We start from the raw sequence: 56,074 nt of genomic DNA on the forward strand, positions 1-56,074 counted from the left end.
TGTACCTGCTCAGCCTGCTGGCCCAGGACGACCCCAAGGCCTGGGCGCGGGCACGCAAATACGCCATCGCCGAGTCCGGCAGCCGCAACCCCACGGCCTACGAGGCCTGGGGGCTGTGGGCGCATGGCATTGGCGCGCGGCTCGGCGATGACGCGTTTCTCGACGCGGCATTCGCGCCCCGTGCGCCGGGCGACGCCGCGCCTGTGGACCGGCTGCTGCTGTGCGCCTGGCTGGGCAGGCCCGCGCCGGGCTGGACACCGGCGCTCGCACAGCAGTTGCTCGCCAGGCTCGGCCCCGATGAGGCCCTGCTGGCCGAATACCTGGGCGCCGCCTTGCTGCGCCTGGAGCTGGGCGGCGCCGAGCCCAGGCGCGTCGCCAACTTCCTCGGCCGCCCGCGTGAGGCCTGGCAGGACGCGCTCGCCGCCATCGCCGCGCTCAGCGATGACGGCAAGCCCGCTGCCAGCGGTGCCGCCGAACTGGCCTGGCAGCTCAGCCTGGATACCGCCGGCCGCGTGCACGCGCTGGAGCCGCTGGAGATGAACACCGGTGCCCGCGGCGGCCTCAAGTTCAAGCCCGTGACGCTGGCCAAGCTGAAGAAGCAGGGCGCGCAGCGCAGCCGCGACAACCTCGTGCTGCGCCACATTGAGCGCGACGCCTGGGCCGGCGTGCACGACCTGCGCCTGGACGTGAGCCAGGCCCTGGTGGCGCTGGTCGGTCACCCGCACCTGATGTTTGCCGACGCGCCGGGCCAATGGGTGGAACTCAGCGAGGGCATGCCCGAGCTGGAGGTGAGGCGCGTCGGCAGCGGCGTGGACGACGCCTTCGAGTTCCACCTGCACCCGCCACTGATCGCCACCGAGCCCGCTCATGCCGGCGCCCTCTTCGGCGCCCAGGCCGAGGCCGAGCGCGAGCGGCGCAATGGCCAGCGCGTGCTGCGCGAGGGCCCGGGGCGGGCGCGGCTGATCCGCATCACACCCACGCAACGGCGCGTGGCCGAACTGGTGGCCCAGGGCTGGCGCGTGCCGGCCACGGCCACCCAGGAACTGGCCGGCGCACTGCAGGTGTTGACCGGGCACTTCCAGCTCCACAGCGACGCCGAAGCCGGTGAACGTGTACCAGGCGATAGCAGGCTGCACGCCCGCCTGACGCCCGACCGCGAGGGCCTGCTGCTGCAACTCGTCGCCCAACCCTTCGGCCATTTCGGCCCGGCCGTGACGCCCGGTGCGGGCCGCGCGCGGCTGATGTGCCTCCACGAGGGCGTGAGCCTGACGACCGAGCGCGACCTGCCCGCGGAAGCGCAACACCGCCAGGCCGTGCTGGCCGCCCTGCCCTTCCTCGACCCCGAACTGCCCGCCGACCAGGCCTGGCATCTGGCCGACGCCGAGCAGGCGCTGGCCGCCGTCGAGCGCCTGCCCACGCTGGAGGCTATCGCCGCGCTGGACTGGCCCAAGGGCAAGCCGTTGAGGGTGCTGCCTGTCGTATCCAGCGCGCTCAGCATCGAGGTGAGCAGCGGGCGTGACTGGCTGGGCCTGAGTGGCGCGGCCCAGGTGGACGAGGGCCGTGTCATCGGCTTGCAGGAGCTGCTGGCGCTGGCACGCACGAGCAGCAGCCGCTTCGTGCGCATGGCCGAGGGTCAATACCTGGCCTTGTCGGACCAGCTGCGCCAGCAGCTGCGTGACCTGGACGCGCTGGCGCAAGTCAAGAAGGGTGAGCTGCAGCTGCCCCGGGCCGGCGCCGCCTGGCTGGACCAGCAGCTCGCAGGCGTGCAAGTCAGCGGCGACAAGCCCTGGCGCGCCCGGCTCGAGCAGCTCGGCGCCGCGGCCGCGCTGCAGCCGCAAGTGCCGCCCGCGCTGCGCGCCGAACTGCGCGGTTACCAGGCCGAGGGTTTCGCATGGATGAGCCGCCTGGCCGCAGCCGGCTTCGGCGCCTGCCTGGCCGACGACATGGGCTTGGGCAAGACCGTCCAGACCCTGGCCCTGCTGCTGACCCGCGCCGACGCCGGCCCGGCCCTGGTGCTGGCGCCCACGTCGGTCTGCGGCAACTGGCAGAGCGAGTGCACTGCGTTCGCGCCGACGCTGAACTGCCGGATCTACGGCGAGGCCACCGACCGCGCCGCGCTGCTGCAGGCCGCCGGCCCGCGCGATGTCATCGTGGCCAGCTATGCGCTGGCGCAGATCGATGCCGAACGCTTCGCCGCGCGCGGCTGGACGACGCTGGTGCTGGACGAAGCCCAGGCACTGAAGAACGCGGCCACCAAGCGCGCCAAGTCGGTCGCCGAGTTCGCGGCGGACTTCCGCCTGGCGCTGTCGGGCACGCCAGTGGAGAACCGGCTGGCGGACCTGTGGTCCGTCATGAACCTGATCAACCCCGGCCTGTTGGGCACGCCGCAGCAGTTCAACGAACGCTTCGCCGGCCCCATCGAGCGCCAGCAGGACCTGGCCGCGCGCGCCCGGCTGCGCCGCCTCGTCGCGCCCTTCCTGCTGCGCCGGACCAAGGCGCAGGTGCTGCAGGACCTGCCCGCCCGTACCGAGATCGTCCACCGCGTCGAACCCAGCGAGGCGGAGCGCCACTTCCTCGAAGCGCTGCGCCGTGACGCCCGCGAGGCCGTGTCCAAGGCGGCCGCCACCGGTGCCGGCGCGCCCATGCAGGTGTTAGCCGAGCTGATGCGCCTGCGCCGCGCCGCCTGCGACCCGCGGCTGGTGTCGCCGGAGCTGGGCTTGATCGGCGCCAAGATGGCCGAGTTCGAGCACATCGTGCGCGAACTGGTGGATGGCGGCCACAAGGCCCTCGTGTTCAGCCAGTTCACCGACTACCTCGACCTGCTCGGCGAACGCCTGACGCAGATGGCCGTGCCGCACCAGCGCCTGGACGGCAGCACGCCGCAGGCCGAGCGCACCAAGCGCGTGGCAGCCTTCCAGCGCGGCGAGGGGGATGTGTTCCTGATCAGCCTGAAGGCCGGCGGCTTCGGCTTGAACCTGACGATGGCCGACTACGTGCTGATCGTCGACCCCTGGTGGAACCCCGCCGCCGAAGACCAGGCCAGCGGCCGCGCCCACCGCATGGGCCAGCAGCGCCCGGTCACCGTCTACCGGCTGGTCACGGCCGGTTCGGTGGAGGAACGCATCATCGCGCTGCACCGCGACAAGCGCGGCCTGGCCGAGGGCATGCTGGAAGGCCATGAACAGGCCACGCCGCTGGATGCGCAGGCGCTGGCCGCCCTGCTGGAGGATTGAAATGGCAGCCACCTGGATTGCCGGCGCCAGCGGCCTCGTCGGCCGTGCACTGTGCGCCGAATGGCCCGGCGCCATCGCACTGGCGCGCAAACCGCAGCCCGGCATGACGACGGTGGACTACATGCGGTCCGCCTCGTTCAACGCATTGCCCATCCCTGGCTGCGTGCTGATTGCGCTCGGCACGACGATGGCCCAGGCCGGCTCGCGCGAAGCCTTTCGTGCAGCGGACTTCGACGCCGTACTCACCGTCGCCCGCGCGGCGCGGGAGGCTGGCGCGACACATTGCGGCCTGGTCTCGGCGCTGGGCGCCAACGCGCATTCGGCGGTCTTCTACAACCAGGTGAAGGGTGAGGCCGAGGACGCGCTGATCGCGCTCGGCTTCGATCGCCTCGTCATCGCCCGCCCCTCGCTGCTGGACGGCGAGCGGCAGCAGCTGGACCAGCCACACCGCATGGCGGAGGCCTGGACGCTACGGCTGGTGCGGCCACTGGCTGGCCTGATCCCCGCCACCTGGCGCCCCATCTCGCCGCTGCGCATTGCACGGGCCATGCGCCTGGCCCTCGAAACCCCCGGCCCGGCGGTGCGCATCATCGAGTCCGGCGAAATGCAACGCATGGGCCAATGAAGTCCCCGGCGATCGAGCCGGCCGAGGTCGACTTTTCCGACCCCGACGCCCCGGCCTCCCCCACCTTCGGTGACGTCTACCACTCGCGCGCTGGCGCCCTGCCCCAGGGCCGCCACGTGTTCGTCGCCGGCAACGGCCTGCCCGGCCGCTGGCAGGGCCGTGAGCGCTTCGTCGTGCTGGAGACCGGTTTCGGCCTGGGCAACAATTTCCTCGCCACCTGGGACGCCTGGCGGCAAGACCCGGCACGCTGCAAGCGCCTCGTTTTCGTCAGCGTGGAGAAGCATCCGCTGAAGCGCGACGATCTGGCCCGCGTCCATGCAGCCAGCCCCTTGCCCGACCTGGCGGCCCAATTGGTCGAACGCTGGCCGCCGCTGACCGCGGGCCTGCACACGCTGAGCTTCGAGGGCGGTCGCGTCGAGTTGCTGCTGGGCCTGGGCGATGCGCGCGAGCTGCTGCGCGAACTGGTGCTGGACGCCGATGCCCTCTACCTCGACGGCTTCGCGCCGCAGCGCAACCCGGAGCTGTGGGACGAATGGCTGCTGAAGAGCCTGTCCCGGCACGCCGTGCCCGGCGCGACGGCCGCCACGTGGAGCATCTCGCGGCCCATGCGCAGGGCGCTCACCGCGCTGGGCTTCGAGGTAAGCCTGGCGCCAGGCTTTGCCAACAAGCCCGAGATGACCGTCGCCCGGTTCGCGCCCCGGCACATGCAGCGGCCGGCCGGCCGCGAGCCGGTAGCACCCGGCGCGAAGCAGGCCGTCATCGTCGGCGCCGGCCTCGCGGGTGCGGCCTGCGCTTTGGCGCTTTCGCGGGCGGGCGTGGCCTGCACCGTCGTCGACGCGTTGCCGGGCCCGGCCCAGGCCAGCTCGGGCAACGCGGCCGGTCTCTTCCATGGCACCCTCAACCCGGACGATGGCCCGCACGCCCGCTTCAACCGCGCCGCGGCGCTGGCCACGCGGGCCCTGCTGGCGGAACTCGGCCTGCCTCATCAGCGCGGCCTGCTGAGGCTGGAAACGCGATTGCCGCTGGCCGCCATGCACGGCGTGCCGGGCTATGTCGAGGCCTTGTCCGCCGAAGGCGCCTCGACGCTAGCCGCCACCCGCCTCGCCCACCCGGCCTGGTTCTATCCCGGCGGTGGCGCGCTGGATCCGGGCGCCTACACCCGGGCCATGCTGGCCGCCAGCGGTGCCGCCCTGCAGCTAGGCAGGCGAGCCGCCACCCTCGAAGCCGCTGCCGACGGCTGGTGTCTGCTGGATGACCGGCGTCGGCTCATCAGCGAGGCGCCTCTCGTCGTGCTGGCCGGTGGCCATGGCCAATTGCCGCTGCTGGGTGAGCTGGCCGTTGACCTGACCTTGCAGCGCGGCCAGCTAACCCATCTATCCAACGCACCCTGGTGCCCGACCCTGCCCATCGCGGGCGACGGCTACGCCATCGCCGACGGTCAGGGCGGCCTGTGGTGCGGTGCGACGACCCAGGACGGTGACCTCGACCCGGCGCTGCGCGAGGCTGACCAGGCCGACAACCTCGCCCGCTACGCCCGCCTGGCCGGCTTGGCAGCCCCACCTGAAGGTCCGCTCACTGGGCGCGTGGCCTGGCGGCTGATCGCGCCGGACCGCCTGCCGCTGATCGGCGGGCTGGCAGCGCCCGGGGCCCGGGCCGAGCAGCTGCGCCTGCAGGCCCGCCAGCCGGGCCTGATCGTCTGCACGGCATTCGCCTCGCGTGGCATTACGTGGGCGGCCCTGGCCGGGCGTCTCGTCGCCGCCCTGGCGCTGGGTTCGCCACGGCCACTGGAGGCCGAATTGCTGGATGCCGTCGACCCGCTGCGCTTCGCGTTGCGCCAGCGACGCAAGCCCGGCCGCTGAGCCCGGGTTCAAGCAACTATTGCCGCTTCCTCCCCCATATCGCCATTCCACCCCACCAGGGTCGGCTGCACACTGCGCTGTTGACCCGGCCTTGCCGGTGTCTTTTTCCTTTTCTGATGGGAGACAACGGCATGAGCGGTTCGCAGCGGTTGAAGTTGGCTTTGGGCGTTGTGCTCGGCGTGGTCACCGTGGGTGCCGGCATGGCGCTGTCCGGCCTGGGCGACAACGCCGGCGCCGCCAAGGGTTGGCTGTATGCCGTCCTGGCGCTCACCTGGGTGGCCGGCCTGTTCGGCCTGCTGGCCAGTGGCGGCTCTGGCAACAGCCTGCATGCAGCCACCGAGGCCGCCGAGGCGCTGGCCCGCTTTGACCTGACCCACCCCATCCCGCGCGGCGGCAGTGGCGACGTCGGCCGCCTGCTCGGCGCGCTGGACGACACCCAGCAAGCGCTGCAAAAACTCATCGCCAAGGTGCGCGAAGCCGCCGACAGCATCGGCACGGCCAGCGCCGAAATCGCCACCGGCAATCTGGACCTGAGCCAGCGCACCGAGCAGACGGCGAGCAATCTGCAGAACACCGCGTCCTCCATGTCCGAGTTGACCGGCACCGTCAAGCAGACGGCCGACGCAGCCATGACGGCCAACCAGCTTGCCAGCTCCGCCGCCAGCGTCGCCCGGCGCGGCGGCGAGGCCGTGTCGCAGGTCGTCGCGACCATGGACCAGATCAGCCACAGCTCGCGCAAGATCAACGAGATCATCGGCACCATCGACGGTATCGCCTTCCAGACGAACATCCTGGCCCTGAACGCCGCCGTGGAAGCGGCCCGGGCTGGCGAGCAAGGCCGCGGCTTCGCCGTCGTGGCCGGCGAGGTGCGGCTGCTGGCCCAGCGCAGCGCCGAAGCCGCGAAGGAGATCAAGAGTCTCATCAGCGCCAGCGTCGAGCGCGTGGACTCCGGTACCCAGCAGGTGCAGGACGCCGGCGCGACGATGACCGAGATCGTCGCCAGCGTGCAGCGAGTGACCGACATCATTGGCGAGATCAGCGCCGCAGCGCGCGAGCAGAGCGAGGGCATCGGCGTCGTCAATGGCTCCGTCGTGCAGCTTGACCAGATGACGCAACAGAACGCCGCCCTGGTGGAGCAATCCGCCGCCGCGGCCGAAAGCCTGCGCGAGCAGTCAGCCCGCATGGCCGAGGCCATCGGGGTGTTCAAGCTCAGCGGCGGCGCGGCCCACCGACCGGCAGCGCCCAGGGCACCGGCCGCACACCGGCCCGCGCCGGCCAAGCCGGCGGCCAAGGCCCCGGCACCCAGGCCAGTCGCCAGGCCGGCCGCCGCGCCCATGGCCAGGTCGGCGCCCGCAGCCGCAGCCGCGCCGCGGCCTGCGCCAGCGCCGGTGAAGGACGACGGCGATTGGGAGACCTTCTAAGCCGCGCCACGCAGCGCCATTGAACGGGAGCCGGGCAATGCCCGGCTCTTTGCTTTTGGGAATCAGGGGCGGCCCGTCCCTCGTTCAGGGGCAAGGTCGCCGGTGCCCAGCGTGGTGGGAACCGCCCTTACAGGCTGATACGCCAAAGGTCGCCCGGCTTGTTGCGCCCCAGCGCCACACCCGGGATGTTCCCAGCCCGCGCGGCGGCATGGGTGAGCAAAGTCATGCCAGCGCCGCACCGGCGCACCCTGCGGCAGACCCGCCGCGCTTTCCAACAAACCAGGAGCTCCCGATGTTTCGCCCGATCTTTCGCCTCGCGCTGCTGAGCGTGGCACTCACGGCCTCGTTGGCCCAGGCCCAGTCCAATCGCGCAGACGCCAACGCACTGAAGAGCCGCGCCGAAGGCCATGTGCGCCAGTTTCCCGGGCTCAGCCTGCACGGCAGCGAGCACAGCTACAGCGTGCGCGACATCGTCATCGACAGCGACGGCGGCAGCCATGTGCGCCTGGACCGCAGCGTCGCGGGCCTGCGCGTCATCGGCGGCGACCTCATCGTGCAGACCGACCGCTTCGGCACCCTGCGCGCCATGCACCACAACCTGCGCTGGCGCCTGGACGGCGTCGCAACCAAGCCCGCGCTGAACGCCAACCGCGCCGCCATGGCCGTGCTGCGCACGACGGACGGCGATGCCGGCAAACCCGAACTCGTCATCTATGCCCGTGACCAGGCTCCCGCGCTGGCCTGGGACGTGCCGATCTCCGGCGAGAGCGCCGATGGCACGCCGTTCGAGAAGCATGTGATCGTCGACGCCTCGGATGCCCGCCAGCTTGACGCCTGGGACGACATCCACACCGCGGCCGCCAACGGCACGGGCAAGACGCTGTACAGCGGCAACGTGGCGCTGACGACCAACAGCATCAGCGGTGGCTACGAATTGCGCGACCCGAGCCGCGGCGGCACGTACACGATCAGCATGGGCGGCCGCAAGAACGGTGGCAGCGTCATGACCGACGCCGACAACAGCTGGGGCAACAACGCGACCAGTGACGCCGCCAGCGCTGGCGCCGATGCGCAGTACGGCACGGCCATGACCTGGGACTACTACAAGAACGTGCATGGCCGCAGCGGCATCGCCAATGACGGCAAGGGTGCCTACAACCGCGTTCACTACAGCCGCAATTACGCCAATGCCTACTGGTCGGACTCCTGCTTCTGCATGACCTACGGCGACGGCGACGGCACCAGCATCAAGCCGCTGGTGTCCCTGGACGTGGCCGGCCACGAGATGAGCCACGGCGTCACCAGCCGCACGGCCAACCTGACCTATTCCGGAGAGTCCGGCGGCCTCAACGAGGGCAACTCCGACATCTTCGGCACCATGGTCGAGTTCTACGCCGGCAACGCCACCGACGCAGGCGACTATCTGATCGGCGAGAAGATCATGGTGGGCGGCGGGTCCTTGCGCAGCATGGTCAAACCCAGTGCCGACGGCGCATCGGCGGATTGCTGGTACTCAGGCGTGGGCAACCTCAACGTGCACTACAGCTCGGGCGTGACCAACCACTTCTTCTTCCTGCTCGCCGAAGGCACCAACAGCGCCTACGGCAACAGCCCAACCTGCGTGGCCGGCAACACCCGCGTCGCCACGGGCGCGGGGTCGCTGACGGGCATCGGCCGGGACAAGGCCGCCAAGATCTGGTACCGGGCGCTGACGACGAAGTTCACGTCGTCCACCAACTACGCCGGCGCACGCAGTGGCACCATCGCAGCCGCCAATGAGCTCTATGGAACCGGCAGCGCCGAGGCGAATTCCGTGGCCGCCGCCTGGAGCGCGGTCGGCAGGAACTGAGCCGAGCGGGCTCAATCAGGGGCGTCTTCGGACGCCTCTTTTTTCTGGGCGTAGCTCGCCTTGCGGCCGCGTGCCGGGTACCAGACCTCGCGCTCTACCCAATGCGCCAGCCGCCCGGCGCGATCACCGCGCTGCTCACGCAGCCAGGCCAGGACGACCTCGTCGAGCACATAGCTGCCGTCGCGTTGCTCGCGCACCGACTGTGGATGGCGACGCCGCAGCGATGCGGCCGGCATCGGCGCACCCAGGGCCGTCGACAAATCCTCCAGCGCGATCCAGCGGTGGCGCTCGATGTCATCGTCCAGCACACGAATGCGGTGGCCCTTGAAGGCGTAGTAGCGCCCCTGCACGGGACGGAAGGCCAGTGCCTTCAAGCTCCGGCCGACCGTTTCGCCCAGAGCCACAAGATCGGACGCAAAGGCCCGGCCCCACAGCATCAGCGCCACGAGCATGCCGGCCCAGCCGCTCGCCCACCACAGCAGCGCCGTCGCTGCACCGCACACGGCCAGCTTGAACAGCAGGCTGCGCCACCAATGGTGCTTTTCGTGCGAAGCCGCATCGAAGCCAAGGGGCTCGCGCGGCATGCGGTCAGAACTTCAGGGTCTTCACGCCGTCGGCACCGCCGAGCAGGCAGACGCTGGCCTTGTGGCGCGCGAACACGCCGACGGTGACGACGCCGGGCCATTGGCTGACCTCGGCCTCGAAGGCCAGCGGGTCGGTGATGGAAAGCCCCGTCACGTCGAGGATGTGGCCACCGTTGTCAGTGACGACGCCGACGCGCAGCTTGGCCTCGCCACCGAGCCTGGCAAAGCGACGCGCCAGCTGCGCCGCGGCCATCGGGATGATCTCGACGGGCAGCGGGAACTTGCCCAGGGTCTGCACGAGCTTGGATTCGTCGGCGATGCAGATGAACTGGTCGGCCAGATCTGCCACGATCTTCTCGCGCGTCAGTGCGGCACCGCCGCCCTTGACCATGAAGCCCCTGCCATCGATCTCGTCGGCGCCATCGATGTAGACGGCCAGGCGCGTCACCTCGGTTGCCTCCAGCACCTTGATGCCATGCTTGACGAGGCGCTGCGTCGAGCGCTCCGAACTGGACACGGCGCCCGGGATGGCGACGCCGCTGGCCGCCAGGGCGTCGATGAAGCAGTCCACCGTGGAGCCGGTGCCGACACCGAGGATCTCGCCGGCGGGAACGTAGTCCAGGGCCGCGCGGCCAACGAGTTGCTTGAGCTGGTCTTGATTCATGGGCCAGCATTGTCCGGGATAGCCGCTGCGAACCGCGGCCATCCCGGCCCGGTTTACTTCATGACGGCACGCTTGGACGCCGTATCGACCGCCACCTGGCCCTTGCTATCCCAGGACGTGAAGCGGTACTCGACGACGTCACCCTTCTTCAAGCCACCCAGGGTGTAGCGGCTGGCCGAGCCGTCCTGACGCATGCGCACGGTCTGGGTCTCGCCGCCGTTGACCGTGTAGTGCGCGTCCACCCAGCCCGTCGCGTTGGCGGCGAGTTCGAGGGTGGTCGCGCCGGTCTGCGTCGAGGCCGTCGGCACGCCGGTCGTCTTGGCCGTGGCCGGTGCAGTCACGGCGACTGCGCCTGTGGCCGCCACGCCCGAATCCCAGATGATGTCGTCGAAGGCCATCTGGAACGGCGCGCCCGGGTTGGCGCCGTCCACACTGAGGAACTCGAACAGCGAGTTCATCGACTGCAGCGCCACCAGCGGCCCGGCGATCTCGGCCACCGGGATGGTGGCCGTACCCCATTCACCGTTGCGCACCAAGCCGTAGGCGGTGGTGTTGGCGGGGAAGGTCACCCAGCTGTGGTTGGTGTAGGTATCCAGGATGCCGATCTTGAAGGCGACGTTGGCGGGTACCTTGATCTTCAGCTTGATGTTGCCGTTGCGAAAGCCGCTCATGTCGTGCACCTGGCGCGACTGCACGGCGCCGCCGAACCACTGCCCCGGCGCGAAGTAGTTCAACGCCAGCACGTTGGACCCTTCGAACGGCGGGATGTTGCCCCCGCCCATGGACCCGGTGTTCCAGATGAAGAAGTCCGCCGACGTGCCCAGGGCCTGGCCATTGGTGACCGGCGTGTTGTCGGTGAAGACACCGAACTTGCCGGCCTCGGGCGTGATGCCGACACCGAGCTTGACCTCGCCCTTGCCGTCCAGCTCGTAGACGCGCACATAGTCCACGTACATCGTGGCGGGCAGCGGCGCGGTGACCTGCGCCGGCGTGGCGGCCGGCGTGAAGTTGCCGCCGACGGCCATGTTCATCAGCAGGTAGAACGGCTCTTGCAGTGCCGGCGAACCCACCGTGGAGATGGGCGCCTTGTACATGTCCAGCTCACGGCCGTTGTCGACCATCGTGAAGCGGATCTGCGTGTCGGTCCAATAGAGCCGATACAGCACGAAGCGGTTGGCCAACGAGCGCGAGGGGGTGACCCAGTTCTTGGTCTGCCAGGCGGTGGACGCGGCGCAGCTCTCGTTGCCGGGCACGCAGGCGGCCTCGTTGAAGGTGATGACGTTGGCACCGACGAACTGGTCTGGCGACACGGCGGGCAGGCCCGCGGGCTGGCGACCGCCCTGCTCCATCATGTCGATCTCGCCCTTGCGCGGCCAGGCCTGCGGGCCGGTGCCGAGCATCCACAGGGCCGGCCACAGGCCCACGCCGACCGACGGCGTGGCCGCGCGGATTTCGACCATGCCGTACTTGACCTGCACCTTGCCGGCCGAATCGAGCTTGCCGGAGGTGAACTGGTTGGCGCCCATCACCTCGCGCCGGGCCGTGATGGCCAGGGCCCGCGTCGCGGGCTCGAAAGGCACGTTGACGATGCTGAGGTTGTCCGGGCGGTAGTACTCCAGCTCCTGGTTGCCGTAGCCGCACAGGCCGATCTGGCAGCCGTTGCCGTCATAGGTCGACCACAGCGCGCTGTCGAGGCCGGCGCCGTTGAATTCCTCGGACCAGAGCAGCTTGCCGATGACCGGGCTGGTGACGCTGGCGGACGCGACGGCGCTGGCGGCCAGCAGCAGGCTGCCGATGAGAGTCTTGCTGTTCATGGCATTCATCCTTGTTGGCGGTTGCGGCGCAGGCGGGCCGCGACGGCGACCAGTCCCAGGCCCATCAGGCCGTAGGTGGACGGCTCGGGCACGGCGCTGGTGACGGTGATGCGCGTGGCTGGCGCACCGGTGAAGCCGGTGTTGACCGCCTGCCAGCTGCCGCCCGACGAGAAGGCCCAGGCGGCGCTGGGCGTGTCGGTGCCGCTCTGCCATTGGCCGGCGAAGCCGGTGTCGGCCTGGGTCACCAGCCAGTAGCTGCCGGCGGCCAGGGTCCAGCCGGTCGGCGTCAGCGCCGTGTTGGCCCAGGGATCGGTCAGGTGGGTGCTGTAGAGCCAGCTGTTGCCGGTGGGCACGGCGCCCTGGCGGGTCATGATGCCAACGGTGATGCCGCCGACACCATCGATGGACGTGAGGAGGGACTGGACGGTGGTGGCGCTGCCGATGTCGAAGGCGACGGCGAGGTTCTGGCCCTGGCCGAGCTGGGAGGCCCAGCCGCTGACGTCATCGCCGGGGCCATAGGTGTTGATGACGACGGTGCCGGCGGCGCTGGCATGGACGGCCAGGCCGCAGAGCAGCAGTGCCGCGGCGATCTTGGAGAGGATGTGGAGCTGGGTTTGCATCACGGTTCTCCTCAGGCGCGACGGCGACGGGCGACTGCGCCGACGGTGACAAGGCCGGCCAGCAGCAGCGCGTAGCTGCCCGGCTCGGGCACGGCCGCGGTGTGCAGCGCGAACTGCAGGTCGTCGACCAGCACGGCATTGGGCCGGCCGTCCAGGATGGGGCCGACGGCCGTGCCGATCTCGAGGAAGACCGAGGTCGTGCCGGCGGGAATGGCGGCGGCCTGGAAGCTGATCTGCGTCCAGCCGGCGGTGTTGATCTGGCCCTGGAACTGCTGGTTCAGCGCCGTGCTGAGGATGCCGCTGGCGCCCATGTAGCGCAGCGTGACGAAGGCGTTGCCTGTCGTGCTGGCGTCACCCTTGGCCCAGAAGCTCAGCCAGGGTGCGTCGCCCACGTTGGCTGCGCCCAGCACGGGCATGCGGCCGTGGCCGACGGAATCCTGCAACGCGATGGAGGCATCGGAACCGTTGGGGGCGCTCAGCAGCAGGGCAAAGCTGCCGGAGTGGGCGTCGCTGGACAGTGAGGCCGGGCTGCTGGTGGCCGCCGTCAGCCAGCCGGCGGCGAGCTGGCCGGTGCCGCCTGCCGTTTCAAATCCGCCATTGGCGAAAGCATTGGTCGTGGCCGCACCAGCGCTGCCGGCCAGCAACAGAGTGGCAAGCGCCACGCAGGTCTTCAGATTCAGCATGTTGTCGTCTCCATGGTTTTGACTGAGGGAAGCAATCCCTGAACAGGCGACGACGAACTGCTGCCGGTCGCCGAAAGTGAAAGCGCTTTCTGAAAGCGCTTTCAACAAACGGCGCGACCATAGGTGGCTTGCAAAAGACTGTCAATGCGGAGTCCCCTGCCCTGCGCGGGATGGGGACGGTCGCGTCAGGCCGAATAGAACTTGCCGTGGAAGCCGTAGGGCACGGCGTAGGGCAGCCAGGCCTGGGCCAGCGGGCCGTCAGCCAGGCGCATCGCGTCAAAGACGCTCATGAAGCTGCGCCGGCGCTTCAGGTCGTAGCCCATGCCGAGCAGCCAGCCCTCGCCTTCGCGCGTGCTGCCGGGTTTGGGGACCATCACGTGTTCCTCGACGACGATGTCGTTGCCGAAGCTGAAGCGCTCGCGGGCGCCGCTTTCGATGTCCAGCCGCATCAGGCCATTGAATCCCCAGCGCGTACCGGTGTTCACGGCTGTCGGATACCAGACGAAGCGATGGCGCTGGGCGACGACGCGCGGGTCGACGACCGGGAACTCGACCGCCTCGTCACGCGCGGCCAGGCGCAGCCGGCCCGCGTCCAGATCGATCTCCAGCACCCGCGGCGTCGACACGTCGCGCGCAGTGCGCTCGCCGCGCATGATCTGCCGCGCGGACGCGTTGAACTCGGGCAGCGGCGTGCTCTGCACATAGTCCAGCCGCAGCAGGCGACCGTCGTCCCAGGCGTTGCCGAAGTGAAAGGCCTGGGCCGCCGGCATCTCGAAGATCCGCTGCTTCGCGAAGTCGGCCTTGTCGACGACAAGCACGCGGGTCGGCTGCTCGCCGGCCCAGTGCATCGCGTCGACCATGGAGGCGCCGGCGCGCACCGCCGCGATGTCCATCGTGATGGGCGCGAGCAGGAACACGAGATGGCGCTGCGACACGGCGAAGTCGTGCAGCATGGCCGGCGCAGCGACATCCAGCAGCGCATGACGTCGGACGGCGCCGGCGGCGTCGATCTGGTAGACGGCCAGGCGGCCATCGGCGCTGCCGAAATTCCACACCGTGCCGTCGGGCTCGACCTTGGGATGGGCCGAAAAGGGCATGCCGCGCAGCTCGGGCGCCCAGGTCTTGACGCCGAGCGTGGCCAGCGTCGCTGGATCCAACTCGTAGGCGCTGCCACCCTCCCACAGCGCGTAGAGGTGGTCGCCCTGCATCAGCACGCTGGTGTTCGCCACATTGAGGCTGTCCGGCCCGTGCACCGGCAGATCGGGCTTGATGGCGGTGCCAAAGGCGGGCAGCAGGAAGCGACCGGCGGCCTGCTCGGCGCGGAACTTGGCCGTCTGCACGAAGCGGGCACGATGGCTGGCGCGGCCGTCGCCCAACGTCCACGACTGCACGAGGCCGTCGCCGTCGAACCAGTGGCTGTAGCGTTGCCCGGCTCGCTGCATCAGGCCGGGGCCGTTGCGGAAGTAGCGGCCGTGGAGCGCAACGGGCAAGCGGCCTTCGATGACGGTGGTCGCTGCGTCAAGGCTCTCGCCACTCAGGCCGCGCAAGGGCAGCAGTTCCGGCGCATCGGCCGCAAAGCCATCGACCGGCAGGCCGAGCGCCAGCAGTTCGGGGCTGAGGCCACCGGCCAGCAGCGCGGTCAGAAGGGATCGGCGGCTCGTGCTCATGGCGCCTCCGCTCAGTTCAGCTTGACCTTGACCGACACGCCGGCGACCGGCGTCACCACGGCCTGCTCGAACTGTGGCGGGCCGAAGCTGCCGGCCGCGTTGTTCGAGAAGCCGAAAGGTTCGACCGGGATGCCCATGGGATTCATGTCCAGGCGACCATTGGCATTGGCATCCTGGAAGAGGCTGATGGCCAGCGGGCCTTCGGGCAGGTTCTTGAGCACGACGCTGAACCTGCCACCGGCCGCCTCAGCACCGAGGGCGAAGCGCAGCCCGGTCTGCGGCTGGCGCAGCCAACTGGCTGACTCGGTGAAGACTGCCACCATCAGCGCGGCACCCTGCAGGCGGCTGGTGTCCAGGCCTTCGACTTCGAGGGTGACGTCTGCTGCCTGACTGCACAGCGGCAGCAGGGCAAACAGGGCTATGGCAAGGGCTTGGTGTTTCATCGCGATCTCCAGCGTTCAGCAGTAGGAATGCTGAATGCTGGAGATCGCCCCGCCGCGGCGCGAGCGCGCTGCGACGGGTGGGCGCCCCGCGGCGCGAGCGGGTTCAGCCGCGCCGTGTACGGACCGCAGCCGCCAGCTCGCGCAGCAGCGGCTCGGTCTGGCTCCAGCCCAGGCAGGCGTCGGTGATGGACACGCCGGGCTTCAGGTCCGCCTTGGTCTGGCCCTCGGCCAGGTCCTGGCGGCCGGGCTGCAGGTGGCTTTCGATCATGACGCCGGTGATGCGCGCGTCGCCCCCGGCGATCTGACCCGCGACGTCACGGCCGACATCGATCTGGCGCTCGTACTTCTTGCTCGAGTTGGCGTGCGAGAAGTCGATCATGACCTGCTCGCGCAGGCCCGAGGTCTTCAGCGCATCGCAGGCGGCGTTGACGGACGGCGCGTCGTAGTTGGGCGCCTTGCCGCCGCGCAGAATGACGTGGCAGTCCTCGTTGCCGCGCGTCTCGAAGATGGCGGCGGTGCCCATCTTGGTCATGCCCATGAAGGCGTGGGTGCTGCTGGCCGCCAGCACGGCGTCGCTGGCGACCTTGATGCCGCCGTCGGTGCCGTTCTTGAAGCCGACCGGGCAGGAGAGGCCCGAGGCCAGCTGGCGGTGGCTCTGGCTCTCGGTGGTGCGCGCGCCGATGGCGCCCCAGGCGATCAGGTCGGAGATGTACTGCGGCGACAGCAGGTCCAGGAACTCGGTGCCGGCCGGCAGGCCCAGGCCGTTGACGTCCAGCAGCAGCTGGCGGGCCAGGCGCAGGCCCTCGTTCATGTGGAAGCTGCCGTCCAGGCGCGGGTCGTTGATGTAGCCCTTCCACCCCACCGTCGTGCGCGGCTTCTCGAAGTAGACGCGCATGACGATCAACAGGTCCCCGCTCAGTTCCTCGCGCGCCGTCTTGAGCAGGCGGGCGTAGTCCATCGCCTGGTCGTGGTCGTGGATGGAGCAGGGGCCGACGATGACGAGCAGGCGGTCGTCGCGGCCATGCAGCACGTCGCTGATCTGCTTGCGGGCCTGCTCGACGAGTTCCAGCGTGGCGTCGGGAATCGGCAGTTCTTCCAGCAGCAGGGCCGGGCTGATCAGCGCGCGCACGGCGCCGATGCGGGTGTCGTCGGTGCGCGTGGTGTCGCGGGTTTCGTCGCGGGAGCCCGCTTCGCGGTCGTGGTGGGGATCGTCGAGAGGTTTCATGTGCGGGCTCCGGAGAAGCCCGCTATTTTCACCGCTTGGCAGCAGCGAAACAGACTGCCAGCGCAGAGAGCACAAAACCGGCGATGGCCAGGGGCTCCAGCCGCTCGCCCAGCAGCGCGAATCCCATCAGCGCCGACACGCCAGGAATCAGGAAGAAAAGCCGCGCCACCTGCCCTGCCTGACCGCGGCGGATCATGATGAACATCAGGCTGAAGGCGCCGATGGAGTTCACCAGGCCCAGCCACAACCACGAGCCGATCAGCTCGGGCGCCCAGTCAATGGCGAAATGCTCGGTCGGCCAGGCGACGGCGGCGACGGCCAGGGCTGAGACGGCCATCTGCACGCCGGCACCGCTGCGCAAGTCCATGTGGGCGCAGAAGCGCTTCTGGTAGAGCGTGCCGGCGACGAGGCCGAGCAGGCCCAGGCCGGCGACGGCGTAGGCAGTCCAGGCGCCGTTCAGCGGCTTGTCGGCGATGACCAGGGCCACACCCACCAGCCCGCCGAGCAGCGCCAGCATCTGCCGCTTGCCGATGTGTTCGGCCAGCCACAGATGCGCGCCCAGCGCCGTCGCCAGCGGCATCAGGCCGATCAGCAGCCCCGCCACGCCGGCGCTCAGGCCCCATTGCAAGGCGAAGTAGATGCAGGAGAAGTGCAGCACCTGCATCAGCAGGCCGACCACGGCGAGATGGGCCCAGCCGCGCAGCCGATGCGGCCATGGGGCGCCGGTGGTGGCTGCCACGGCGAGCAGCACGACGGCGGCCAGGCCGAAGCGCAGGGTGAGCAGGGTCAGCGGGCCGGTGTGCGGCAGGGCCAGCTTGCCGGCGACGTAGCCGCTGCTCCACAGCAGGATGAAGAGCAGCGGCAGGCTGGACGCGACGACGGCGCTCAGCAGACGTTCGATCGGGCCGGGCCGGAAGGACCGGGCCATGCAGGGCGACAGCGACGTGGTGGACATGGCAGCTCCTTGAAGGGATGGCTGCACTCTAGGAATCAACGATCCGGGACACAATCCGGTAGAAAGTCGATTCAGAGTTTCCAAATAGAGAACAAAAGGAGAACAGCCACCATGGGCCGCCTTGAAGACCTGCAAGCCTTTGCCCGCGTCGTCGATGCGCGCGGCTTCTCTGGCGCCGCACGCCTGCTGGGAACGACCAAGTCGGCCGTCAGCAAGCAGGTGGTGCGGCTGGAGGACCAACTCGGCACGCGGCTGCTGCACCGCACGACGCGCAGCGTCAGCCCGACCGCCGAGGGTCGGGCGGTCTACGAACGCGCGCTGCGCCTGCTCGACGATGCGCTGGCCCTGGAAACCGAACTGGCCGGCCGCCGCGACGAGCCGCGCGGCGTGCTGCGGCTGTCGGTATCGACCGCCTTCGGCAACCTGCAGTTCACGTCGCTGATGGCCGAGTTCTGCGCCAAGCACCCGCAGATCGACGTCGTGCTGGGCTTGAACGACCGCTATGTCGACCTGGCCGAGGAAGGCTTCGATGTCGTGCTGCGGCTGACGCACAAGCCCTCGGACGGCCTGGTGGCGCGGCGCCTTGCCGCGATCCGCTTCGTGCTTTGCGCCGCGCCCGCTTATCTCGCGGCCCATGGCGAGCCTCTTGCGGTCGCCGACATCGCCGGGCATCGCTGCCTACGTTTTGGCTATCTCCAGTCGCCCGACCGCTGGCGCTTCCGCCATGGCGCACAGGGCGAAGCCGAGGTCGAGACCCGCGGCGCCCTCCGCTTCGAGAGCGGGCTGACAGCCAACAGCAGCGAGTCCTTGCGCGTGGCGGCGCTGGCCGGCCTGGGCCTGGCCGTGCTGCCCACCTATGCCGTGGGTGCCGACCTGCGAGCCGGGCGGCTCAAGGCCGTGCTGCCGGACTGGCAGCCCGTCGGCGGCTTGGCGGATGCCAACACCCTCTACGCCGTCTACCTGCCCAGCCGCCACCCGGCACCCAAGGTGCGGGCGCTGATCGACTTCATGCTGGAGAAGATGGGCGACGTGCCGCCGTGGGACCGTGAAGAGACAATGGAAACATGCCCCTGATCCCCTACGCCTTGACCCGCCCCTTCCTGTTCGGCCTGGACCCCGAGCACGCCCACGAACTGACGCTGAACAGCATAGCCAGGCTGCAGAACACACCCGCGCAACTGCTGTGGTGCGGCGAGCGCATCAGCGACCCGGTGACGATCGCCGGCCTGCGCTTCCCGAACCGCATCGGCCTGGCCGCCGGGCTGGACAAGAACGGCCGCTGCATCGACGGCCTGGGCGCGATGGGCTTCGGCTTCATCGAAGTGGGCACCGTGACGCCCAAGGGCCAGCCCGGCAACGACAAACCGCGCATGTTCCGCCTGCCCGAGGCGAACGCGCTGATCAACCGCCTGGGCTTCAACAATGAAGGGCTTGCAAGCTTCATCGCCAACGTGAAGCGCGCCCACAGCTTCCGCAAGGCCGGCGGCATCCTCGGCCTGAACATCGGCAAGAACGCCGCGACGCCCATCGAGAACGCGGCGGACGACTATCTGCTCGGCCTGGAGGGCGTGCATCCGCATGCCGACTACATCACCGTCAACATCTCCAGCCCCAACACCAAGAACCTGCGCGCGCTGCAGAGTGACGAAGCATTGGATGCCTTGCTGGGCAAGCTGCAGCAGCGCAAGCAGCAACTCGACAACCAGAGCGGCCGGCGTGTGCCGATGTTCGTCAAGATCGCGCCCGATCTGGAGGAAGACCAGGTTGCCGTCATCGCCCAGACGCTGAAGGCCAATGGCATCGACGGCGTCATCGCGACGAACACGACGATCGCGCGCGACGCCGTGAAGGGCTTGCCTTATGCGAACGAGATGGGCGGCCTGTCCGGTGCCCCGGTCTTCGAGGCCAGCAACCTCATCATTCGCCTGCTGCGCGCCGCGCTGCCGGCGGGTTATCCCATCATCGGTGTGGGCGGCGTCATGAGCGGTGCCGATGCGCGCGCCAAGATCGACGCAGGCGCCGACCTTGTGCAGATCTACACCGGCCTCATCTACAGGGGCCCGGCCCTCGTCAGCGATTGCGCGAAGGCCCTGGCTCAGCGTTGAATATCGCCATGCGACTTGCCGCCCTCGCTCTGTGCACCGCTCTGTTCGCTGGCTGCGCGACGCCGGATCGCGATGCGCGGCTGCAGCCCGGCGTCAGCGGCGAGACGGAAGTCATTGCCCTGTATGGCCAACCGGTGCGCACCTGGCCCGAGGCTGACGGCGGCCGGACGCTTGAATATTCGAGCCAGCCGATGGGCCGGCACAGCTACATGGTTCGCCTGGCCACCGATGGCCGGCTGGTCCGCATCAAGGACGGCCTTTCCCCCGCCGGCCGCGCTCGCATCGAGCCCGGCATGACGCCCGAACAAGTCAGCCGCATCCTCGGCCGCGAGCGCAGCCGTGTGTTTTTCCGCCTCAGCGGCGAAGACGTCTGGGACTGGACCATCGAACCCGACCAGACCGGCTATGGCATGCGCTTCAACGTCCACTTCAAGGACGGTGTGGTCGTTCGCACGACGCAGAGCATGGTGTTCCCGAGCCGGCTCTTCCCGGGCCTCGATGACTGAGAGCGGCTCCGCTTTTCATGAAAAAGCCCTGGAGCCGCAAAGCTGCCAGGGCCTGAGGATCGCATTACCCGACTGCGCGCCTTGGGAGCGCGCAGCCAGATCACTGGCGATCAGGATTCGCGACGACGACGCGAGGCGAGGAAGCCGACGACGCCCAGCCCTGCGCCCAGCAGGGCGTAAGTCTCGGGTTCCGGCACCGCAGCCGCGACAGAGCTGATGGCGTACGTGGACGAGCCGGTAGCGCCACCCAGGACGGAGTAGTAGTAGCTGCCCGAACCCAGCGTCACGGTGTTTGCGGTGTTGAATCCCCAAGCGCCAACAAGGGAATCGTCACCGCCACCAATCATGTGGTCAGCTCCTGCGGAGTACAGCGTGTAAGCCGCACCCAAGAAGCTGCCAGGATTGGCGATCACGCTGCTGGTCAGCATGCTGCCGGCACCAAGCGAGAACGAAAAGGTGTCGAACACGGCGCCAGAGACGGTGTTGCCACCGACTTCAAACGCATCATGCGCCCCCCAGTTGAAGGAAGCAGCTTGGCTGCTGAGCGCGGTTAGAGCCACCACGGATGCGGCGGCGAGGTTTTTCAATTTCATTGCGTAGCTCCTGACTTTGGACGGTCAAGCACAACCGCCGGAAACCATTGTGCGGTGCAGCGAAGACTCTTGAAGGGTCTGCATACCCCTTGCACTAGGGACATCACGGACCGGGTTTGTAGCAACTTGTAAACGCCGCCCTAACGTTTGTCAGATGTGCACCAAGTCACGGCCGGCAAACACCTTTTTTGAGCGCGTGCACCTCATTCGGCCGTCAGCCGCGCGACCTTCTGCAGGCCGTCTACCGCTTTGCCCTTGCGGGCGCGTTTGCCTGCGTGGGCGGCCAAGGACTGGTTCTTCAGCAATTCCTCGCGCGGCTTGCCGCCGCGGCCGCTGCCGAGCACGCGCAGCTGGGTCGTGAAGCAGGCAACGGACACGATGCTGTCTTTGGCCTCCAGGTCCATCAGCATCAAGCCCTTGCCGCCCTTGGGCTGGTGCTTGAGTTCATCCAACGGGAAGCTCAGCAGGCGCCCCTGGGCGCTCAGCACGCCGAGTTGCAGTGCGACCGCATGGTTAGGCACGACGGCCAACAGCGGCAGCTCGCCGTCGTCGAGCGCAAGGAAGGTCTTGCCGGCCTTTTGGCGGCCGACCAGGTCGCCGATCTGGGCAATCAGGCCGTAGCCCGTCGAACCGGCGAAAACCAGGCGCTGGCTCGGCGCACCGGCCACGTAATGGGCGATCTGGCTGCCCGTCTCCAGCTCGATCATGGTCGTGATGGGCTGGCCATCGCCACGGCCACCCGGCAAGGTTGCGACCGGGACGGAATAGACGCGGCCGTTGCTGCCGACGACGATGAGCGGATCGACGCTGCGGCACCGGAAAGCGCCCCACAGCGTGTCGCCTGCCTTGAAGGTTTGGGCCGCGACGTCGACCTCGTGGCCCTTCAGCGCCCTCACCCAGCCCTTCTGGCTGACGATGACGGTGACCGGCTCGTCGACGATCTTCACTTCGGCGGTGACACGCTTCTCGGCCTGGATCAGCGTGCGGCGGTCGTCGCCGTACTGCTTGGCATCGGCCTCGATCTCCTTGACGACGGTGCGGCGCAGCGCCGCCGCCGAGCCCAGGATGTCCTCCAGCTTGGCGCGCTCGTCGCGCAGCTTGGAAAGTTCCTGCTCGATCTTGATGGCCTCCAGCCGCGCCAATTGACGCAGCCGGATTTCGAGGATGTCCTCGGCCTGGCGATCGCTGAGCTTGAAGTGCTCGATCAGCGCGGCCTTGGGCTCGTCCGACTCGCGAATGATGCGGATGACTTCGTCGATGTTCAACAGCACCAGCTGCCGGCCTTCGAGCACATGGATGCGGTCGTTGACATGGGCCAGGCGGTGCTCGGTGCGCCGGCGCACCGTCGTCTGGCGGAAACCCACCCACTCGACCAGCATCTCGCGCAGGCTCTTCTGCGTTGGCCGGCCGTCAGCGCCGATCATGGTCATGTTGACCGGCGCGCTGCTCTCCAGGCTGGTGTGAGCCAACAGCGTGTTGATGAGATCCTGCTGCTCGACGGTGCGGCTCTTGGGCTCGAAGACGATGCGAACAGCGGCGTCCTTGCTGGACTCATCGCGCACGCCGTCCAGAACCGCCAGCAGTCCGGCCTTGAGCTGCAACTGCTCGGCGGACAGCGTCTTCTTGCCGGCCTTGACCTTGGGGTTGGACAGCTCCTCGATCTCTTCAAGCACCTTCTGCGCGCTGGTGCCGTGGGGCAACTCGGTGACGACGAGCTGCCACTGGCCGCGTGCCAGGTCCTCGATCTTCCAGCGCGCGCGCACCTTGAGGCTGCCACGGCCCGACAGGTAGGCGGCGCGGATGTCTTCCGGCGCGCTGATGAGCTGGCCGCCGCCCGGGAAGTCGGGGCCGGGGATCAGGTCGAAGAGCGTGTCGTCGCTGAGCTTGTCGTCCCTCAGCAGGGCCACCGCCGCCGCCGCGACTTCGCGCAGGTTGTGGCTGGGGATCTCCGTCGCCAGGCCCACGGCGATACCGCTGGCGCCGTTCAACAACACGAAGGGCAACCGCGCCGGCAGCTCGACAGGTTCCTGCGTGGTGCCGTCGTAGTTGGCGCGGAAGTCCACCGTGCCTTCGTCGATCTCGTCCAGCACCAGGCGGGCGATGGGTGCCAGGCGCGCTTCCGTGTAGCGCATCGCCGCGGCGCCGTCGCCGTCGCGGCTGCCGAAGTTGCCGTGGCCGTCGATCAGCGGGTAGCGCAGCGAGAAGTCCTGCGCCATGCGCACCAACGCGTCGTAGACCGACTGGTCGCCATGCGGGTGGAAGTTGCCGAGCACATCGCCGACGACCTTGGCGCCCTTGACGGGCTTGGCGCCCGAGTTGCCGCTCCAGCCCAGGCCCAGGCGCTGCATCGCGTAGAGGATGCGGCGCTGCACGGGCTTTTGCCCGTCGGCATAGGACGGCAGCGCGCGCCCCTTGACGACGCTGAGCGCGTATTCGAGATAGGCCTGCTGGGCGTAGGCGCCCAGGGTCAGCGTGTTGTCGTCGCTGCCCTCGGCGGGCGGGTTGAAATCGATGGGGGTCTGGGAACTCATGGATGCAAGGTCAAACGCTGCGCGCGAGCCGGTTGGCTCTGCTGCAGCAGGGCCCAGTACAACTCGAGGACGAGATGCACATGGGCCTGGGTTTCGTCAATGTCGGGGACGCGGTTGCCTGCGCGGCGCACGGCGCCCTCGCCAGCATTCCAGGCCGCCAGAGCCGCATCGATGCGGCCGAAGCGTCGCATCAGGTCGGCCAGCATGCGCGCGCCCGTGTGGATGTTGATGCGGGGTTCGATCAGGCGCGCCGCATCTGCCGGCGTGGCGTAGCGGCTGGCCGTTTCGGGCGTGATCTGCATCAAGCCCACGGCGCCGCGAGGCGACACGGCGCTGCGTTGGTAGCCGGACTCGACGGCGATGATGGCCTTCAACAGGTCGGCGTCCACGCCATGCTGGGCGGCGGCCTCGCGCAGCCAGGGCTGCACAGCCTTCACTTCGGGCGCGATATCCAGCCAGTTCAGCAGCGCAAGGCCGGCGTCGGTCTTGCCTGGCACGCGCTGCATGCCGACACTGCCCAGCACGGGCGTGTAGCGGGCATTCAACTGGCGCGGCGCGAAGTGGGCCACGCCGGTCGCGTCAACATAGCCCCAGAGGTCGGCGTGGGCTGGCAGAGCCAGGGCGAGCAACAGCCAGGAGAGCCTCATGCCGCCTCCAGCCCAAGCGCCACGCGTGCCTGGTATTCCCGGTCCAGCAGCGACATGACGATCAGCGAGTCGTAGCCATCGGCGCCATCGGTGGTCACGCGCACACTTTCGCGCAGGCGGCCCTCCTCGACAAAGCCTTCGCTGCGGTAGAGCTCGAAGGCCCGCGTGTTCAGCGCCTTCACGTCCAGCCAGAAACGGTGGGACTTCAGCTGCGTGAAGGCCATGGCTTTCAACTGCCGCACTGCCGTCCGGCCCAGGCCGCGGCCCTTGGCTTGCAGCACCAGGCGCTTCAGCTCGACCGAGCCGTTCGGGTTGCGGCAGCCCTGCAGGATGACGAAGCCGATGCGCTCGAGCTCATCACCTTCCTCCAGCATGAAGTGACGCGAGTCGGGAAAGCGGATGGCGCCTTCATGCTGCGTGCGCTCCCAGGGCGTGATGAACGGCAGGTTGGCGCCGTCGCGCTCCAGCGAGACGACCCAGTCCAGGTCGGACAGCATGGTCGGGCGCAGGCGCAGGCTCATGGGTGCACCCTTCGGCCTGCGGCCTGTCCCGCCAAGCGGGAGCGAGCTTGCTTGGGGCGGCCCGGCGCTGCGCTCATGCGCCCTCAAACCCAGCCAGCACGGCGACGACATTGCGGCCGATGGCCTCGGTCGCGTAGCCGCCTTCCTGCAGGAACAGCGTCGGCGCGCCGAAGCGGGCAATGCGTTCGCCCATGCGGCGGAACTCGGGCTCGTCCAGCTTGAAGTGCGAGATCGGGTCGCCGCCGTAGGTGTCCACGCCGAGGGACACGATGAGCAGATCAGGTTGATAGGCGGTCAACCGTGCAAGCGCCACGTCCAGTGCGGCGAACCAGTCGTCGTTGGCCACACCCACCGGCAGCGGGAAGTTGGCATTGAAGCCGACGCCCTCGCCTGCGCCGGTCTCGTCGGCATGGCCGAGGAAGAACGGGTACTCGGTGCGCGGGTCGCCGTGGAGGCTGGCGAAAAAAACGTCGGCGCGGTCGTAGAAGATGGCCTGGGTGCCATTGCCATGGTGGTAGTCCACGTCCAGGATGGCGACGCGTGCCAGGCCGGCGTCGCGTGCAGCCTGGGCGGCGACCGCGGCGTTGTTGATGAAACAGTAGCCGCCGAAGAAGTCGGCGCCAGCGTGGTGGCCGGGCGGGCGCGTGAGGCAATACGCCGCGCGCTGGCCGCCGAGCACGAGATCCAGTGCCGTCAACGATGCCTGCGCGCCGGCATAGGCCGCCGCCCAGCTGCCAGCCGTCAGCGGCGTGCCACTGTCCATCGAATACAGCCCCATGCGGGCCGCAAAGCTCGCCGGCTCGACATCGCTGCGCAGTGAGCGCACGGGCCAGACGGCCGGGAAAGCATCGCCGTCGCCACCCGTGGCCAGCCATTCGGCGTGGGCGCCCTCGACGAAGTTCAGGTAGCGCGTGGCATGCACTCGCTCCAGCGGCGCGCGGCCGTGGTCCACCGGCGCCAGCACTTCACCCAAGCCAGCCGTTTGCACGGCCTGCAGGATGTAGTCGGCCCGCGCCGGGATCTCGAACGCCGGCACCAGGCGGCCGCGGAAGAACTCATGCGTTGCCGCATGGGCCGTGTGGCTGGCGTTGTAGACCGTCTGCATCAGACGTCCACCTCCACAGCGTCGCCATGCAACTCCATCAGCTCGCGGCGCGACGCCGCCTCGCCCTTGCCCATCAGCTTGTTGAAGGACTCCACCGTCGCGGCAAAGTCGAGCTGGCCGTACTCGACGCGCGACAGGCGTCGCGTCTCCGGATTCAGCGTCGTGTCCCACAGTTGCTCGGCGTTCATCTCGCCCAGGCCCTTGAAGCGGCTGATGCTCCAGCTGCCTTCACGGGCGCCTTCCTTGCGCAGCTTGTCCAGCGTCGCGGTCAGCTCGCCGTCGTCCAGGGCGTAGAGCTTGGCGGCGGGCTTCTTGCCACGCGCCGGCGCATCGACGCGGTACAGCGGCGGGCGGGCGACGAACACATGGCCGGTCTCGACCAGCTTGGGGAAATGGCGGAAGAACAGTGTCAGCAACAGCACCTGGATGTGCGAGCCGTCCACGTCGGCGTCTGACAGGATGCAGACCTTGCCGTAGCGCAGGCCGCTGAGGTCGGGCGTGTCATTGGGGCCATGCGGGTCCACGCCCAGCGCCACCGAAATGTCGTGGATCTCGTTGTTCTTGAACAGCAGATCGCGTTCGACCTCCCAGGAGTTCAGCACCTTGCCACGCAGCGGCAGGATGGCCTGGGTCTCCTTGTCGCGGCCCATCTTGGCGCTGCCGCCGGCCGAGTCGCCCTCGACGAGGAAGACCTCGTTGTGCAGCAGGTCGCGGCTCTCGCAGTCGGTCAGCTTGCCGGGCAGCACAGCCACACCGGAGCCCTTGCGCTTTTCAACTTTCTGACTGGCGCGTTGCCGAGTTTGTGCCTGCTTGATGACCAGCTCGGCCAGCTTCTTGCCGTGGTCCACATGGTGGTTCAGCCACAGCTCCAGCGCCGGCTTCACGTAGGCCGACACCAGCCGCAGCGCATCACGCGAGTTCAGTCTCTCCTTGGTCTGGCCCTGGAACTGCGGGTCCAGCACCTTGGCGGACAGTACGAAGCTCGCGCGCGAGAACACGTCGTCAGGCATCAGCTTGACGCCCTTGGGCAGCAGCGAGTGCATCTCGATGAAGCCTTTGACCGCGCCGAACAGGCCGTCCTTCAGCCCCGACTCATGCGTGCCGCCGGCCACCGTCGGGATCAGGTTCACATAGCTTTCGCGCAGCGGCGCGCCGTCCTCCGTGAAGGCCACGCACCAGGCGGCGCCCTCGCCCTCGGCAAAGTTCTCGCTCTCGCCAGCGGTGGCAAAGCCCTCGCCTTCGAACAGCGGGATCAACGGGTCGCTGGTGAGCGACTGCGCCAGGTAGTCGCGCAGTCCGGCCTTGTAGAGCCACGTCGTCGTCTCGCCGGTCTTCTCTATCTTCAGCGTGACGGTCACGCCGGGCATCAGCACGGCCTTGGAACGCAGCAGGTGCACCAATTCGTGCCTGGGCAGCTCGACGCTCTCGAAGTATTTGGCCTCGGGCCAGACACGCACCGTCGTGCCCTGCTTGCGGTCACCGCTGGCGGCGGGGCGGGTGACGACCTGCTGCACCACGTCGCCATGCTCGAAGGCGATGCCGGCGACCTGCTTGTCGCGCCAGACGGCCACTTCGAGCCGCTTGGCCAGCGCATTGGTCACCGACACGCCCACGCCGTGCAGACCACCGGAGAAGCTGTAGGCGCCGCCTGAGCCCTTGTCGAACTTGCCGCCGGCGTGCAGGCGGGTGAAAACGATCTCGACGACCGGCACGCCTTCCTCGGGGTGCAGGCCGAAGGGAATGCCGCGGCCATCGTCGGCGACTGACACGGACCCATCGACATGCATCGTCACGTCGATGCGCTTGCCAAAACCGCCCAGCGCCTCGTCGGCGGCGTTGTCGATGACCTCCTGGATGCAGTGCAGCGGGTTTTCGGTACGGGTGTACATGCCCGGCCGTTGCTTGACGGGTTCCAGGCCCTTGAGAACGCGGATGGAAGCTTCGCCATAAGCGGCAGGTGCAGCGGCGGGAGAGGAAGACGGACGGCTCGACATAGGGGCGGGATTCTATGGATGCGCTCGGGGCTAGGATTCGCGGCCCCCGACGAGCGAGTGTTCGAGCTTGAGATTCCTGACTGCCTTTTTGCTGCTGGCCTGTGGAGTCGCACAGGCCCAAGGCCCCTCCCAGCCGCCCTACCAGGCCAGCGCCCCGCTGTCCTGGGAACTGAAGAATGCGCGCTGGTTCGACGGCCAGAAGATCCAGCGCGGCAGCCTTTACGTCGAAAACGGCGTCTTCGTCACCAGGAAGCCGGCCAAGGTCAACCGCAAGATGGACATCCATGGCCAGCAAGTCCTGATCAACCCGCTGGCCGAGGCGCACAACCACAATTTGCAGACCGCCTGGGGCTGGGGCCAGTACGCGCAGAGCTATCTGGACGAGGGCGTGTTCTACGCCGCCATGCTGTGTGGCGACCCGCAGAGCGTCGCCGAGGTCAAGCCGCTGACCGCCACGCCCGCAGCACCGGATGTCAGCTTCGTGACCGCCTGCATCACGTCCAGCGACGGCTACCCATTGGCGGCCATGCTGCCCGAACCCAGCGCCGAGGCTGCCGCAGCGCAGAAGCAGATCATCCTCGTCGACACCCCCGAGCAGGCGCTCAGCGCATGGCCGGCCATCAAAGGCCGCGGCGGCAACTGGCTGCGCATCGTGCTGGCGCACAGCGAGCGCCCCGAGCTGCGCGGCCGACCGGAGATGTTCGGCCGCCTGGGCCTGACGCCCGAAACCGCCAGCGCGCTGACGCGGCTGGCCCGCGCGGACGGCCGGCGCGTCGTCGCCCATGTGGAAACCGCGGCTGATTTCGACGCCGCGCTGGCCGCCGGCGTCGACGCCATCGCCCACCTGCCCGGCTACGCCAACACGCTGGACGAGGCGCCCGAGCGCTTCGCCATCAGCGAGGCCGCCGCCGCCCAGGCCGCCCGCCAGCACACCGCCGTCATCACGACGACGGCCGCCACCGCGCTCTTCAAGCTCGACCCCGCAACCCTGACCGCGCTGCGGGAGGTGCAGCGAGCCAATCTGGCACGGCTGCTGGCAGCGGGCGTGCAGCTGCTGGTGGGTTCCGACGTCTTCGTCGGTACCGGCCGGGCCGAGCTGCACGCGCTGGACGAACTCGGCGTGGACCGTGCGACGCTGTTGCGCCTGGCCACGCGCGATACGCCGCAGGCGCTGTTCCCGGGCCGCAAGCTCGGCTGCTTCGACCCCGGCTGCGAGGCCAGCTTCCTGGTGCTGGGCGCCGACCCGCTGGCCGACCTGGCCACGATCGACATGCCGCTGCTGCGCGTCAAGCAGGGCCGGTTGCTGACGCGGCTGGCAGACGTGGCCGCCGCCAGTTCCCAGGCCAGCACCTCCACGGCAGACCCGCCCAAAGCCACGGCCAAGAAGAAGACCGGCAAGGGCAAAGCCCAAAGCAAAGCGCCCAGCAAGGCCAAACGACGCTGATTACAGTCGCCGCATGAATACCCCCCGCACCGCTTCCACCGGCCTGTCAGTCCAGCAAGTGCTGCTTTGCGGCGCCATGATCGTCACGCTGTCGATGGGCATCCGCCACGGCTTCGGCTTCTGGTTGCAGCCCATCATCACGGAGCGCGGCTGGACGCGCGAGACCTTCTCCTTCGCGATGGCCGTGCAGAACCTCTCCTGGGGCATTGCGGGGCCGATTGCCGGCATGCTGGCCGACCGCTTCGGCGCCTGGAAGGTGCTGATCGCCGGCGGCCTGACCTATGCCTGCGGCTTGCTGCTGATGGCCGTGACCAGCCACCCGCTGAGCTTCACCCTCGGTGCCGGCGTGCTGATCGGCATTGCCCAGTCGGGCTCGACCTATGCCGTCATCTACGGCGTGCTGGGCCGCACGGTGTCGCCGGAGAAGCGCTCCTGGGCCTTCGGCGTTGCGGCAGCGGCAGGCTCCTTCGGCCAGTTCGTCATGATCCCCGTCGAGACCTGGCTGATCAGCCATCTCGGCTGGCAGGGCGCCCTGTGGCTCCTGGCCGGCGCGGCGTTGCTGATCCTGCCGCTGGCCCTGGGCATGCGCGAGCGCAGCGTGGCCGCCTTCAGCGGCGCCCACCAGAGCATCGGCCAGGCCCTGCGCGAGGCCTTCGGCTACCGCAGCTTCCAGCTGCTGATGCTGGGCTATTTCGTCTGCGGCTTCCAGGTCGTCTTCATCGGCGTGCATCTGCCGAGCTATCTGAAGGACCATGGCCTGGGGATCGGCGTGTCCACCGGCGCGCTGATGCTGATCGGCCTGTTCAACATCTTCGGCACCTATGCCGCGGGCATGCTGGGCCAGCGCTTCCCGAAGCGCTACCTGCTGTCGGCCATCTACGGGCTGCGCGCGGTGGCCATCGTCATCTTCATCTCGGTGCCGCTGACGCCATTGAGCGTCTACGTCTTCGCCGCGGTCATCGGTTTCCTGTGGCTGTCGACCGTGCCGCCGACCAATGCCGTCGTCGCGCAGATCTTCGGCGCCCAGCATCTGTCCATGCTTGGCGGCTTCGTCTTCCTGAGCCACCAGGTGGGCAGCTTCCTGGGCGTGTGGCTGGGCGGCAAGCTCTACGACGCGACCGGCAGCTATGACGTCGTCTGGTGGCTGGCGGTGGCCCTGGGGCTGATGGCCATGCTGGCCAATCTGCCGGTGCGTGAGACACCCATCCTGAGGGCTCAGCCAGCATGAAGCCGCGACGCTGGATCCTGCCAGTGCTGGGCATCGCCGCCCTCGCGGCAACGGTGCTGGCCTACCGCCACCCTGCCGTCATGATCCAGCTCAGCGAGCAGATCTGGGCCTGCTTCGGATGAGCCGCACGCCCTCGGCGTGGCTGCAGCGCTTCGCACCCCATCCACCCGGCACGGCGCTGGACGTGGCCTGTGGCTCGGGTCGCAACCTGAGCTGGCTGGCCGCGGCCGGCTGGCAGGTGACCGGCGTCGACCGTGACGCAGTCGCCACGGCACCCTTGCAAAGCCTTGCAAAGATCGTGGTGGCGGACATCGAGAACGCTCCCTGGCCTTTGCCGTCGATGGCTTTCGATCTGGTGGTCGTTTGCAACTATCTGTGGCGGCCGCTGTTCGACACCATCAAATCGGCCGTCAAACCCGGCGGCTGGCTGATCTGGGAAACCTTCGCCGACGGCCAGCAGACCATCGGCCGGCCATCACGGCCCGACTTCCTGCTGCAGCGGGGCGAACTGCTGCGCGTCTGTGGCGACTGGCGCATCGTGGCTTACGAAGACCTGTTCGAAGACACCGTCAACCCGCGCTTTGTGCAGCGCGTTGCGGCGATCCGGCCGCCGGTCCCCTGATCCAGGCGGCCTAAAATCGCTCGATTCACTCAGACTCTCCCACCATGAAGCCCATCCTCGGCAGCATCGTCGCCCTCGTCACCCCGATGAACGAGGACGGCAGCATCGACTACCCGGCCCTGCGCCGCCTGATCGACTGGCATGTCGAGGAAGGCACGGCCTGCGTCGGCGTCGTCGGCACCACGGGCGAGTCGCCCACCGTCAGCATGGAAGAGAACCGCGAGATCATTCGCGTCGCGGTCGAGCATGCCAAGGGCCGCATTCCCATCCTGGCAGGCACCGGCGCCAACTCCACCGCCGAGGCCGTCGAGCTCAGCCGCTATGCCAAGGAGGTCGGCGCGGACTGCACGCTGTCCGTCGTGCCCTACTACAACAAGCCCTCGCAGGAAGGCATCTACCAGCACTTCAAGGCGATTGCCGAGGCCGTGGACATCCCCATGATGCTCTACAACGTGCCCGGCCGCACCGTCGCCGATCTGCTGCCCGAAACCACGCTGCGCTGCGCCACGCTGCCCGGCGTCTTCGGCATCAAGGAAGCCACCGGCAACATCGAGCGCGCCGCGTTCCTCATCAAGCACGCGCCCGAAGGCTTCCACATCTACTCAGGAGACGACGGCACCGCCGTCGCGCTGATGCTGCTCGGCGGCCACGGCAACGTCAGCGTGACGGCCAACGTCGCGCCGCGCCAGATGGCCGAGCTGTGCCGCCTCGCCATCGAAGGCAATGCCGTCGAGGCCCGCAAGGTCCATCTCAAACTGCTTGGCCTGCACAAGCAGCTGTTCTGCGAGCCCAGCCCTGGCCCGGCCAAGTGGGCGCTGTCGCGCCTGGGCCGCTGCGGCGCTGCGCTGCGCCTGCCGATCACGCCGCTGACGGCCGCCGGCCAAGCCAGCGTCGGCCAGGCCATGGTCGAAGCCGGATTGCTCTGAAGGCTCTGGTCTAATGCGCGGCTGCGCCGGCCTCGACCGGCGTCTTTGTTCCCCGGAGATTTCCAGCGTGATGTCTGTTTCCTCGCTCCGCCCTACGGCGACCCGTCTGGCCTGCACGGCCTTTGTCCTGTCGCTCGCCGGCTGCAGCACCATCGACAGCATGTTCTCGACGGACAAGGTCGACTACCGCGCCGCTTCGCGCCAGACCCAGGGCCTGGACATTCCGCCCGACCTGACCCAGCTCGCCAAGGACAACCGCGCCCAAGTGCAAGGCGGCTCCATCACCGCCTCGGCGCTGTCAGCGGTCAAGCCGGCGAATTCGACCAATGCCCAGTCGCTGGTCTCCGGCAGCGTCGCCGCCAATGCGGCCGGCGATGTTCGCCTCGAGCGCAGCGGCGCCGAGCGCTGGCTGCACACCTCGGCTTCGCCCGAGCAGCTCTGGCCGCAGATCCGCAGCTTCTGGCGGGAACGCGGCCTTGAAGTCGTCAAGGAGCAGCCCGAGGTCGGTGTCATGGAGACCAACTGGGGCGAGAACCGCGCCAAGCTGCCCCAGGACTTCATCCGCTCCACCATCGGCAAGGTCTTCGACGGCCTGTACTCCACCGGTGAGCGCGACATGTACCGCACCCGTGTGGAACGCAGCGCGAGCGGTACCGACATCTTCATCAGCCACCGCGGCATGCAGGAGGTCTACACCTCCCAGGGCCGTGATTCGACCGCCTGGCAGAACCGCCCGGCCGACCCCTATCTCGAAGCCGAGATGCTGTCGCGCCTGATGCTCAAGCTCGGCGGCAAGGAAGACACTGCCAAGGCCATCGTCGCCGAAGCGGGCTCGCCCGCCGCAGCCACGACACCGAGCACGATCAAGGTCGGCGGCGACACCCCACGTGTCCGCCGCCCGCTGTCCGAAGTGCCTGAGAGCCTTGCCGTCAATGACGGATTCGACCGCGCCTGGCGCCGTGTCGGCCTGTCGCTGGACCGTCATGGCTTCACCATCGAAGACCGTGACCGCGCTGCTGGCCTCTTCTATCTGCGCTACGCCGACCCCGAGCAGGCCGGCAAGGACGAGCCCAACTTCTTCCAGCGCCTGTTCGGCGCCAAGGCCGGCGCGCCGGTGCGCTATCGCGTTTCGGTCAAGGCAGACGGAGTCAAGAGCACGGTGCGCGTGCTAGACGACCGCGGCCAGGCCATTGCGGACGACAACGCCAAGCGCATCCTGTCGTTGCTGATGGACGACCTGAAATAAGACCACCCCTACCGGCTTCGCCGGCCCCTCAAGGGGCGCTCCAAGCAGCCCGGCAAAGCCGGATCTACTGGAGCCACTCGGTGAAGATCAGGTTGTTTCGATGAACCGCCCGTTTCCCGCTGCAATGCTCAAAGGAGCGTTCGCGTGATGCGCTTTTGCAGCCTCGGCAGCGGCAGCGGAGGCAACTCGACCCTGATTGAGGCCAGCCAGGGCATCACGAGCACGCGGTTGCTCGTCGATGCTGGCTTCAGCGTGCGCGAACTCGTCAAACGCCTCGCCCGCGCCGGCAGTGCGCCCGAGGATGTCGATGCCGTCTTCATTACCCACGAGCACGGCGACCACATCGGTTGCGCACTCGCCTTCGCGATGCGCTACCGAATCCCGCTGGTCATGAGCCGTGGCACCTGGCGGGCGGTTGGCAACGCCGACTTCGATCCCGGTTTGCTGCGCATCGCCAAGGACGGCGAGGCCATGGCATTGGGCGACATGGATTTGCGGCCCTTCTCAGTGCCGCATGACGCCAACGAGCCGCTGCAACTGGTGCTGGACGACGGCGCGCTGCGCTTGGGGGTTGTCACCGACCTGGGCTGTGCACCGGCAAGCGTGGCCCAAGCGCTGGCGGGCTGCCAGGCGCTGCTGCTGGAATGCAACCACGACGAAGGCATGCTGCGCACCGGGCCCTATCACCCGGCGTTGAAAAAGCGCATTCTGGGCAGCCATGGCCATCTGTCGAATGCCGCGGCGGCCGATCTGTTGGCTCGCTGCCTGCATACGGGTTTGAAGACTGTGGCCGCAGCCCATCTCAGCGAACACAACAACACGCCCGAACTGGCGCGCGCCGCGTTGACCAGAATCCTCGGCGATGCGCAATCAGATATTCGCATCGCCCATCCCACATTGGGTTTGGATTGGATGTCGCTGAACTGAGCCAGGCCGCTCGATCGCATCACGCAAAGTTTTGTAATCGCGTCAGCAACGCCCGCCAAAGCGTCGCGAAAAAGAAAAGAGCCGCCGCTGCTTGCGCAGCGACGGCTCTTTCCGTGGGGACGAAGCGATTACTTCGAAGCAGCGGACGCAGCGGCGTCAACAACGGCGCTGGCAGCGGCCGAGGCAGCATCGGCAACAGCCGAGGCGGCTTCAGAAGCGGCGGGAGCCGGGGTCACGACCGCGGGGGCCTCAACCTTGGGTTCTTCCTTCTTGCTGCAAGCGGTCAGAGCAGCAGCAGCCAGCAGGGAAGCCAACAGGATCGACTTATTCATACTTGTCCTCAAACGTTTAAACGACGGTGCACACCATAATTTTGGGGTCGTGCGCCAGTGCTTTTTGCACACCAACGGCCGACCCCGACAGAACAAGACGCGGAAAACCTCGAGCGCTTCCCTCGCCTAGCCCGTGATTATAGGGGTTTGCACGTCACAAACACTCAGAGCCCCAAAGTCGTGGGCGCAAATGAGTCGCTGGAGCGTTGTGCGAGGGCATCAAACCATTCCAGGCCACGCAGGCGCTCAGCCGGATCCAGGCTCAATTCGCCGCGCCACAGATGGCGGTCGAAAAGCCGCAGGCTCAAGGTCGACTCGGCCCCGACAGCCAGCAGCAAGCTCACCGGCACCGCTTCGAGCCTGACTTCCGGCTCGACCGCCCGGGCCGTCACGCAATGCGCGAAGTCACGGCGCCAGCGGACGAAGCGCGGGTGTCGGCGCACCACGTCGTCGTACTGCAGGGCCAGCAGGTGCAGTTGACGGCCGTTGCGGGCCCAGGCGGTCAGGGCGGTGAGGGCAGCCGCTTCGGACAGCGGCCAGTCGACGAAGTCCGCATCCCAGGCGTGCAGTTCACGGCAACCCTGCTCGCCCGCCCACGCCAGGGTTTCGGTGAGCAGGCGCTGGAAATCGGCCCGGCCGGCAAAAGTTTGTGCGTTCATGGCGTCTGTGGCTGAACCCAGCCATCCTCGGTCCATTGGTCCAGCAGTTCGCGCGCGTCGGGAGACAGGCGCGCGACTTCGGCGGCCCCCAGCGCCCGGTTGTCGGCCAGGCTGCGCATCAGCGCTGCGTCGCGGCCGCCGGCCCGAAAGCTCTCGCCGTTCAGGAAGACATGGGCAGCGTCGTAGAGCATGCGGCTGCGCCTGTCGAGCACTGCATCGCGGCCCGGCGGTAGCGGTTCGCCGGGCTCGAACCAGACGGTTGCCTTGGGCTCGGTCAGCGCCTCGCCCAGAGCCCGCTCCAGCGCCTGCGGCCGCTGCACGGCCGCTTCGACGGCACGGCGGGCGAAATCCAGCAGAGCGGCCGGCACCCGGGCCGGCTCCGCGGTGGCCTCCTGGCGAGGATCGGCGTAGAGCCTGCCGTCGCTGTCGACGTCGTCCAGCAGGCGCGGCAGCAGCTCAGCCGCCAAGCCGTCGACGCTCGACGCTCGAAAGCCAACCGAGCCGGTGATGCAGCCAGGCCCGACGGCGACGCCGTCATGCGCCCAGCCCGGCGGCAGGTAGAGCATGTCGCCGGGCTCCAGCACGAACTCCTCTTCGGCCTTGAAATTGGCAATGATCTTCAGCGGCACGTCGTCGCGGAGTACGGCATCACGCTGGGCGGAGATCCGCCAGCGGCGCTGTCCAGCGAGTTGGATCAGGAAGACGTCGTAGGAATCGAAATGCGGACCGACGCCGCCGCCGTCGCTGGCCACGGACAGCATCAGGTCGTCCAGCCGCGCATCGGGCACAAAGCGAAAAAGGTCGAGCAGCGCGCGCCCTTGCGCCAAATGCTGGTCCAGTCCCTGGACCAGCAGGGTCCAACCGGGCTTGCTCGTCGCCGGCAGGCGCGCGATGGGGCCTTGCTTGAGCTTCCACTCGCCATCAAAGGCTGTGACGAGGCGGGACTCGACGTCGTCGCGCGCCGCCAGTGCGGCGAGCTCCTTCAGCGAAGCCGGCGACGGCGCGGGATTGAAGGCCTGGCGCACGAGCAGCGGCTTCTTTTGCCAGTGCTTGTCCATGAACTGCTCCGGGCTCAGGCCGGCGAGCATCGCGGTGGGTAAGGCAATTTGCATGCCTTATTGTGCCGAGGGTGGTGTGGGAAAATCTCTCCCATGCAAGCGACCCGCCCCTGTGTTGTCTCCCTGCGCTGGAGACTCGAAGATGCCCAAGGCCAGCTCATCGACGAGCTGGCTGAGCCCATGGAATTCCTGCTTGGTGGCGACGACCTGTTTGCCAGGGTCGAGGAAGCGCTGGAGGGCCAAGATGTCGGCTTCGAAACCGCTCTGGCCTTGCAGCCCGAAGAAGCCTTTGGCGACTACGACTCCAACCTCGTCTGCTTCGAGGCACGCAGCCTGTTCCCGGATGGCGTCGAGCCCGGCCTGCAGATCGAAGGCCTGCCCGAAGGCGCCGCTACCGAAGGCATGCCCGAGGACGTGGTCTACACGGTCACCGAGGTCTACCCTCAGCACGTCGTGCTCGACGGCAATCACCCGCTGGCCGGGATCGGCCTGCGCATGCACCTGACGCTGCTGGACGTGCGTGCGGCCACCGAACAGGAGGTCGAGGCCGGTTCGGTTGGCGAGCCCATTTTCATGGTGCAGACCGGTGCGCCGCCGGACGAGCCGATCCACTGAGATCAAGGCGCCTCACGGCGCCTTTTTTATGCCTTGCCCGTCGAGCCGAAACCACCCGCGCCGCGCTCGGACGAGTCGAAGGTGTCGACGCGGCGGAAGCTCGCCTGCACGACCGGCACGATAACCAGTTGGGCGATGCGCTCAAACGGCTGGATGACGAACTCGGTCTGGCCGCGGTTCCAGCAGCTCACCATCAGCTGGCCCTGGTAGTCGCTGTCGATCAGGCCGACGAGGTTGCCGAGCACGATGCCGTGCTTGTGGCCGAGGCCCGAGCGCGGCAGGATGATGGCGGCCAGGCCCGGGTCGGCGATGTGGATGGCCAGGCCCGTGGGGATCAACGTCGTCTGGCCTGGGGCCAGTGTGATCGCCTCATCCAGGCAGGCTCGCAGGTCGAGGCCGGCGCTGCCGGGCGTGGCGTAGGCGGGGATCTGCTCGGCCATGCGGGCGTCGAGCACTTGCAGGTCAATCGGGGTCATCAAAGGCGTTTCGAGAGTTCAGAGATCAGCTCACGCGCGAGGCTGAGCTTGTCCGCACGGGGCAGCTCGCGCTGGCCCTGCTCGTCGATGAGCAGCAGCGCGTTGTCGTCGCGGCCAAAGGTGGCCGGGCCGAGATTGGCGACGATCAGCGGGATGCCCTTGCGGCGGCGCTTGGCGTCGGCGTGTTCGGCCAGCTTCTCGCTTTCAGCGGCGAAGCCGACGCAGTAAGGCGGCTGGGGCAGCCCGGCCACAGCGGCGAGGATGTCCGGGTTCTCGGCCATCGCGATGGTCGGCGCCGTCGCGCCTCCTTCGGCCTTCTTGAGCTTGTGCTCGTGGGTTTGCGCAGGACGCCAGTCGGCGACGGCGGCCGTCGCGATGAAGGCATGCTGGTGGGTGGCCAGCGGCAGCACGGCATCGAACATCTGCTGCGCGCTCTGTACGTCAATGCGCTGCACGCCGCGCGGTGTCGCCAGGTTCACCGGTCCAGCCACCAGAGTGACCTCGGCGCCGGCTTCAGCCGCAGCGCGGGCGATGGCAAAACCCATCTTGCCGCTGCTGTGGTTGGTGATGCCACGCACCGGGTCGATGGGCTCGAAGGTCGGGCCGGCGGTGATGAGGAGCTTCTTGCCTAGCAATGCCTTGGGCGCAAAGAAGGCCTCGACGTCGAGGAAGATCTCCTGAGCTTCGAGCATGCGGCCGTCACCGATCTCGCCGCAGGCCTGATCGCCGTTGGCTGGGCCAATGACGGTCGCACCATCGGCGCGGATCTGCGCCACGTTGCGTTGTGTGGCCGGGTGGGCCCACATTTCGCGGTTCATCGCTGGGACGACCAGCAGCGGACATTCATGGATGCGGCGGGCCAGCGCGGTCAGGCTGACGAGGTCGTCCGCCCTGCCCTGCGCAAGCGCCGCGATGGCATCGGCGCTGGCTGGCGCCACCAGCATCACATCGGCCTCGCGGCTGAGGTTGATATGGGCCATGTTGTTGTCGGGCCGCGCATCCCACTGGCTGGTGTAGACCGGCCGGCCGGACAGGGCCTGCATCGTCACCGCGGTGATGAACTGCTCGGCGGCCTCGGTCATCATGACCTGCACCGTTGCGCCGCCCTTCACGAACAGGCGCGTCAGCTCGGCGACCTTGTAGCCGGCGATTCCGCCGGTCATGGCGAGCAGGACGTGCCTGCCTTGCAGTGGTGATGTCATCAACGCTTCCTGAACACCAGATCCCAGACCCCATGGCCCAGCTTCAGGCCGCGCGCCTCGAATTTTGTTAGGGGCCGGTAGGCGGGCTTGTCAGCATAGCCGGCCGCTGTGTTCTGGAGGGTCGGCTCGGCAGACAGCACTTCAAGCATCTGCTCGGCATAGGGCTGCCAATCGGTCGCGCAGTGTAGGTAGCCGCCGGGCGCCAGATGCTGCATCAGCTTGGCGACGAAGTCGGGCTGGATCAGCCGGCGCTTGTTGTGGCGCTTTTTGTGCCAAGGATCGGGGAAAAAGATGTGCACACCGGCCAGCAGACCGGGGCCGACCATGTCGCGCAGCACCTCCACGGCATCATGTTGGACGATGCGGATGTTGCTCAGCTGCCTCTCGTCGATGAGCTTGAGCAGCGCGCCGACGCCCGGCTCGTGGACCTCGCAGCCGATGAAGTCATGGTCCGGCAGCGTGGCCGCAATCTCGGCGGTGGCGCCGCCCATGCCGAAGCCGATTTCCAGCACCAGCGGGGCATTGCGGCCGAAGACGGCCCCGGCATTCAAGCGCTCGGCCTTGTAGGGCAAAACGAACTTGGGGCCCAGTTCGGCCAGTGCCTTGATCTGGCCTGTGCCCATGCGGCCGGCACGCGTGACGAAGCTCTTGATGGCCCGGCGCGGCGGGTCCTCTTTCTCTTCCATCAGCCCACCTCGGCCATGACCATGGGCGTGGCGGCGATGTCGGCGTCGCCCAGCGAGCAAGCCGCCAGATAGGACGCGATGGCACGGTCGGCCGCAGCGTCGTCGGCCGCGTGGATCAGCGCCAGCGGCTCGCCAGCGGCGACACGCGTACCGAGCGGCTTCACTTCGGAGAAGCCGACGCGCATGTCGATGCCGTCCCCCGCCTTGCGGCGGCCGCCGCCCAGCTCGACGATGGCCACGCCGAGGTCGCGGGTCGACATCGTCGTGATGACGCCAGCCCGCGGTGCGGCCACCGGCTTCACGACGGGCGCGGCGACCAGGTAGATGTCGGGCCGCTCCATCAGATCGGCCGGGCCACCCAGTGCGACGACCATCTTGGCGAACTTCTCGGCAGCGGCGCCAGAGTCCAGCGCGGCCTGCAGCTTCACGCGCGCGGCGGTGGTGCTGGCAGCCAGCCCGCCCAGCACCAGCATCTCGGCGCACAGCGCCAACGTGACTTCATGCAGACGAGGTTCGCGGACCTCGCCCTTCAGGTAGCGGATGGTCTCGATGACTTCCAGCGAGTTGCCGACATCGGTGCCCAGGATCTGGTTCATGTCGGTGATCAGCGCGCGCGTCTTCAGGCCCGCGCCACTTGCGACCGCGACGATGCTCTCGGCCAGTTCCTTCGCGAACTCGGGCGTGGAGGCGAAGGCGCCATTGCCGCACTTGATGTCCATCGCCAGGCCTTCGAGGCCGGCAGCGAGCTTCTTGGACAAGATGCTGGCGGTGATCAGCGGAACGCTCTCAACGGTGGCCGTGACGTCGCGCGTCGCATAAAAGCGTTTGTCGGCGGGTGCAAGATCGGCTGTTTGGCCAATGATGGCGCAGCCCAGTGAGCGCACGATCTGGTCGAAGCGCGCCGGCTCGGGCGTCGTCGTGTAGCCCGGGATGGCCTCGAGCTTGTCGACCGTGCCGCCGGTGTGGCCCAGGCCCCGGCCGGCAATCATCGGCACATAACCACCGCATGCCGCCACCATGGGCGCCAGCATCAGGCTGACCTTGTCGCCCACGCCGCCGCTGCTGTGCTTGTCCAGCACCGGGCCGGGCATGTCGGGCCAGCGCATGACGCGGCCGGAGTTCATCATGGCGCGGGTCAGCAGCACGGCTTCGTCGCGGCCCATGCCCTTCAGGAACACGGCCATGCCGAGGGCGGCCACCTGGCCTTCACTCCAGGAGTTGTGCGTCAGGCCGTCGACGAAGTTCTGGATTTGCGCTTCGTTGAGCGCGAGGCCGTCGCGCTTGGCGCGGATGATTTCTTGGGCAAGCATAGGGGCTTGGTAATGCTACGGGAATCGATGCGAGAGGGTCTGCGCGGGTGCAGGGCTAGGCGTGCGACGCCGCCTGGGCTCGTGCCCAGGCAAGGCGCGCAACGACGGCATGCGCCCGCGCAGACCCTCTCCCGAAGGGTTGTCACTCAAAAGCCCCTCAGTACGCGGACGTTGTGGCCGCGGATGGGGCGCCGGAAAGTACGGCGTCGATGTCGGTGAGCAGGCCACTGGCGCCAAAGCGCAGGCGCTGCGGGTTGAGAGCGGCGGCGCCCAGGGCCGCTTCGGCCTGGGCGATATAGCCCGCGGCGTCGGCCACGGAGCGCACGCCCCCCGAGGCCTTGAAGCCGGCAGCGGACAGGCCGCTTGCGGCGATTTCCTTCAGCATCACGGCGGCAGCCTCGGGCGTGGCGCCGACCTTGGTCTTGCCGGTGCTCGTCTTGACGAAGTCGGCACCGGCCGCCAACGCCAGGCGCGTTGCCTGGGCGATGCGCTCGGGCGTGGCCAGTTCGCCGGACTCGATGATGACCTTGAGCGTCAACGGCCGGCTGGCGAAGCGGACTTCGGACAGGAACTCGCTCACCTCGGTGCTGTCACCGGCAATCAGCGCGCGGTACGGCAGCACGACGTCGACCTCGTCGCCGCCCGCCTGCGCAATCTCCGTGACATCGGCCAGCGCGCGAGCCAGATCCAGCGCCCCATCGGGGAAGTTCGCGACTGCGGCAACCTTGATGGAAGCCGGCAAGGCAGCGCGCGCCTGGGCGACGAAGCGGGGCCAGACGCAGACGGCTGCCACGGGTCCATGCGGCGACTGCGCGCGCCGGCACAGCGCATCGACGTCGGCGGCCGTGTCGGCATCGTTCAAGCTGGTCAGATCCAGGCAGGCCAGCGCCGTGCGGGCCACCGCCTTCAGATCGGTGGTCATAGCGTCAGCTCGGCAAAGCTCGCAACGAGGGCCGCGAGGAAGCTGGCGGCACGTTCGCCGGAGAGCTGGGCCTGCTTCAGCGTCAGATCGTGCGTCAGCGCCTCGGCGGACAGGCCGGCAGCCATGTTGGTCATCAGCGCGATGCCCATGACCTTGAGGCCGGCATGGCGGGCCAGGATGGTTTCGGGCACGGTGCTCATGCCGACGGCGTCGGCGCCCCAGGCGGCGAACATGCGGATCTCGGCGGCCGTCTCGAACTGCGGCCCGAGGGCCCAGCAGTAGGTGCCCTCGCCCAGCATCAGGTTCTCACGCTTGGCCAGGGCCAGCGCGTGCTTGCGCAGGTCGGCGTCGTAGGCGTTGACCATGTCGACGAAGCGGTGGCTGCCCTGTTCGCCGACGAGCGGGCTGCGCTGCGGCGCGTTGATGTGGTCGGCGATCAGCATCAGGCTGCCGGGCGGCATGTGGCCGCGCAGCGACCCGGAGGCATTGGTCTGCACGACCAGCTTCACGCCCCAGCGCTTCAGGGAACGCAGCGCGCCGGCCATGCCGGTGCAGTCGCCGCTCTCGTAGGTGTGGGCGCGGCCGCGCAGGAAGATGACCCGCTGCGCGCCGATCTTGCCGACGACGATCTCGTTGACATGGCCCTCGACCTTGGGCTGCGGGAAGGCCGACAGCTCGGTGTAGGGCAGGTGCTCGGCGTCCTGCACATGGCTGACCGCGCCGGCCCAGCCGGAGCCGAGCACCACGGCGACCTCAGGGGCGTTGCCGAACAGGGATTGCAGCTTCTCGACGCTCGCGGCGATCGCGACGTCGAGGTTCTTGTTGTCGATCATGGGAAACCTCAGATGTGCAAGTGACTGGGCCCGAAGCTGTGGGGCAGCAGTTCGGCCAGGGTCCAGCGTTGGCGGATGCCGCCGGGATCGCCGGCAATGACGACGAGCTCTTCGGGCACGGAGAACTCGCGCAGCTTCTGCCGGCAGCCGCCGCAGGGGGTGATGATGTCCGGGCCGGGGCCGGTCACGAGCACCGCCCTCGCCTGCTTGCCACCGGCCATGATCATGGCCGTCAGCGCCGAAGGCTCGGCGCACCAGCCCTGCGGGTAGGACGCGTTCTCCATGTTGGCGCCCAGGTGGATGCGGCCCTGCTCGTCGAGGATGGCCGCGCCCACCTTGTATTTGGAGTAAGGCGAATGTGAGAAATCGCGCGCACGCAGGGATTCGGCGAGCAGGCGGTTCAGCAGGTCTTGACTCAATTCCATCTCATTCACTCCTTGCGGGCCGAGCGACGGGCCGCTGCCTAGCCGGCCCGCTCAGGCGATGTGCTTGCGGCTCGATGCCGAGAGCATCGCCGTCCCCGCGGGGGCTTCGGTCGGACACGACAAGTCCAGTGGACTGGTTGTGCCTACCGAAGAGCGGCCGCTCTGCCGGCTGCGCGGTCTGCAAGACCGACCAGACTCGCCCGCGTTCAGCGGCGAGAGGATGGGCGAGGGGCAGCTTCATCTCAGCGCTCCTTCACGTACGGCTTGCCAAGCGCCTTGGGTGCGATCGCCGAGCCGATGAAGCCGGCGAGCAGCACGACGGTCAGGATATAGGGCAGCGCCTGAATCAGCTGCACGGGCACCTCGCCGACACCAGGGATTTGCACGCCCTGCATGCGGATGGCCACCGCATCCAGGAAGCCGAACAGCAGGCAGGCGCCCATGGTCGGCAGCGGCTTCCACTTGCCGAAGATCATCGCGGCCAGCGCAATGAAGCCGCGGCCAGCGGTCATGTTGGGCGAGAAGGACGCGTTCTGCGCCAGCGTCAGGTAGGAGCCTGCCAGGCCACAGAGCACGCCGTTCATCAGCAGCGCCTGGTAGCGCAGGCTTTGCACGGACATGCCGGCCGCCTCCACCATGGCTGGGTTCTCGCCGACCGCGCGCAGGCGCAGGCCCGGGCGGGTGCGCTCCAGGAAGAACCAGACGGCCGCCACCATCAGGAAGGCGACGTAGACCAGCACGTTGTGGCTGAGCAGGCCGTGGCCAAAGACCGAGGCGAACCAGTTGCCCGGCTGCGGCTCGGCAAAACCCCTGGCGAGAGCCGTCAGGCGCACGTCGGGGTCGATGGGCGGCGTCTGGCCGCCCTGCTGGAACCAGGCAATGCCCAGCACCACTGTGAGACCGGCGGCGATCATGTTCAGCGCGACGCCGGAGACGACCTGGTCGCCGCGGTTGGTCACGCAGGCGAAGCCGTGCAGCAGGGAGGCGACGCAGGCGACGGCAATGGCGGCCACCACGCCATAGGCGGTGGAATGCGTGACCGAGGCGGCCGCTGCGGCCGCAAAGGCGGCGAACAGCATCTTGCCTTCCAGGCCCAGGTCGACGACACCGGCGCGCTCGGACAGCACGCCCGCCATCGCGCACAGCAGCAGCGGCGCGCTGACGCGCAGTGTGGAGGCCAGCACCGAGGCGATCAGGACTTCATCCATCAGCGGCCTCCTTTCACCATGCCGTACAGGCGTGCGAACAGCGGTGCGCTGACCGTGGCCATGGCGCCCGAGAACAGCACGATCAGGCCCTGGGCCGTGACGACCATCTCGCGGCTGAAGCCCTGCAGCTCGAACGACACTTCGACGCCGCCCTGGTAGAGCACGCCGAACAGCAGCGAGGCCAGCACGATGCCGACCGGATGGTTGCGGCCCATCAGCGACACGGCGATGCCGGTGAAGCCGGCGCCGGCGACGAAGTCCAGCGTCAGCTTGCCCTGCACGCCCGAGATCTCGTTGATGCCCACCATGCCCGCCAGCGCGCCGGAAATGGCCATCGCGACCAGCACCTGGGCGCGCGGGCGGATGCCGGCGTAGTGGGCGGCGCGCGGCGCGCTGCCGACGGCCCGCACCGCATAGCCGGCGGCGCTCTTCCACAGGAACCAGCCCACCGCCACGCAGGCGATCAAGGCGATGACGAGGCTGAGGTTCAGCGGCGAGGACGGCAGCTCATAGCCCAGGGCCGCAGCCATCTGGTGCAGGGCCGGCATGCGGGCGCTTTCGGCGAACTCGGCGGACTCCACCGACATGCTGCCGGCCGGGCGCAGCCAGTTCACAAGCAGATAGCCGTTCAGCGCCGCGGCGAGGAAGTTGAACATGATGGTCGTGATGACGATGTGGCTGCCGCGCCAGGCCTGCAGATAGGCCGGCAGGGCCGCCCACAGCATGCCAAAGACGGCCGCGGCGACGACCAGCAGCGGCAGCATGACGACCGCCGGCAGCTTGGCGCCCAGCCACAGCGCGACCAGGGCCACGCCCACCCCGCCCAGCGTCGCCTGGCCCTCGCCGCCGATGTTGAACAGGCCGGCGTGGATGGCCACTGCCACGGCCAGGCCGGTGAAGATGAAGGTCGTCGCGTAGTACAGCGAATAGCCCAGGCCGCGCACGCTGCCCAGCGCCCCGTTGAGCAGCACGGTCAGCGCCTGCCAGGGGCTGTGGCCGATGACCATGACCACCAGGCCGGCAACGACCAGGGCGACGGCCAGGTTCCACAGCGGCAGCAGGCCGATGTCGATCCAGCGGGGGAGTTGGAGGGGCTGGCTCATTGGTAGAAGACGAAAAGGCAACCACAGAGGCACGGAGGCACAGAGAAAAGCTCTGTGAATTCCCTCTGTGCCTCAGTGGCTCTGTGGTTGCATTTCATGCGGCCGCCTGTTCCTGCGCTGCCATCAGCAAGCCAAGCCGACGCTCGTCGCAGTCTTCGATCGCCAGCTCGCCGGTGATGCGGCCGCAGTTCATGACGACGACACGGTCGGCCAGGGCGAGGATCTCATCCAGCTCGCTGCTGACCAGCAGCACCGCGCAGCCGGCGTCACGCAGCGCGCGCAGCTGGCCGTGGATGAATTCGATGGCGCCGATGTCGACACCACGGGTCGGCTGGCCCACCAGCAGCACGGTCGGCTGCTCGCCGATCTCGCGGGCCAGGATGAGCTTCTGCTGGTTGCCGCCGGAAAACTTGCTGGAACCCAGGTTCTCGTCGCGCGGGCGCACGTCGAAGCGCTCCTGCATCGCGCGGGTCGCGTCACGCATCGCAGCGTGATCCATGGAAGCGCCCTTGCGGTATTTGGGCAGCCCCTGGTAGCCCAGCACGGCGGATTCCCAGGCGGGAAAGTTCATGACGAGACCGACCGCATGGCGGTCCTCCGGCACATGCGCAAGGCGCAGGGGACGGGCCTGCGCGGTGTCCAGCCAGGCCTCGGGCGTGAAGGACTTGCCGCCCAGTTCCATGCGGCCGCCCTCGGGCGCGCGCAGGCCGGACAGCACTTCGAGCAGCTCGCTCTGGCCGTTGCCCGAGACGCCGGCCACGCCGACGATCTCGCCGGCCTTCAGCGTCAGGCTCACGCCTTTCAACGCCGGCACGCCGTTGGCATGCTTGAGGCTCAGGTCCGAGGCTTGCAGGCGGACCTCGCCCGCATGCACTGCCAGGCCTTCGGGACGGCCGAGCGTCACCTTGCGGCCGACCATCGATTCGGCCAGTGCTTCCTCGCTCCACTCGGCGATGCCACGCGTCTCCACCACCTGCCCCGCGCGCATCACCGTGACGGCGCTGCACAGGCTCATGACTTCACGCAGCTTGTGCGTGATGAGGATCAGCGTCGTGCCGCGTTCCTTCAACCGGCGCAGCGTGACGAAGAGCTGGTCGGTTTCCTGGGGCGTCAGCACGGCGGTGGGCTCGTCCAGGATCAGCACCTTGGCGCCGCGGTACAGCGCTTTCAGGATTTCCAGCCGCTGCAGCTCGCCCACCGGCAGGTCGGCCACGACGGCGTCGAGCTGCACCGTCAGGCCGGTCTCCTGCATCAGCGTGTTGAGCTTCCTGCGCACTTCGGCCTTGGCCGGCGCCAGGAAGAAGCGCCCTTCGGCGCCCAGCATGATGTTTTCCAGGCAGGTCAGCGTGTCGACCAGCATGAAGTGCTGGTGGACCATGCCGATGCCCAGGCGGATCGCCTGCTGGGAATTGGCGATGTGGACCTGCTGGCCGTTGACCTCGATATGGCCGGAGTCGGCGTGGTAGTAGCCATACAGGATGGCCATCAGCGTGCTCTTGCCCGCGCCGTTCTCGCCGACGAGGCCATGCACGCTGCCCGCGGCGATGTCGAAGGACACCTCGCGGTTGGCCTGCACGGCGCCGAAGCGCTTGGAGATGCCTTGAAGGCGTACCGCGGGCGTCATGCCGCTCAGAACTTACAAGCGTTGTCCGCCATGTAGTCGGCGACCTTGACCTTGCCGGCAATGATGTCGGCCTTGATGGCTTCGACCTTGGCCTTTAGCGGCGGCGTGATGAGCTTGGCGTTGTTCTCGTCCAGCGCGTAATCCACGCCGCCTTCCTTCAGGCCCAGCACGCTGACGCCTGGCTTCCAGGCCTTCAGTACGTTGTAGACGGCCACGTCCACGTGCTTGACCATGGAGGTCAGCATGGTGCCGGGCTGGATGTGGTTCTGGTTGCTGTCCACGCCGATGGCGAGCTTGCCGGCGTCCTTGGCCGCTTGATACACGCCCACGCCCGTGCCGCCGGCGGCGGCGAAGACGACGTCCGAGCCCTTGGCGAACTGGCTCTTGGCCAGTTCACCGCCGCGGGTGGGGTCGTTCCAGGCCGTGGAGGTGGTGCCCGTCATGTTGGCGAACACCTCGATCTTGGGATTGGTCGCCTTGGCGCCCTGCTCGTAGCCGCACTGGAACTTGCGGATCAGCGGGATGTCCATGCCGCCGACGAAGCCGACCTTGTTGGTCTTGGTGACCAGGGCCGCCATGGCGCCGACGAGATAGCTGCCCTCGTGCTCCTTGAACAGCAGGGACTGCACATTGGGCAGGTCGACCTTGGCGTCGATGATGGCGAACTGGGTCTTGGGGAAGTCCTTGGCCACCTGCTGCAGGGCCGACGCCTGGGCGAAGCCGATGCTGATGATGGGGCTGGCGCCCCGCTCGGCCATGCGTCGGATCGCCTGCACGCGCTGGGTGTCGTTGCTGATCTCGAATTCGAGATAGGTCTTGCCGGTCTCCTTCTTCCATTGCTCGGCGCCCTGGTAGCCGGCCTGATTGAAGGATTTGTCGAACTTGCCGCCCATGTCGAAGATCACCGCGGGCTGCTGGGCCTGGGCCATGGCCGATGCGACCACCAGGGTCAAGGCGGCAAGACGGGGCAGAGAGGTCGTCATGGGCATGAGGTGAGCAAGGCGAAAGGGGCGCATTGTAGAAAACATCCCTCAAGTTTTACTGGGTAGGAAAATACGGATTCCCGCGGATCAGTGGGCACGGCTGTGGCGCAGGCGCCGGTGAGCCGCACGGGCATGGGGCAGCCAGCCGAGTGTCGCCCAACGCCGCCACATCAACAGGCCTCGAATCCACTCGTCTGCTGCATAAGCAATCCACACGCCAACCAAGCCCCAACCCAGGTAAACACCGAGGAACCAGCTGCCGCCCGCCAGCACGATGGCCATGGAGGCCGAACCGACCATCACCGGATAGCGCGCATCCCCGGCGGCCCGCAGCGCGTTGATGACGACGAGATTGAAGGTGCGCCCCGGCTCGACGAGCACCGTCCACCACAGCAGCGTGCAGCCCAGCGCAACGATGCCCGGGTCTGACGTGAAACGGGTCAGCAGCCAAGGGCCCGCCAGCGCAAAGCCACTGGACACGGCAAGCGCCAGCACCAGGCCCAGGGCCATCGAGCGGCGCACCAGACGGTGGGCCGCATGCAGCCGGCCCGCGCCGATCATGTGGCCGACCATGATCTCGACCGCGAAGCTGATGGCCAGGCTGAACATCAGGATCACGTGCATGAACTGCATCGTGTAGGCCTGCGTCGCCAGCGCGTGGGCGCCGAGCTGCGCGACGGCCGCCAGACTGGTCATGAAAGCCAGGCGCCAGGAGATGTTCTCAGCCGCGCCGGGGATGCCGATGTGCAGCACGGTCTTCAGCGGCTCGCGCACCAGCCGCCACCAGTCGGCCGCGCGCAGTCGCAGGTCCAGGCGCGTGCGCCACAGCAAGATATGCAGCAGCAAGCCCATGCCGCGCCCGCAGGTGCAGGCCAGCGCATAGCCCACCAGCCCCAGCCGCGGCATGGCCAGCAGGGCCACCACCAGCGTGACGACCTGGATGAGCACGACGACGGCCAGGGCCTCGCGGCTGCGCAGATGCGAGCGCATGACGCTGGACATGTTGGCGTTCCAGGCATCCAGCAGCAGCGCCGGTGCCAGCGCCTGCAGCAGCACCTTGGCCAGCGGCGCCACCTCGGGCGGCGCATTCACCAGCGTCAGCAGCGGACCTGCCGCGATCAATGCCGCCACGGCGCCGCCCAGGCCCAGCCAGCTGCTGGCGCCAACAACCGCTCGGGCCACCGCGTCGGCCTGGTCACGCCGGCCGGCGCCCAGGGCCTGGGTCACGGCCACACTGACGCCGGCGCCGATGACCCGGAACAGCACGAAGACGGCTGCAAACACCTGGTTGGCCAGGCCGAAGGCCGCACCGCTGTTGTCGGACAGCCGGGCGGCCAGCCCCGTGCCGATGATGCCGATGCCGATGCCCAGCAGCAGCTCCAGCAGCATCGGCCAGGTCAGCGCAAACAGACGCGGGCGAGCAGACAAGGCGGTCATTACCGGGTCTTAACGACGGGATTCACACAAGTCACAGCAAGCTCGCCAGAATGGGCCGGAATCGTAAAGGAGTAACCATGCCGAAACCCGCCGCCCACGCGTTTGCCAACACCCGGGCCAGCTTCAAGACCTCCGCCGGCAAGACCGGCCAGTACTTCTCCCTTCCCAAACTGGCCGAAACCCACCCGAACGTGGCGCGCATGCCCATTTCGATGCGCATCGTGCTGGAGAGCGTGCTGCGCAACTGCGATGGCAAGAAGGTGACGGCCGAGCATGTGGAGCAACTGGCGAACTGGAAGCCCAATGCCGCCCGCGCCGACGAAATCCCCTTCGTCGTCGCCCGCGTGGTGCTGCAGGACTTCACCGGCGTGCCGCTGTTGGCCGACCTGGCTGCCATGCGCAATGTGGCCGCGGCGATGGGCAAGAACCCCAAGGCCATCGAACCGCTGGTGCCGGTGGACCTGGTGGTGGACCACAGCGTGATGGTCGACTACTACGGCACCAAGCAGGCGCTGGACCTGAACATGAAGCTCGAGTTCGAGCGCAACCGCGAGCGCTACGAGTTCATGAAGTGGGGCATGCAGGCCTTCGACACCTTTGGCGTCGTGCCGCCGGGCTTCGGCATCGTCCACCAGGTCAATCTCGAGTACCTGGCGCGCGGCGTGCACCAGAAAGACGGCGTCTACTACCCCGACAGCCTGGTCGGCACCGACAGCCACACCACCATGATCAACGGCATCGGCGTCGTCGGCTGGGGCGTGGGCGGCATCGAGGCCGAGGCGGGCATGCTGGGCCAGCCGGTCTACTTCCTGACGCCCGACGTCGTCGGCTTCGAGCTGACCGGCCAGTTGCGCGAAGGCGTCACGGCCACGGATCTGGTGCTGACCGTCACCGAGATCCTGCGCAAGCACAAGGTCGTCGGCAAGTTCGTCGAATTTTTCGGCGAAGGCACCCGCACGCTGGCCCTGCCCGACCGCGCGACGATCGCCAACATGGCGCCCGAGTACGGCGCGACCATGGGTTTCTTCCCGGTCGACGACAAGACGGTCGAGTACTTCAAGGGCACGGGCCGCACCACAGCCGAGATCGAGGCCTTCGAGGCCTACTGGCGGGTGCAGCAGATGTTCGGCGTGCCCAAGGCCGGCGAGATCGACTTCACCTCGGTCGTGTCGCTGGACCTGGGCACCGTGGCGCCCAGCCTGGCCGGCCCGAAGCGCCCGCAGGACCGCATCGAGATCACCAACCTGGCCAGCAAGTTCGCCGAGCTCTTCAGCAAGCCGGTGGCAGAGAACGGCTTCAACCAGCCGGCCGAGAAGCTGGCCCAGCCCTTCGTGACCGAATCCGGCATCCCGGTGAAGAACGGCGACGTGCTGATCGCCGCCATCACCTCCTGCACCAACACCAGCAATCCCGGCGTGCTGCTGGCGGCCGGCCTGCTGGCCAGGAAGGCGGTCGACGCCGGCCTCAAGGTCGCGCCCCACATCAAGACCTCGCTGGCCCCGGGCTCGCGCATCGTCACCGAGTACCTGCAGAAGGCGGGGCTGCTGCCCTATTTGGAGAAGCTCGGCTTCAACGTCGCCGCCTATGGCTGCACGACCTGCATCGGCAACGCTGGCGACCTGACGCCCGAGCTGAACAAGCTCATCCAGGACAACGACCTGGTCTGCGCCGCCGTGCTGTCGGGCAACCGCAACTTCGAGGCCCGCATCCACCCCAACCTGAAGGCCAACTTCCTGGCCAGCCCGCCACTGGTCGTGGCCTATGCCATCGCCGGCACGGTGACGCGCGACCTGATGACCGAGCCCGTGGGCTATGGCAGCGGCGGCCGGCCGGTCTACCTTGGCGACATCTGGCCCAGCAGCGACGAGATCTACCAACTGATGAAGTACGCGATGGACCCCCAGGCCTTCAAGGCCAACTACGACAAGGTGGCCAGCCAGCCCGGCAAGCTGTGGAACGCCATCAAGGGCGTCACCGGCCAGGTCTACACCTGGCCCAAGAGCACCTACATCGCCCAACCGCCCTTCTTCGAAGGCTTCACGATGGCCCCGAAGACGCTGGTGTCGGGCGTCCAGGGTGCCAAGGTCATGGCGCTGTTCGGCGACTCGATCACCACCGACCACATCAGCCCGGCGGGCTCCTTCAGGGAAACCACGCCGGCCGGCAAGTTCCTGCTCGAGAACGGCGTCGCCAAGGCCGACTTCAATTCCTACGGCGCGCGCCGCGGCAACCACGACGTGATGATGCGCGGCACCTTCGCCAACGTGCGGGTCAAGAACCTGATGCTGCCCGCCCGCCCCGACGGCTCCCGCGAGGAAGGCGGCTACACGTTGAAGGACGGCCAGCAGACCACCATCTACGACGCTGCCATGGCCTACATCGCCGAGGGCACGCCCACCGTCATCTTTGCCGGCGAGGAATACGGCACCGGCTCCAGCCGGGACTGGGCCGCCAAGGGCACGCAGCTGCTGGGCATCAAGGCCGTCATCGCCAAGAGTTTCGAGCGCATCCACCGCAGCAACCTGATCGGCATGGGCGTGCTGCCGCTGCAGTTCAAGACGGGCACGAGCTGGGAGTCGCTGGGCCTGACGGGTGCCGAGACCATCGACATCAAGCTGGCCGACGACATCAAGCCCCAGGGCGACGCGACGATGACCCTCACGCGGGCCGATGGCTCGACCAAGGACGTGCCGCTGACGCTGCGCATCGACACGGCCATCGAGGTGGACTACTACTACCACGGCGGCATCCTGCCGTTCGTGTTGAGACAGTTGCTGGCGGCATAGCGCCCCTCGTCCAAGGCGAGCCCCCCTTTGGGGGCGGCTCGGCGCTCAGCTCGCAAATCCACCACCTGCCTAGACGGGTTTATGGGACAGGTTTGTCCCACGGCACGCACACCATCCCCTTCACCAGAATCCGCAGCTTCTTCAACCGAGTGCCCCCACCCGGGGCCGACAGGAGCTTGCATGAAGACCTGGTTCAAGTTGACCGCCGCCGCCTTCGCCGTTGCCGCCACAAGCGCCAGCCACGCCGCCGGCACCGAGTGCCTGGACGTGCGCCTGAGCACCGCCAATCCCGTTGTCAACGGCGATGTGGACGTCCACGTGGGCGTCGCCGTGACCAACCGCTGCCGCAGCGCGGTCCAGGTCCTGCGCTGGCAGCTGCCGAGCGACACCATGAGCGGCTCGCTGTTCACCGTGACGCGCGACGACCGGCCGGTGCGTTACACGGGCGCCGTCATCAAGCGCGCCGCCCCCACGGCCAAGGACTATGTCGAGATCGCTGCCGGCGCCACGCTGAACTACGAGGTCGAACTGACCGGCCACTACGACTTCAGCAAGAACGGCCGCTACGCCATCGAGTTCCACAGCGACCGGGGCACCCACGGCTCGGGCGCGCAGTCCATGCACAGCGCCGCGGCCACCTATCTGTGGACGCAAGGCCGCAATGAGAAGCTGGATGCCGCCAGCGCCGACGACGAAGCGGCCACCACGATGCGCGCCAATGCCGCTGCGGCCGCCAGCATCTCCTACACCGGCTCCTGCACCAGCAGCCAGAAGTCGTCCCTCGCCTCGGCCGTCACCGCGGCCACTAACTACTCAGTCAGTTCGACCAACTATCTCAACGGCACGCCGTCGGCCACGCCGCGCTACACGACCTGGTTCGGCGCCTACACGTCCTCGCGCTGGAACACGGCCAAGGACCACTACACCAAGGCCCGCAACGCCTTCCAGACCGCCGCGCTGACGCTGGACTGCAGCTGCAAGGACAGCGGCACCTATGCCTACGTCTACCCGACCCAGCCGTACAAGATCTACGTCTGCGGCGCCTTCTGGAGCGCGCCGATGACCGGCACGGACAGCAAGGGCGGCACGCTGGTGCACGAGATGATGCATTTCAACGTCATCGCCGGCACCGACGACTGGGCCTATGGCCAGAGCGCGGCCAAGAGCCTGGCCAGGTCCAATCCCACCAAGGCCCTGGACAATTCGGACAACCACGAATACTTTGCCGAGAACAGCCCGTTCCAGAACTGAGTTCCCTCGCGTTCGATGCGCCGCCTTCGGGCGGCGCTTTTTGTTGGGGGCTGTCGTTCCTGCGGCCCTGGGCTAGGCTCGCAACCATGCGTCTTCACCGCCTCCATCTCGCAGCCGCAGCCTTGTTCGCCGCCTGCCTTTCGCCCATGGCCCTTGCCGTAACGCCCCTGCAGCATGCCGAGCTGAGCTGCCAGTTCAAGGCCACACCCAAGCCCGACGGCCAGGTGTTGCTGCAGTTCAAATTGAGCAACAACGGCAAACGCGATCTGCACCTGCTGCGCTGGGGAAGCCCTTTCGAGGGCGCCTGGTTCGGACCCTTCGTGCAGGCCAGCACGCCGCAGGGGGAGCTGACCTTCCAGGGCGCGATGCGCAAGCGCGGCGATCCGTCGGCCCAGGACTATCTGCACCTGCCAGCCGGCGAGAGCCTGAGCGCCGAACTGACGCTGAACGACGCCTTCGCAGTGCCTCCCAACGGCACGCTGCGGTTGAAGGCCCGCTGGCATTGGCACGACATGATGCTCCGGGGCGCACCACCACGGCCGCGCGCTCAACATCGCGGTCTGGATCAGGACTGCGGCGAGGTCACGCTGGACCGCTGAGCCCCGACGCGGCCTGAAGAACGACTGCTGCCGACAGCGGCGTTACGCTGCCGCCCTTTCGCCGCACCACGCTCTCCATGCACCGCCTACCCGGCCTCGACCTCCTGCGCAGCATCGCCATCGTCTGGGTGATGTTCTTCCACACCTTCCTGATCGGCGGCCTGGGGCCGGACTGGACCTGGCCGCGGGCTATCGAAGCTGGCAGCATGCCGGCATGACGATCCAACCCGGCTCCGAACTCCACCTGCGCGACCTCGCCCGGCTGCGCCGGGTGCGCGACCGCATCGACCGCGAGTACGCCCAACCGCTGGACGTCGAGGCCCTGGCCCGAGGCGTGCACATGTCGGGCGGCCACCTGAGCCGGCAGTTCCGCCTGGCATACGGCGAATCGGTCTACAGCTATCTGATGACGCGCCGCATCGAACGTGCCATGGCCCTGCTGCGCCGTGGTGACCTGAGCGTCACCGAGGTCTGCTTCACGGTGGGTTGCTCGTCGCTGGGCACCTTCAGCACCCGCTTCAGCGAGCTGGTCGGCCAGTCGCCCAGCGCCTACAAGCGCGAGCAGGCCCAGGCGACGGCGGGCATGCCGTCCTGCGTCGCGCGCCAGGTGACGAAACCGATCAGGAATCGAGAAGCGCCGGAATCGAGCGAAACCTAGACTGCCCCCCATGGCTCAACAACTGAACGGAGATCACGCCATGGACATCAGCATTCACTCCAGCTTCCTGCCCCAATCCGACCCCGAGGCATCGATGGCCTTCTACCGCGACACCCTCGGCTTCGAGGTGCGCAACGACGTCGGCTACAACGGCCTGCGCTGGATCACGGTCGGCCCGGTCGGCCAGCCGGGCACCTCCATCGTGCTGCACCCGCCGGCGGTCACGCCGGGCGTCACCGAGGACGAGCGCCGCACCATCACCGAGATGATGGCCAAGGGCACTTTCGGCATGCTGATCCTGGCGACGCCCGACTTGGACAAGACCTTCGCCAAGCTGCAGGCCCAGGACGCCGAGATCGTCGAGGAACCGACCATGCAGCCCTATGGCGTTCGGGACTGCGCAGTCCGCGATCCCGCCGGCAATCTGCTCCGTATCCAAGAGAAGCGCTGAATGGCCGACGCTGACAACCACGACCGCATCCGCGTCCAGGGCGCACGCGAAAACAACCTCAAGGATGTCAGCGTCGACATCCCCAAGCGCCGCCTGACGGTGTTCACCGGCGTGTCGGGCTCGGGCAAGAGTTCGCTCGTCTTCGGCACCATCGCGGCGGAGTCGCAGCGCCTCATCAACGAGACCTACAGCGCCTTTGTGCAGGGCTTCATGCCCACACTCGCACGGCCCGAGGTGGATGTGCTGGAAGGCATCACCACGGCCATCATCGTCGACCAGGAGCGCATGGGCGCCAACGCCCGCTCCACGGTCGGCACGGCAACCGACGCCAACGCGATGCTGCGCATCCTGTTCAGCCGCGTCGGCAAGCCGCACATCGGCCCGCCCAGCGCCTTCGCCTTCAACGTGCCGTCGGTGCAGGCCACCGGCGTCATCACCGTCGACAAGGGCGGCGCCAGCCAGGCCGTCAAGCAGACCTTCTCGCGCACCGGCGGCATGTGCCCGCGCTGCGAGGGCATGGGCAGCGTCAGCGACTTCGACCTCGATCAGCTCTACGACGCGAGCAAGTCCCTCAACGGCGGCGCGATCAACATCCCCGGCTACAGCATGGAGGGCTGGTACGGCCGCATCTTCCGCGGCTGCGGCTTCTTCGACCCCGACAAGCCGATTGCCAAGTTCACCAAGCGCGAGCTGCACGACCTGCTGCACAAGGAGCCGACCAAGATCAAGGTCGACGGCATCAACCTGACCTATGCCGGCCTGATCCCCTCCATCCAGAAGTCCTTCCTGTCCAAGGACGTCGACGCGCTGCAGCCGCACATCCGCGCCTTCGTGGACCGTGTCATCACCTTCCAGACCTGCCCCGAGTGTCATGGCACACGGCTCAGCGAAGCGGCGCGGTCCTGCAAGATCGGCAAGCACAGCATCGCCGACGCCTGCGCCATGCAGATCAGCGACCTGGCCGACTGGGTGCGCGGGCTCAAGGGCGCCGAAGTCGCGCCGCTGCTGAAGGCGCTGAGCCATCTGCTGGATGCCTTCGGCGAGATCGGCCTGGGCTATCTGTCGCTGGACCGGCCGACCGGCACGCTCTCCGGCGGCGAGGCCCAGCGCGTGAAGATGATCCGCCACCTCGGCTCCTCGCTGACCGACGTCAGCTATGTGTTCGACGAACCGACGACCGGCCTGCACCCGCACGACATCCAGCGCATGAACGAGTTGCTCGGCCGGCTGCGCGACAAGGGCAACACCGTCCTCGTCGTCGAGCACAAGCCCGAGGTCATCGCGATTGCCGACCATGTCGTCGACCTCGGGCCCGGCGCCGGCGCGGCGGGCGGCGAGGTGGTCTTTGAAGGCAGCGTCGCCGGCCTGCGCAAGAGCGGCTCGCTGACGGGCCGACACCTGGACGACCGCGCGGCGCTG

At 68.1% G+C, this 56,074-nt stretch carries 52 protein-coding genes (2 of these 52 cut by a window edge); 23 read left to right on the forward strand and 29 right to left on the reverse strand.

Annotated elements, in window-relative coordinates; genetic code table 11:
* The 5 genes from ASC95_RS22185 to ASC95_RS22205 all read left to right on the forward strand — a co-directional run.
* Window positions 1–3,233, forward strand: partial view of a DEAD/DEAH box helicase gene (locus ASC95_RS22185; protein WP_057299862.1) — the 3' portion only. The gene continues 997 nt to the left of window position 1, outside the view; the window shows 3,233 of its 4,230 coding nt (coding positions 998–4,230); its start codon lies beyond the left edge, outside the window; its stop codon occupies window positions 3,231–3,233.
* A 1-nt stretch (window position 3,234) separates the two neighbouring features.
* Window positions 3,235–3,858, forward strand: a complete 624-nt coding sequence (locus ASC95_RS22190; protein WP_057299863.1) for a hypothetical protein — start codon at window positions 3,235–3,237, stop codon at window positions 3,856–3,858.
* Window positions 3,855–5,717, forward strand: a complete 1,863-nt coding sequence (gene mnmC / locus ASC95_RS22195; protein WP_057299864.1) for an FAD-dependent 5-carboxymethylaminomethyl-2-thiouridine(34) oxidoreductase MnmC — start codon at window positions 3,855–3,857, stop codon at window positions 5,715–5,717. Before ASC95_RS22190 ends, mnmC begins: the two co-directional genes overlap by 4 nt.
* Window positions 5,718–5,848: 131 nt before the next feature.
* Window positions 5,849–7,138 carry a methyl-accepting chemotaxis protein gene (locus ASC95_RS22200; RefSeq protein WP_369820630.1) on the forward strand — a complete coding sequence of 430 codons (1,290 nt, stop codon included), beginning with the start codon at window positions 5,849–5,851 and terminating at the stop codon, window positions 7,136–7,138.
* A gap of 292 nt (window positions 7,139–7,430) precedes the next feature.
* Window positions 7,431–8,987 (forward strand): M4 family metallopeptidase, encoded by a 1,557-nt coding sequence (locus tag ASC95_RS22205; protein WP_057299866.1) that lies wholly within the window; start codon window positions 7,431–7,433, stop codon window positions 8,985–8,987.
* An 11-nt stretch (window positions 8,988–8,998) separates the two neighbouring features.
* Here ASC95_RS22205 and ASC95_RS22210 read toward each other — a convergent pair whose 3' ends face one another.
* The 9 genes from ASC95_RS22210 to ASC95_RS22250 all read right to left on the reverse strand — a co-directional run bounded on the left by ASC95_RS22210 (window position 8,999) and on the right by ASC95_RS22250 (window position 17,642).
* Entirely contained in the window at window positions 8,999–9,571 is a 573-nt protein-coding gene (locus ASC95_RS22210; protein ID WP_057299867.1) for a hypothetical protein, read from the reverse strand.
* A 4-nt stretch (window positions 9,572–9,575) separates the two neighbouring features.
* Window positions 9,576–10,235, reverse strand: coding sequence for a ribose-5-phosphate isomerase RpiA (rpiA, locus tag ASC95_RS22215; RefSeq protein ID WP_057299868.1), 660 nt, complete (start codon window positions 10,233–10,235; stop codon window positions 9,576–9,578).
* 53 nt (window positions 10,236–10,288) lie between these two features.
* Window positions 10,289–12,049, reverse strand: a complete 1,761-nt coding sequence (locus ASC95_RS22220; RefSeq protein ID WP_057299869.1) for a glycoside hydrolase family 16 protein — start codon at window positions 12,047–12,049, stop codon at window positions 10,289–10,291.
* A gap of 5 nt (window positions 12,050–12,054) precedes the next feature.
* Entirely contained in the window at window positions 12,055–12,669 is a 615-nt protein-coding gene (locus tag ASC95_RS22225; protein WP_057299870.1) for a PEP-CTERM sorting domain-containing protein, read from the reverse strand.
* Between the two features lie 11 nt (window positions 12,670–12,680).
* Complete coding sequence (locus tag ASC95_RS22230; RefSeq protein ID WP_057299871.1) at window positions 12,681–13,352, reverse strand: PEP-CTERM sorting domain-containing protein; 672 nt, start codon at window positions 13,350–13,352, stop codon at window positions 12,681–12,683.
* 185 nt (window positions 13,353–13,537) lie between these two features.
* Complete coding sequence (locus ASC95_RS22235; protein WP_057299872.1) at window positions 13,538–15,019, reverse strand: carotenoid oxygenase family protein; 1,482 nt, start codon at window positions 15,017–15,019, stop codon at window positions 13,538–13,540.
* An 11-nt stretch (window positions 15,020–15,030) separates the two neighbouring features.
* Window positions 15,031–15,462 carry a DUF2141 domain-containing protein gene (locus ASC95_RS22240; protein ID WP_057299873.1) on the reverse strand — a complete coding sequence of 144 codons (432 nt, stop codon included), beginning with the start codon at window positions 15,460–15,462 and terminating at the stop codon, window positions 15,031–15,033.
* Window positions 15,463–15,565: 103 nt separating this feature from the next.
* Entirely contained in the window at window positions 15,566–16,687 is a 1,122-nt protein-coding gene (locus ASC95_RS22245; RefSeq protein WP_057299874.1) for a 3-deoxy-7-phosphoheptulonate synthase, read from the reverse strand.
* 28 nt (window positions 16,688–16,715) lie between these two features.
* The gene (locus tag ASC95_RS22250; protein WP_082568013.1) at window positions 16,716–17,642 is read right to left on the reverse strand and encodes a DMT family transporter; all 927 of its coding nucleotides are present in this window, start codon (window positions 17,640–17,642) and stop codon (window positions 16,716–16,718) included.
* A gap of 111 nt (window positions 17,643–17,753) precedes the next feature.
* Between ASC95_RS22250 and ASC95_RS22255 the strand changes: the two genes are divergently transcribed.
* Genes ASC95_RS22255 through ASC95_RS22265 form a run of 3 tightly spaced genes read left to right on the forward strand, consistent with a single transcriptional unit; the run spans window position 17,754 to window position 20,253 of the window.
* Complete coding sequence (locus ASC95_RS22255; RefSeq protein WP_057299875.1) at window positions 17,754–18,716, forward strand: LysR family transcriptional regulator; 963 nt, start codon at window positions 17,754–17,756, stop codon at window positions 18,714–18,716.
* Window positions 18,707–19,747, forward strand: coding sequence for a quinone-dependent dihydroorotate dehydrogenase (locus tag ASC95_RS22260; protein WP_057299876.1), 1,041 nt, complete (start codon window positions 18,707–18,709; stop codon window positions 19,745–19,747). The genes ASC95_RS22255 and ASC95_RS22260 overlap by 10 nt, the downstream gene beginning before the upstream one ends.
* A gap of 8 nt (window positions 19,748–19,755) precedes the next feature.
* A complete protein-coding gene (locus tag ASC95_RS22265; protein WP_057299877.1) occupies window positions 19,756–20,253 on the forward strand; it encodes a hypothetical protein in 498 nt (165 codons plus the stop codon).
* Between the two features lie 110 nt (window positions 20,254–20,363).
* Here the strand turns inward: ASC95_RS22265 and ASC95_RS22270 are convergent, their stop codons facing one another.
* The 6 genes from ASC95_RS22270 to ASC95_RS22295 all read right to left on the reverse strand — a co-directional run bounded on the left by ASC95_RS22270 (window position 20,364) and on the right by ASC95_RS22295 (window position 27,644).
* Entirely contained in the window at window positions 20,364–20,846 is a 483-nt protein-coding gene (locus ASC95_RS22270; RefSeq protein WP_082568014.1) for an FxDxF family PEP-CTERM protein, read from the reverse strand.
* 203 nt (window positions 20,847–21,049) lie between these two features.
* Window positions 21,050–23,377, reverse strand: a complete 2,328-nt coding sequence (gene parC, locus ASC95_RS22275; protein ID WP_057299879.1) for a DNA topoisomerase IV subunit A — start codon at window positions 23,375–23,377, stop codon at window positions 21,050–21,052.
* Complete coding sequence (locus ASC95_RS22280; protein ID WP_057299880.1) at window positions 23,374–24,024, reverse strand: lytic transglycosylase domain-containing protein; 651 nt, start codon at window positions 24,022–24,024, stop codon at window positions 23,374–23,376. The genes parC and ASC95_RS22280 overlap by 4 nt, the downstream gene beginning before the upstream one ends.
* Window positions 24,021–24,545 (reverse strand): GNAT family N-acetyltransferase, encoded by a 525-nt coding sequence (locus ASC95_RS22285; protein WP_057299881.1) that lies wholly within the window; start codon window positions 24,543–24,545, stop codon window positions 24,021–24,023. The genes ASC95_RS22280 and ASC95_RS22285 overlap by 4 nt, the downstream gene beginning before the upstream one ends.
* Window positions 24,546–24,618: 73 nt before the next feature.
* Window positions 24,619–25,650, reverse strand: a complete 1,032-nt coding sequence (locus tag ASC95_RS22290) for a histone deacetylase family protein (protein WP_057299882.1) — start codon at window positions 25,648–25,650, stop codon at window positions 24,619–24,621.
* A complete protein-coding gene (locus tag ASC95_RS22295) occupies window positions 25,650–27,644 on the reverse strand; it encodes a DNA topoisomerase IV subunit B (RefSeq protein ID WP_057299883.1) in 1,995 nt (664 codons plus the stop codon). Before ASC95_RS22295 ends, ASC95_RS22290 begins: the two co-directional genes overlap by 1 nt.
* Before the next feature lie 67 nt (window positions 27,645–27,711).
* On the opposite strand from ASC95_RS22295, the gene ASC95_RS22300 reads away from it, so the two are divergent.
* The 7 genes from ASC95_RS22300 to ASC95_RS22325 all read left to right on the forward strand — a co-directional run bounded on the left by ASC95_RS22300 (window position 27,712) and on the right by ASC95_RS22325 (window position 34,037).
* Window positions 27,712–29,088, forward strand: a complete 1,377-nt coding sequence (locus ASC95_RS22300; protein ID WP_157256454.1) for an amidohydrolase family protein — start codon at window positions 27,712–27,714, stop codon at window positions 29,086–29,088.
* Window positions 29,089–29,101: 13 nt separating this feature from the next.
* Window positions 29,102–30,316, forward strand: coding sequence for an MFS transporter (locus ASC95_RS22305; RefSeq protein WP_057299885.1), 1,215 nt, complete (start codon window positions 29,102–29,104; stop codon window positions 30,314–30,316).
* Complete coding sequence (locus tag ASC95_RS32280; RefSeq protein WP_255355277.1) at window positions 30,313–30,438, forward strand: hypothetical protein; 126 nt, start codon at window positions 30,313–30,315, stop codon at window positions 30,436–30,438. The genes ASC95_RS22305 and ASC95_RS32280 overlap by 4 nt, the downstream gene beginning before the upstream one ends.
* Window positions 30,435–30,938: a bifunctional 2-polyprenyl-6-hydroxyphenol methylase/3-demethylubiquinol 3-O-methyltransferase UbiG gene (locus ASC95_RS22310; RefSeq protein WP_057299886.1), complete on the forward strand. Its 504-nt coding sequence runs from the start codon at window positions 30,435–30,437 to the stop codon at window positions 30,936–30,938. The genes ASC95_RS32280 and ASC95_RS22310 overlap by 4 nt, the downstream gene beginning before the upstream one ends.
* Window positions 30,939–30,982: 44 nt before the next feature.
* Window positions 30,983–31,864: a 4-hydroxy-tetrahydrodipicolinate synthase gene (dapA, locus tag ASC95_RS22315; protein WP_057299887.1), complete on the forward strand. Its 882-nt coding sequence runs from the start codon at window positions 30,983–30,985 to the stop codon at window positions 31,862–31,864.
* Window positions 31,865–31,934: 70 nt separating this feature from the next.
* Window positions 31,935–33,110, forward strand: a complete 1,176-nt coding sequence (gene bamC / locus ASC95_RS22320) for an outer membrane protein assembly factor BamC (protein WP_057299888.1) — start codon at window positions 31,935–31,937, stop codon at window positions 33,108–33,110.
* Between the two features lie 147 nt (window positions 33,111–33,257).
* Window positions 33,258–34,037 carry an MBL fold metallo-hydrolase gene (locus ASC95_RS22325; protein WP_057299889.1) on the forward strand — a complete coding sequence of 260 codons (780 nt, stop codon included), beginning with the start codon at window positions 33,258–33,260 and terminating at the stop codon, window positions 34,035–34,037.
* Window positions 34,038–34,533: 496 nt separating this feature from the next.
* On the opposite strand, the gene ASC95_RS22335 is transcribed toward ASC95_RS22325, so the two are convergent.
* Both ASC95_RS22335 and ASC95_RS22340 read right to left on the reverse strand, forming a co-directional pair.
* Window positions 34,534–35,028 carry a hypothetical protein gene (locus ASC95_RS22335; protein ID WP_057299891.1) on the reverse strand — a complete coding sequence of 165 codons (495 nt, stop codon included), beginning with the start codon at window positions 35,026–35,028 and terminating at the stop codon, window positions 34,534–34,536.
* A complete protein-coding gene (locus tag ASC95_RS22340; protein ID WP_057299892.1) occupies window positions 35,025–36,140 on the reverse strand; it encodes a JmjC domain-containing protein in 1,116 nt (371 codons plus the stop codon). The genes ASC95_RS22335 and ASC95_RS22340 overlap by 4 nt, the downstream gene beginning before the upstream one ends.
* Before the next feature lie 39 nt (window positions 36,141–36,179).
* Between ASC95_RS22340 and ASC95_RS22345 the strand changes: the two genes are divergently transcribed.
* Entirely contained in the window at window positions 36,180–36,701 is a 522-nt protein-coding gene (locus tag ASC95_RS22345) for a peptidylprolyl isomerase (protein WP_057299893.1), read from the forward strand.
* A gap of 26 nt (window positions 36,702–36,727) precedes the next feature.
* Here ASC95_RS22345 and dut read toward each other — a convergent pair whose 3' ends face one another.
* The 12 genes from dut to ASC95_RS22405 all read right to left on the reverse strand — a co-directional run bounded on the left by dut (window position 36,728) and on the right by ASC95_RS22405 (window position 48,910).
* Window positions 36,728–37,177 (reverse strand): dUTP diphosphatase, encoded by a 450-nt coding sequence (gene dut, locus ASC95_RS22350; RefSeq protein ID WP_057299894.1) that lies wholly within the window; start codon window positions 37,175–37,177, stop codon window positions 36,728–36,730.
* Window positions 37,177–38,379 carry a bifunctional phosphopantothenoylcysteine decarboxylase/phosphopantothenate--cysteine ligase CoaBC gene (gene coaBC, locus ASC95_RS22355; RefSeq protein ID WP_057299895.1) on the reverse strand — a complete coding sequence of 401 codons (1,203 nt, stop codon included), beginning with the start codon at window positions 38,377–38,379 and terminating at the stop codon, window positions 37,177–37,179. The genes dut and coaBC overlap by 1 nt, the downstream gene beginning before the upstream one ends.
* Window positions 38,379–39,065 (reverse strand): tRNA (guanosine(46)-N7)-methyltransferase TrmB, encoded by a 687-nt coding sequence (gene trmB, locus ASC95_RS22360; RefSeq protein ID WP_057299896.1) that lies wholly within the window; start codon window positions 39,063–39,065, stop codon window positions 38,379–38,381. Before trmB ends, coaBC begins: the two co-directional genes overlap by 1 nt.
* Window positions 39,065–40,375, reverse strand: coding sequence for a thymidine phosphorylase (deoA, locus tag ASC95_RS22365; protein WP_057299897.1), 1,311 nt, complete (start codon window positions 40,373–40,375; stop codon window positions 39,065–39,067). The genes trmB and deoA overlap by 1 nt, the downstream gene beginning before the upstream one ends.
* 157 nt (window positions 40,376–40,532) lie before the next feature.
* Complete coding sequence (gene deoC, locus ASC95_RS22370) at window positions 40,533–41,297, reverse strand: deoxyribose-phosphate aldolase (RefSeq protein WP_057299898.1); 765 nt, start codon at window positions 41,295–41,297, stop codon at window positions 40,533–40,535.
* Complete coding sequence (locus tag ASC95_RS22375; protein WP_057299899.1) at window positions 41,294–42,130, reverse strand: purine-nucleoside phosphorylase; 837 nt, start codon at window positions 42,128–42,130, stop codon at window positions 41,294–41,296. Before ASC95_RS22375 ends, deoC begins: the two co-directional genes overlap by 4 nt.
* 8 nt (window positions 42,131–42,138) lie before the next feature.
* The gene (gene cdd, locus ASC95_RS22380) at window positions 42,139–42,555 is read right to left on the reverse strand and encodes a cytidine deaminase (protein WP_157256455.1); all 417 of its coding nucleotides are present in this window, start codon (window positions 42,553–42,555) and stop codon (window positions 42,139–42,141) included.
* Between the two features lie 242 nt (window positions 42,556–42,797).
* Window positions 42,798–43,763: an ABC transporter permease gene (locus ASC95_RS22385; RefSeq protein ID WP_057299900.1), complete on the reverse strand. Its 966-nt coding sequence runs from the start codon at window positions 43,761–43,763 to the stop codon at window positions 42,798–42,800.
* The gene (locus ASC95_RS22390) at window positions 43,763–44,866 is read right to left on the reverse strand and encodes an ABC transporter permease (protein WP_057299901.1); all 1,104 of its coding nucleotides are present in this window, start codon (window positions 44,864–44,866) and stop codon (window positions 43,763–43,765) included. The genes ASC95_RS22385 and ASC95_RS22390 overlap by 1 nt, the downstream gene beginning before the upstream one ends.
* A gap of 94 nt (window positions 44,867–44,960) precedes the next feature.
* Window positions 44,961–46,490 carry an ABC transporter ATP-binding protein gene (locus tag ASC95_RS22395; RefSeq protein WP_057299902.1) on the reverse strand — a complete coding sequence of 510 codons (1,530 nt, stop codon included), beginning with the start codon at window positions 46,488–46,490 and terminating at the stop codon, window positions 44,961–44,963.
* 5 nt (window positions 46,491–46,495) lie between these two features.
* Entirely contained in the window at window positions 46,496–47,479 is a 984-nt protein-coding gene (locus ASC95_RS22400; RefSeq protein ID WP_057299903.1) for a BMP family protein, read from the reverse strand.
* A gap of 81 nt (window positions 47,480–47,560) precedes the next feature.
* Window positions 47,561–48,910 (reverse strand): MATE family efflux transporter, encoded by a 1,350-nt coding sequence (locus tag ASC95_RS22405; protein ID WP_057299904.1) that lies wholly within the window; start codon window positions 48,908–48,910, stop codon window positions 47,561–47,563.
* 77 nt (window positions 48,911–48,987) lie between these two features.
* On the opposite strand from ASC95_RS22405, the gene acnA reads away from it, so the two are divergent.
* The 7 genes from acnA to ASC95_RS22435 form a co-directional block, all read left to right on the forward strand.
* A complete protein-coding gene (acnA, locus tag ASC95_RS22410) occupies window positions 48,988–51,696 on the forward strand; it encodes an aconitate hydratase AcnA (protein ID WP_057299905.1) in 2,709 nt (902 codons plus the stop codon).
* Between the two features lie 180 nt (window positions 51,697–51,876).
* Window positions 51,877–52,947 carry a M35 family metallo-endopeptidase gene (locus ASC95_RS22415; protein ID WP_057299906.1) on the forward strand — a complete coding sequence of 357 codons (1,071 nt, stop codon included), beginning with the start codon at window positions 51,877–51,879 and terminating at the stop codon, window positions 52,945–52,947.
* Window positions 52,948–53,093: 146 nt separating this feature from the next.
* Window positions 53,094–53,546, forward strand: coding sequence for a hypothetical protein (locus ASC95_RS22420; RefSeq protein ID WP_157256456.1), 453 nt, complete (start codon window positions 53,094–53,096; stop codon window positions 53,544–53,546).
* Window positions 53,547–53,623: 77 nt separating this feature from the next.
* Window positions 53,624–53,764: a hypothetical protein gene (locus ASC95_RS30895; RefSeq protein WP_157256457.1), complete on the forward strand. Its 141-nt coding sequence runs from the start codon at window positions 53,624–53,626 to the stop codon at window positions 53,762–53,764.
* Window positions 53,761–54,204 (forward strand): helix-turn-helix transcriptional regulator, encoded by a 444-nt coding sequence (locus ASC95_RS22425; RefSeq protein ID WP_057299908.1) that lies wholly within the window; start codon window positions 53,761–53,763, stop codon window positions 54,202–54,204. The genes ASC95_RS30895 and ASC95_RS22425 overlap by 4 nt, the downstream gene beginning before the upstream one ends.
* 10 nt (window positions 54,205–54,214) lie before the next feature.
* Complete coding sequence (locus tag ASC95_RS22430) at window positions 54,215–54,655, forward strand: VOC family protein (RefSeq protein ID WP_235538015.1); 441 nt, start codon at window positions 54,215–54,217, stop codon at window positions 54,653–54,655.
* Window positions 54,656–56,074 carry the 5' portion of an excinuclease ABC subunit UvrA gene (locus ASC95_RS22435; RefSeq protein ID WP_057299910.1) on the forward strand. It continues 954 nt past the right edge of the window, so 1,419 of the gene's 2,373 nt are visible here — the first part of the coding sequence; the start codon lies at window positions 54,656–54,658; its stop codon lies beyond the right edge, outside the window.

This window comes from Pelomonas sp. Root1217 (genome assembly GCF_001425705.1).
Taxonomy (GTDB): domain Bacteria; phylum Pseudomonadota; class Gammaproteobacteria; order Burkholderiales; family Burkholderiaceae_C; genus Pelomonas.

Bases quoted from the DNA above. Each gene is read 5' to 3' on its own strand.
- ASC95_RS22280 (WP_057299880.1), bottom strand. From the start codon at position 24,024: ATGAGGCTCTCCTGGCTGTTGCTCGCCCTGGCTCTGCCAGCCCACGCC.
- trmB (WP_057299896.1), bottom strand. From the start codon at position 39,065: ATGGAAGAGAAAGAGGACCCGCCGCGCCGGGCCATCAAGAGCTTCGTC.
- ASC95_RS22270 (WP_082568014.1), bottom strand. From the start codon at position 20,846: ATGAAATTGAAAAACCTCGCCGCCGCATCCGTGGTGGCTCTAACCGCG.
- ASC95_RS22290 (WP_057299882.1), bottom strand. From the start codon at position 25,650: ATGCAGACGGTCTACAACGCCAGCCACACGGCCCATGCGGCAACGCAT.
- ASC95_RS22210 (WP_057299867.1), bottom strand. From the start codon at position 9,571: ATGCCGCGCGAGCCCCTTGGCTTCGATGCGGCTTCGCACGAAAAGCAC.
- ASC95_RS22405 (WP_057299904.1), bottom strand. From the start codon at position 48,910: ATGACCGCCTTGTCTGCTCGCCCGCGTCTGTTTGCGCTGACCTGGCCG.
- ASC95_RS22395 (WP_057299902.1), bottom strand. From the start codon at position 46,490: ATGACGCCCGCGGTACGCCTTCAAGGCATCTCCAAGCGCTTCGGCGCC.
- acnA (WP_057299905.1), top strand. From the start codon at position 48,988: ATGCCGAAACCCGCCGCCCACGCGTTTGCCAACACCCGGGCCAGCTTC.
- ASC95_RS22255 (WP_057299875.1), top strand. From the start codon at position 17,754: ATGGGCCGCCTTGAAGACCTGCAAGCCTTTGCCCGCGTCGTCGATGCG.
- ASC95_RS22190 (WP_057299863.1), top strand. From the start codon at position 3,235: ATGGCAGCCACCTGGATTGCCGGCGCCAGCGGCCTCGTCGGCCGTGCA.
- ASC95_RS22240 (WP_057299873.1), bottom strand. From the start codon at position 15,462: ATGAAACACCAAGCCCTTGCCATAGCCCTGTTTGCCCTGCTGCCGCTG.
- ASC95_RS22230 (WP_057299871.1), bottom strand. From the start codon at position 13,352: ATGCTGAATCTGAAGACCTGCGTGGCGCTTGCCACTCTGTTGCTGGCC.
- ASC95_RS22245 (WP_057299874.1), bottom strand. From the start codon at position 16,687: ATGAAACCTCTCGACGATCCCCACCACGACCGCGAAGCGGGCTCCCGC.
- coaBC (WP_057299895.1), bottom strand. From the start codon at position 38,379: ATGACATCACCACTGCAAGGCAGGCACGTCCTGCTCGCCATGACCGGC.
- ASC95_RS22225 (WP_057299870.1), bottom strand. From the start codon at position 12,669: ATGCAAACCCAGCTCCACATCCTCTCCAAGATCGCCGCGGCACTGCTG.
- ASC95_RS22310 (WP_057299886.1), top strand. From the start codon at position 30,435: ATGAGCCGCACGCCCTCGGCGTGGCTGCAGCGCTTCGCACCCCATCCA.
- mnmC (WP_057299864.1), top strand. From the start codon at position 3,855: ATGAAGTCCCCGGCGATCGAGCCGGCCGAGGTCGACTTTTCCGACCCC.
- ASC95_RS30895 (WP_157256457.1), top strand. From the start codon at position 53,624: ATGCACCGCCTACCCGGCCTCGACCTCCTGCGCAGCATCGCCATCGTC.
- ASC95_RS22340 (WP_057299892.1), bottom strand. From the start codon at position 36,140: ATGCAAATTGCCTTACCCACCGCGATGCTCGCCGGCCTGAGCCCGGAG.
- ASC95_RS22375 (WP_057299899.1), bottom strand. From the start codon at position 42,130: ATGATCGACAACAAGAACCTCGACGTCGCGATCGCCGCGAGCGTCGAG.
- ASC95_RS22205 (WP_057299866.1), top strand. From the start codon at position 7,431: ATGTTTCGCCCGATCTTTCGCCTCGCGCTGCTGAGCGTGGCACTCACG.
- ASC95_RS22200 (WP_369820630.1), top strand. From the start codon at position 5,849: ATGAGCGGTTCGCAGCGGTTGAAGTTGGCTTTGGGCGTTGTGCTCGGC.
- ASC95_RS22345 (WP_057299893.1), top strand. From the start codon at position 36,180: ATGCAAGCGACCCGCCCCTGTGTTGTCTCCCTGCGCTGGAGACTCGAA.
- ASC95_RS22250 (WP_082568013.1), bottom strand. From the start codon at position 17,642: ATGTCCACCACGTCGCTGTCGCCCTGCATGGCCCGGTCCTTCCGGCCC.
- ASC95_RS22305 (WP_057299885.1), top strand. From the start codon at position 29,102: ATGAATACCCCCCGCACCGCTTCCACCGGCCTGTCAGTCCAGCAAGTG.
- bamC (WP_057299888.1), top strand. From the start codon at position 31,935: ATGTCTGTTTCCTCGCTCCGCCCTACGGCGACCCGTCTGGCCTGCACG.
- ASC95_RS22260 (WP_057299876.1), top strand. From the start codon at position 18,707: ATGCCCCTGATCCCCTACGCCTTGACCCGCCCCTTCCTGTTCGGCCTG.
- ASC95_RS32280 (WP_255355277.1), top strand. From the start codon at position 30,313: ATGAAGCCGCGACGCTGGATCCTGCCAGTGCTGGGCATCGCCGCCCTC.
- ASC95_RS22400 (WP_057299903.1), bottom strand. From the start codon at position 47,479: ATGCCCATGACGACCTCTCTGCCCCGTCTTGCCGCCTTGACCCTGGTG.
- ASC95_RS22220 (WP_057299869.1), bottom strand. From the start codon at position 12,049: ATGAACAGCAAGACTCTCATCGGCAGCCTGCTGCTGGCCGCCAGCGCC.
- parC (WP_057299879.1), bottom strand. From the start codon at position 23,377: ATGAGTTCCCAGACCCCCATCGATTTCAACCCGCCCGCCGAGGGCAGC.
- ASC95_RS22390 (WP_057299901.1), bottom strand. From the start codon at position 44,866: ATGAGCCAGCCCCTCCAACTCCCCCGCTGGATCGACATCGGCCTGCTG.
- cdd (WP_157256455.1), bottom strand. From the start codon at position 42,555: ATGGAATTGAGTCAAGACCTGCTGAACCGCCTGCTCGCCGAATCCCTG.
- deoA (WP_057299897.1), bottom strand. From the start codon at position 40,375: ATGCTTGCCCAAGAAATCATCCGCGCCAAGCGCGACGGCCTCGCGCTC.
- ASC95_RS22335 (WP_057299891.1), bottom strand. From the start codon at position 35,028: ATGAACGCACAAACTTTTGCCGGCCGGGCCGATTTCCAGCGCCTGCTC.
- ASC95_RS22285 (WP_057299881.1), bottom strand. From the start codon at position 24,545: ATGAGCCTGCGCCTGCGCCCGACCATGCTGTCCGACCTGGACTGGGTC.
- ASC95_RS22295 (WP_057299883.1), bottom strand. From the start codon at position 27,644: ATGTCGAGCCGTCCGTCTTCCTCTCCCGCCGCTGCACCTGCCGCTTAT.
- ASC95_RS22265 (WP_057299877.1), top strand. From the start codon at position 19,756: ATGCGACTTGCCGCCCTCGCTCTGTGCACCGCTCTGTTCGCTGGCTGC.
- ASC95_RS22385 (WP_057299900.1), bottom strand. From the start codon at position 43,763: ATGGATGAAGTCCTGATCGCCTCGGTGCTGGCCTCCACACTGCGCGTC.
- ASC95_RS22430 (WP_235538015.1), top strand. From the start codon at position 54,215: ATGGCTCAACAACTGAACGGAGATCACGCCATGGACATCAGCATTCAC.
- deoC (WP_057299898.1), bottom strand. From the start codon at position 41,297: ATGACCACCGATCTGAAGGCGGTGGCCCGCACGGCGCTGGCCTGCCTG.
- ASC95_RS22415 (WP_057299906.1), top strand. From the start codon at position 51,877: ATGAAGACCTGGTTCAAGTTGACCGCCGCCGCCTTCGCCGTTGCCGCC.
- ASC95_RS22235 (WP_057299872.1), bottom strand. From the start codon at position 15,019: ATGAGCACGAGCCGCCGATCCCTTCTGACCGCGCTGCTGGCCGGTGGC.
- ASC95_RS22425 (WP_057299908.1), top strand. From the start codon at position 53,761: ATGACGATCCAACCCGGCTCCGAACTCCACCTGCGCGACCTCGCCCGG.
- rpiA (WP_057299868.1), bottom strand. From the start codon at position 10,235: ATGAATCAAGACCAGCTCAAGCAACTCGTTGGCCGCGCGGCCCTGGAC.
- ASC95_RS22325 (WP_057299889.1), top strand. From the start codon at position 33,258: ATGCGCTTTTGCAGCCTCGGCAGCGGCAGCGGAGGCAACTCGACCCTG.
- dapA (WP_057299887.1), top strand. From the start codon at position 30,983: ATGAAGCCCATCCTCGGCAGCATCGTCGCCCTCGTCACCCCGATGAAC.
- dut (WP_057299894.1), bottom strand. From the start codon at position 37,177: ATGACCCCGATTGACCTGCAAGTGCTCGACGCCCGCATGGCCGAGCAG.
- ASC95_RS22420 (WP_157256456.1), top strand. From the start codon at position 53,094: ATGGCCCTTGCCGTAACGCCCCTGCAGCATGCCGAGCTGAGCTGCCAG.